The following is a 57,671-nucleotide window of genomic DNA, read 5'->3' on the forward strand; positions in this document are numbered from 1 at the left end:
TTTAGATTTCAATCAAACAGCAAGAAAAACAGTAAAGAACACGACAAACGTATTGTTTTTTAATATTGAAAATAGACATAGTGTTGAGTAAGTGAAATGCTGGCAGCACTAAAAAACGACTTGATAAGAAGACTGTTCGAATGAAGAAATCTGTATTATTTAATAGAACACTCAAATTTATCGGATATTGATTTTGGCAATCGATTTGGAACTTTAATGCTACAAATTTGCTTCAAAGAAGAACATGACTAACTATTGATTTAATTGGTAGCCCCTACAGGAATCGAACCTGTAACTGCCCCTTAGGAGGGGGCCGTTATATCCATTTAACTAAGAGGCCACTCAAAAGCTGAAGTAAAGCTTACAGAAAATTATAACGGTCTAAGGCTTTGGTAATCAAGAAAATAAACCAATCGACTTGTGAGTAAGCCGATTGGCAAAATGATGAAGTTAGTTAACGCTAGCCGTTGCTGATTGGATTGACTCATGTTTTAGCACAAAATATGGGATCACTTTTTGTGCGCTGGCAATAACCAACTTTGAGTTTAAATTAATTACTCGAGCATTTACTTCAACACCATTTGGGCGGTATATCAGCGTGCCTGTAAGTACATGACTAGCAATGCGGCGCTCAGCTAACTCTTCTACATCACGCGACATCACAAAATCACCACGTGAAGTCACACTAATGATATCCATCGCTTTAAAATCAACAACGCCAAAGCCGAATTTTTGCAGCTGGTGCATCATTGTTTCAGAGAGTTGATTACCAAGTTGAGAGCTGTTTTTTAGGCTCGCATCTAAATCAACAAAGCTAGTAATGGCTATTCCTAACTCGCTTTCTTGTTGCATGGTATCCACTAATTCAAGGGCCATTTGCTCGACATAATTAACAACGGTTTTATGATGTTGATAAGGCACAAATAAACGATGGTTAGCGTTATCCTGCTGCATATCTTTTTGCTCAAGCGCTTGCAGCATAGCAACATAATCGACTTGAGTACTTGCTGATGCAGGTGCACTTTGAGCGGTATTTTGCGGCTCTGCTGATTGCTCTGGCAGCAATTGGCAGCCAGAAAGCGCGAGCGTTAACGATGCGAAGACAAAACCTTTCATAGCTTACTCACTTGCTTGTTTAAGTGTAATACCATCACTACGGTTGGTGCTATCAAGGGCATCAACCACTGATTGTGGTATAAAGCCTTGCGCTGACCCTACAACTGCTTTGCTTGCTAAACCAACAATGCGGGCATTAACGAGCACACCACTTTGATGATTAACCAAAGTACCCGCCAATACATAATTGAAGTTTTGATCTTGGCTTAGCTCTAAATAATCACGACTGAAAACATAGTCACCACTTGGCGTGACACGCATATAATCAGTGGTTTTAAAATCAATGACAGGTACACCAAATGCATGAAGCTCATGAATGAAACTTTCAGCAATTTGATTACCTAGCAAATTCGTTGAGTTGTAATCTGCATCAAGGTATACAAAGCTTGAAACAGCAACCGGCGTGTTATCGCTAACATATTGCAAGTTTTCAACTAAGTCCTGCATGATGCCACGCACATAGTGATTAATATTTTTGCGCGTTGGTGCAGCGGTAAAGGTGCTGTTATTCATCACCGCCTGATTGGTTTGAAACACACTGTAGTTACTATGCGGCGCGGCAACTTCTCTTTGCGCAGCTAATTGAGGATCATTATCGTGTTGTGTTACATCACCAGTTAACATTGACGAGCAACCAAAGCCAAAAGGCAAACATAAAGTTAAAATTAAACGTTTCATTAAATGAGTTCCTCTTAATATTCGCTTCGATACAACTGGCCATCACGTTGCTGAACTTTTTCAGCGCCCCACATCACATTGATAGGGATCTCGGTGCTTGCTGCTGACACTATTCGCAGATCTTTGGTATTTACCAATCGGGCGTTAACTATGTAGGCATGTTGTTGCCGCGTTAGTGTGCCGGTAATAACAAAGTCAATATTCTGACGTTGACGCAAGGTATTTACATCACGACTAAGTACACTATCGGCCGATTGCTGCAAATTTAAAGTCTTTTCTAATCGATACTCTATGGTATGGAAACCAAGCTGAGTAAATTGCGTTAATAAACTTTCTTGAATTTGCTGACTCAAGCCACTGCCCTGATCTTCTGCTAAATCAGTACCTAAGCCATCAGCCATATAGAAACTGGTCACAGCAATACGTGCATTGCCTTTGTAAGGGCCTTGAATACGGCTCAGCTGACTACTTAGATCAGCAACGTATTGATGCACCGTATAAGGTGCCATCGGCGATTTTGGGGTTTCTCTAGGGGGCGCTTTTTGTGGCTTTTCAGTTAAGCTACAACCCACCAACACTAAAAAAACTGAATAAAATAACAGGCGCATAATTGCCATCCTCACTAAACTTAGTAAGTACAAAGCAATAATTATGCCTAAGTATTATTGTTGGTGAGATAAATCAAGCGGATTTTGCACATAGTGCGATACCAAGCATGCCACCCCGACAGATGCTAACTTTTTACAATCATTATCTGCTTGCTGCTTTTGTTGATATGCACCAATTTTCAAACGATGAAAAGTGCTGCCATTTACAGTTACTGACTCTACATTAGCAATAAACTGACCATGAAATAGTGCTGGCGCTTGTTTTTTAATTTCAGCAAGGCGAGCTGTTAGTCGAGGTAATTCTGTTACGGAAGCAAGTTGTAGTGCAAACTTAGCTTCAGGCTCCGCAATAAACTGAGGTGCGGTTACAGATGACTTTTTAATCTTTTCAGGCTCAGTTTGCTGCGCATTTAGCAAAGTAAGTTGTTCAGTGAGTAAGGTTAACTCACTTTCTATTGTCAGCAAGCGCTCAAGCTCTGGCTTCATCGCTTGGAATTGTTGATGCGACTGTCTCAGCTCTAGAAGCTCTTGTTTGCTAATTTTCACTAAGTTTTCTTCACTCACTTGTGGCTCTGATACGCTTTGGCAACCAAAGATAGGAGTAACCAGTAAAACTAACCATACTTTCTTCAGATTTTGAAAAGTCGTAAAAACCATAATTTACTCCTTGCTAGTGTTGAACATGCTGCTCTGTTACATGGCATTTAATTGCTTGTGATATTAGCTGCACACATTGCTGTTCAAGCTCGTTTGCAGATTGTGCGTCATAGCCAATCGCAAGCGTGTAGTGTGCATTTGCTTTATCGTGAATATAAAAAGCGTTTTTTAACCCTTGCTGTAACAAACGCTGTTTCACCAATGAGTAATACACCTTTAATATTTTCAGTGAATTAAACTTGCCAATACTCGCTATATATCCCTGGCGCTTTTCGAGTGGCCGCAAAGTAATGTCAACTCCCACCAGCACATCACCTTTGGGCGATAACTGTATTTTATGTGTTTGAGTACTAGTCAGTGATTTTTGTCCTTGGTACTGCTTATCTACAATCGCCTGATACTTACCGGGCTTAATATCAGTAAACAAGTAATAGCCATCATAAGCCGCTTGCGTAGTTGCTACATCATTACCTTGCTCATCCACTAAAGTAATTTGGGCATAAGGTTGAACATTAGCTCCTTGCTCTGTCTGCTGATAAACAGTGCCTTCTATTTCGCTGGCATTATTTACTGGGTAATCCATGTACTCAACAAAGCCTGCTCGTGGTGTTATGGAGAAACCATCGTGGGCGGGGATCATAAAAGGGTCAGCAAAACTGTCACGATCGAGCACTATATCTGTTGTGCGGTTAGCTGGCATAGCAGAAAGAATCGCGATCCCTTGTTCATCAGTAATCGCTTGGCGATAATTTTGTAAGCCTTTTACTTTAACACCCGCCAAGCCCTTCTCTGTACTGTCTTTAATACCATTATCATTTTCATCTAAAAACACATTAACCATTAAGCTACCTGTATTGGTCAATGTTCTGTTGCTCATAAATGGTTGATTATATTGGCTATCAAAACCAAAGCTAAATCGGCTATTTAAGCGAATTTGCCATTGGTCATTACTATCGTAATTAACATTACTGCTTAAGTTAATCCTGTCATTTTGCCACGTTAGTCCTAATTCTGCAGACTGAACATCGTAATCTAGAGAGTCCCTTATAGTTAACTCTGCTTGGAGACTCGGGCCTAAACTTCGGCTAAATTCAGCTTCATAACTTGCTATCTCACTCACTGGAGAAAGTCGATAATTAATACCAAACCGACTGTACACTCTGCCTAGTCGTGTTTGTAAACGCGTCATACCATCTACACTTTCTTGCCCGGCGCTTGGGTCTTGCCATTGCAATAAATTATTTATTGAGACGTTTGCATAGCTGTAATTTAAACGGTTATAAATTTGCTTTAAATCACCACTTTGTGCGTGTTGAACTAAAAAGTTGTTTTGATAATTAAGACGCCCAAAGTTGTTTTGCATCAGCTCACCAGACATATCAAATTGATAGCTTTTCAGCGTTATATCTCGACCATTCAGGTTATCTGTACGGTTCGTTGCGCTGAGTAGCAAAGACTGATCAGCCAGTTTAGTTCTTGTTGTTAATTTAAATTCTCTTTGTTGTTGATTGTTTTCTTCATATTCCAGATTAACTAATAACCTATCTAACAAGCTGAGATTCGTTCCTAGAGCAACATGGTATAACTCATCTTGCTCTTGCTTTTGCGCCATAAAGCCTGAGTACATAGCAACGTTATCACTCAATCCATATTGGTATCGCCCTGCAGCAACCCAGCCCTTGTTTGCACTATTACTGTAATTACCTAATAACTGCTTGCCTTGCTCTGAAACAGATAACTCATAGACTGCTTCCCCTTGTTCAAGCTGCGTACCATCAATGTAGTAATATTCTGTTTTTCGCTCTACTTGCCCTTGCGGACCATAAAAAATCAACTCAAAGTTATTTTCACCAAACAGTAAATCAACGTCAGCAAAAACATAGCGCCCATCCGCCAAGCTCAATTGCTGCTCAATTAAAATACCATTGCGGTATAATTCAACATCCCAACCTGGCTGTACTACACCAGTTAGATTCACTCGATTATTATTAACTGCTTGCCCAAGTTGATAATTCGAAATTTTAACTCCGCGCCCGTACTGGTTGTTATAACGGCTGCCAACTTGCGTAGCTGTGACATCACCTACCTCAATAAGACTTGCAGCAAGTGGACCTAACAGCTGATTATTCACATCTTGCTTGGAGAAAGTTAGTCTTGAGTTATTCAATAAATCACTTTCACGGCCCGATAAAAAGTATTCCATAGTAAGGTATGCAAAATCTTGCGAGCCAAGTAATGAGTAACTTGCCTGACTACCATCATTATCTTGGGTATAGTTCAATTGTAAGTCAGCCACAGGGACAGATAAGGCCTGATATGGGCTTGGTTTCCAAGGTAAAGTTGCTTGCTTTTGAGTACTATAGCTTTGTAGTTGTTTTTTATGTCGCTGCGCTTGGGCGTCAACCGGATAAACAGACTCAGTTTCAATATACAGCTCTAAGCTTGCGTAATCAGAGCGATGCTGAAATTCTAAAGCCTCAGCGAGTACTGCTGCCTCTATATAAATATCATCATCAACACTAATTTGTTGTTCTGTAAGCTGCCACTTTTTTGTATCTGTAATCAACTGTTTTTGAGCTGTTAATTGAAAGGTTTTATTGGTGTTAATGAACCAACCTTCGGCCCTCTCGGCTGATATATCGACATTAATTGCAAGCTGTAAAATATCAACTAGCCCCGAAACGCCAAGCAATATGTCTTGATCAGACTTAAGGGCAAACAACTCACCTAAATAATTTTCATTTAAATAAATTGAAAATAGCAAAAATTCCCCAGTGGCAATTCGTTGCTGAGCGTCTAAGGTATCTGCAGAATGATTAACAGCAGGTATATGCTTAGATTGTGGAGCGTAAAGCTGTTCGCCATTTAGCTTAGCTCTTATGGCATTGACTCTAGCTAGTACATCCTCTGTACTCACAGTCGAATTAGCAACGCTGATAGGACTTAATAGCATAAGCCCTAACGCAAATAAGCGATTCATAAATTTTTTCGAATTAATCCCTAATGTCGAATAGGCAATGAATATGAGCCAAAATCGACGCCTTCATACTCATCGGCACCTTGATATTTAAGCTCAATGTTCCCTTGTTTTGGCAACTGTTTACCAGAGAATAAATCTAACAACACAGTCGCTTGTTCAATTTCAGGGTATAGGCTTAGATTCCCGATTTCTGCGATTTTTTCTTGTTTACCTGCAGAATTAGTAATATACGCGCTAAGTCGACCGTAACTACTAAAACCTTGTTGTTCAGTTAATTTAACGGCAATTTTTGGTTTTTTGTTTAGAGAATCTTCAACTATTTCTGCAGTTTGAAATGCAACTTTTGGCAGCTCACCTTGTTCACGATATACAACTGGAATACTAAAACTCAAAATCATATTCACTTTAAGTCCAGCCTTAGCTGCCTTATCTTCATTTGGTAAGGCTTGAAATAGTAAATGGGAACGATATTCCCCTTTAGCCAAATCCTTAGGCTTTCTAATTGCTATTTTAATCGTTTGCCTTTCGCCAGGTGCTAAGCGAATTTGCTTTGGTGATAAGCGTGCCATAGGAGAAAGGCTCGTGGTTACTGGCTCACTCAATGTTTGATAGCCCCCACCAGGTAGCGCTAATTTTTCGCTCCATACCACGCGGTATGTACGGTACTCTTCTGAGCTATTAATGACGGTGACTTTTGCGCTTCGTTGGCGCTCATCAAATGAAACCCGCGTTGGTGAAATAAGTAAGTTTGCCGTTGCATATTGACTGAAAAAAACAAAAAGAAGTCCACATAAAAGACGTTTTGCGAACATATCTATCCTTAGTAATCGACTGATATTTCTAAATAAGTTGTAGAAGAATACTGACCATCAGCGTATGGTTTAGCGCTACGGTCTGTCGTTAAAATACCGCCAATAAATACTTTTGCTTCACCAAATTCATTGGTAATCACATATTTAGGAAAACCATTAAGGCGTACAGAAAATCCAGCACTCGAGTTGCCATCGATATCATGTGTTAAGTCAACTGGGGCAACTAGATTCATAGTTAGCTGAGTTCTAGCTGGAAAGTCAGTAAGTAATAATTCTGCAGGGCGGCCATTTTTAAGAACATAAACCGAGCCCTGCGTATTGATACTGCCATCATCTTTGACGATTACAGAGCTGGTATTTGTATTAGCTAGAATAACTAGAGTACCAAAATCAAGCGCTTGTTGCTCTGTGCTCGCAGCCTGTAAGGGTGTTGAGAACACACAAAATAAAACAGTAGCTAAAAGCAAAAAGCGCATGACTAATTACCTAGTATTATTAGTAAGCAACTTCTAATTGGAAAGTGCCGGTATACTCAACATCACGATAAGGCTCAGATGACGCCGAATTTGAGGTAGATAAATTGGCACCAATGTTAAACTCAACACTGCCGTCTGCATCTGCTGTTAAGTTTGGGCTGCCTGGAAGGTAATAAGCATTTGCATTTGGGCCTGAAGTAATAAAATACTTCCATTCATCAACAATAAAGTTTGGCTCATTTAAACCTTGTCCATCAGAAGCTAAAATATTAGCTGTAGGATCAGTAATCGACAAACGCGCATTAGGCACCGCTTCCGATACCGTAAATGAAGCAGGAGACCCTTGCTCAATAATTGAAATAATCGCAGGAGATGCATCTGTTCTTGTTGAAACAGGGCTTGCATCAGGTTCTGGGTTAATTGTTAAAACAGCTTGCGCAGCACCTGAAGGATCGGCTACGGCACGAATAGTACCAAAATTTAGATCATTTCCTTTTGTTAAAACAACTGAGTTTTGAACCTTTACTGTTGCACTGAAAGATTCAGTAGTGGCATAAGAATAAAAAGCAGAAAATGCTAATGAGCATGCAATTAAAGAAAGAGGTAATTTCATATTAAGTCCTTATAAATAAATGGCTAAGCCATTTTGCTGTATCTTAAGCTTTATCGACCTCTAGAACAAATACTTTAAGGTTAATCCCCTAATTTCCAAGAGGAAAGATACTTATAGCATCTCCCCAATAAAAGGGGCTGTCACACAAGTTTGCCCCATTCTTTTGGCTATCTCACAAAAAGCTGTCGCCTGAGTATAATTTACAAATGGACCTGCTCGTAATCCATACAAGGTTACCCCTTTTTGCTCACGAGTTTTAAAGCGAAAATCTAGGTCATTTAAAACAGCAGGATAATCACGTTTAAGGTTCAAGACCTGATGTCTGACCTTTTTCGGCGTTAAATATAAGCCTAATTGCACACCTGCTTCTGCTGCTTTGTTTGCAGCAATAATCGTTTCTAATGAGTCGATTGATGATGATTGCTGAGATTGTATTTGCTCACTTTGGTGATAGATCACATCATTTTGCGGCTCAAATGCCGATGGTTGTGCAGTTAAATCACTATTAGCCGAAAGTACCTCGATTAACAACGCAAGGTCTTTTTCCATTGCAGCAAGACGTTCAATGCTAGGCTGTTGATTTTGCCACTCGGCAGCAAATTGCTGTACCTGCTGTTCAGTATAAACAGGCTGGCTTTGTTCTTGGCTCATCATACATGCTGTTAAAGCAGTCAAGCAGATGGTTAACAATAAATATTTAGAGAAAAAAGAAAAATGCATGGTGACGTCAATTCTAAAAAACAGACTTAAATATTAGCAATAAAAATGCCACCTTTAGAGTGAATATTTGACGCTAAAAATAAATTCGATTATCTGTGTATTTACTAACCCAACAATCAATACCTTGTCGCTTAATAGCCGCGCAGTCAGCTTTCGCATTTTTTAAATACTTATAGCCTCCAAACTTTAAGCGGTAGAAAGTTCTATCATGCACGTCTGCAACTTCAACATTCAAAATTGGTTTACCTTGAAAAATACTAGGCGCTTGTTTTGCCATTTTATGAAAGGTGACTTCTATTGCGGTCTCAGAGCTAACTGATGCTAACTGTAACGCAAAAGTATAATTAGGTTTTGTAGGTGCTAATATAGCAGCAGTGGCTAGGGTATTTTTTTGTGTAGCCGTTGATTGAAGCTCAGAACTAGTTTTTACATTAATTTGAAAAATAGGATCGATTAAGCGAAGTGCAAAACTTTGCATAGAATTAACGGTAGAGCTTAGCAGCAGCTCATTACTGCAACCAGAAACAGTTAATAACACCATTAGGTATATACTGCAGCGAAAAGGCTTGAAGTAATCTTTCATAATCAGGATTCTTAAACGTACCGTTAAAAATTTGCTTCTTACTTTGAAGAAGACTATCTGTTAGTACTTACCTGTACATCAAAAGCTAAAAGATAATTTAAGATATTTAAAATAAACACTAACATTATGTTTTTATTATAATTTCAGTTTAGTGCTTTAATTCGCTGCAAATCATGTTGTCAGTAAAAAGTAGCTTTATAACATAAACAATTTGCAGCAAAATTATTAATGCTTTTCATTACTCAGTTAACTAACTGAATTAGAGCAATTAATCACCATACTCATCTTAACAACCCTATAAGACAAAGGTATATCAGAAAAGTCCCTAATTTGTTAATAATCAACAATTGTCAGCTGCTTGTAAATAACAAAAAAGTGCCATATAGGCACTTTTTTAACATAATTTATTACTAAGTAAATAGAATTGGTTATTTAACCAACGACTTTATGAAGTCGCTCAATTCAACTTTGAATTCCTCACGTCGTAAAGCAAATTCAACGATGGCTTTTAAATAACCAATTTTGCTACCACAGTCATGGCTTTTACCTTTCATAGAGTATGCATCAACCGTTTCTTTTTCCATTAGCATGGCTATGGCATCGGTTAATTGAATTTCATCACCTGCCCCAGCTGGAGTTTTTGCTAGTAATGGCCAAATATTTTTGCTCAGTACATAGCGACCCACAACAGCAAGATTTGATGGAGCTTGATCAATAGGAGGCTTTTCAACCATATTCAAAATTGCGGCGCTTTCACCTTGATTGATTGTTACATCACCTAAGTCTACTACACCGAACTTGTCTACTTCGTTTTGCGGCACAGGCTCAACCATAATTTGGCTCTCACCGGTGGTTTCAAAACGCTGGATCATTTCAGCTAAGTTATCTTTTTTAAGATCGCTCGCCACATCATCGATGATCACATCCGGTAAGATAACAACAAACGGTTCATTACCTATAATAGGCGCCGCACAATTTATCGCATGACCAAGGCCTTTCGCTTCACCTTGACGAACGTGGATAATAGTCACATCTTTCGGGCAGATTGACTGTACTTCAGCAAGTAACTGACGTTTCACACGCTTTTCAAGTGTGGCTTCTAACTCAAAACTGGTATCAAAGTGGTTTTCAATTGAGTTTTTACTTGAATGCGTTACTAAAACAATTTCTTTAATTCCGGCTGAAATTGCTTCATTTACAACGTACTGAATCAACGGGCGGTCAACAATAGGAAGCATTTCTTTAGGGATTGCTTTTGTTGCAGGTAACATACGCGTGCCAAGGCCAGCAACTGGGATCACTGCTTTCATTGATTTCTCCTTAAATTTTATTGTTCTTAAACTGAAAACGGATACTTAATTGCATCGTGACACTGATAACCTACTACTTCAAAATCATCTTTTGTAACCCAGCTTTCAATGTCTTCTAATGATTTAATATTTGGGTTTATTTTTAATTCTGGCGACGCGAAAGGCTCTCGCTTGAGTTGTACATCACGCATCAACTCAAGTTGGTTTTCATAAATATGCGCATTCGCTATTTTATGATACGCCTTACCCGGTTTATGTCCGGTTATTTGTGCAACTAAAGCAAGTAACACAAAACATTGAATTTGATTAAAGTTCAGACCCAGCGGCACATCACAGCTACGTTGGTATGATGTCAAGTATAGAGTATCGCCTAACAGAGAAAAGGTATGTGTGTGCATACAAGGGCGTAAACAACCTAGCTCAAATTCACCTGGATTATAAAAAGTGACGATTTCACCGCGATCATCAATTCCTTTCGATAAGTTATCGATAACTTTTTTAAGCTGATCAAGGTGGCTACCATCAGGGCGTTGCCAACTGCGCCCTTGAACACCATACACACGGCCCATATCATCCTCACCACGACGATGCGGATTTTCAAGCCACGCTTTGTTCTCGTTCGCGTTGGCATTCCAAGTCATACAGCCGATATCACGAAACTGTGCAGCGCTGTCGTAACCACGTAAATAACCCAGTAACTCCGCTATCGCCGCTTTGTAAAAGCTCTTTCGCGTGGTGATGAGCGGAAACTTGTTATTTGCCACATCATATTCAAGATCGGCATTAATTACGGTTAAACATTTGGTTCCTGTGCGTTTGTTCTCAACCCACACACCTTCGTCAACAATACGCTGACATAAATCTAAATACTGTTTCATTGATTTGCTCTTGTTATGCTTTGCTTGCCACGCTTTGCTGCGGCTTTTTATAGGCCCATATTAACAAACCAAGGCCACCAATTACCATCGGCAATGACAGTATTTGACCCATAGAGATAACGCCTGCAAATAAACCTAAATGAGCATCTGGTTCACGGAAGTATTCAACAATAAACCTAAACGTACCATAGCCAAGTAAGAACACCCCAGCAACACTTCCCGCTGGACGAGGCTTTTTGATAAACCATTGTAAGATTAAGAACAGCACTAAACCTTCTAAAAAGGCTTCGTATAATTGGGATGGGTGACGAGGCTCTGGGCCACCTGTAGGAAAAACAAATGCCCAAGGTACATCTGTCACTCGGCCCCATAGTTCGCCATTAATAAAGTTACCAATACGTCCGGCTAATAAACCAAGCGGCACAAGTGGCACTACAAAGTCACCTACCTCAAACAATGATTTTTTACGGGTCCAAGCAAAGATTGCAATAGCTGTAATGACACCCAGGGTGCCACCATGGAACGACATACCACCTTGGTCAATTCTGAATAAATACAGTGGGTTTTCGATAAAGTAGCTGAACTGATAAAACAATACATAACCAATACGGCCACCGAGTATTACCCCGAGCATGCCGTAAAATAATAAGTCACTGACTTGTTCTTTTGTCCAACCTGAGTTTGGTTTTGCTGCTTGGCGATTAGCAAGCCACATAGCCAAAGCAAAACCAATTAAATACATTAAACCGTACCAACGTACGCTGAGCGGGCCTACCGAAAAAATAACCGGATCGATATCTGGAAATTGAAGAGCCATAAAAATAAAAACCTTTAACTAAACACCATTTTAAGCGCAATTATGACAAGTAATAGCGCGAATACTTTTTTTATTGTTGCCACAGGCAAGTAATGCGTGGCTTTGGCACCTATAGGCGCAATGAGCGACGAGGTAACCACAATCCCCACTAACGCAGGTAAATACACAAATCCGGCAAATCCATCACTGAAAGATGTTAATTGCCAGCCAGCAGATACGTAACCCACCGAGCCAAACAGCGCAATGACAATACCACAAGCAGCAGCACAACCAATGGCCTTTTTAATATCAACGGAAAAATAATGCAGTAGCGGCACAATAAGCGCCCCACCACCAATACCAATTAGTCCTGAAAGTGCCCCCATTATGGCACATAAAAAGCCAAGAATAGGCCCTGATGGAAGCGGCTTTTCACTGGCGGCTTTTTTACGTGTCGATAACACCATTCTAAGTGCGATAAACACCACGCTACCGGCAAAAACAAGGCGCAGCAGTTGCTCAGGAATAAAGCTTGCTGCAAAGCCACTGATCAATGCGCCTAGGCCAACGCCAGTCATAACCCAAGGAGCAATTTCCCATGGCACGTTAGCATTACGATGATGAGCAAAGGCTGAAGACGTCGAGGTAAAAATAATGGATGCTAACGAGGTTGCTATCGCGATAACTAATACATGGCTTGGGTCGGCAACATTGAACGACACTAATAGCGCACTAAGTACCGGCACGATAATCAGACCGCCACCAATGCCTAATAAGCCTGCTAAAAATCCAACCACGCTGCCCAAAATTGCGCAGTACACCATTAAAAGTATTACATCATGCATAGCACACTCATATATTCAATTTGTTATATACATATACTAAACTAATATATATACCCAAACCACCTCAAGATGCGAGTTTCAGTTGGAATTAAAAGCGATTTAGGCAAGGCATTGATTGCATGTAATAGTGGTTCTATTGTTAAAATCAATAACGCAGTATAAATCGCTTTTAAACCAACCCTTTGGGCGTTTCACAGGCACTTACTCTCATCGTTGTTACTTCTTAAAAGGAACTGCCATTGTTGCACAGTAACGCCTTGATATTAAGCACCTGTGAAACGCTGAATTCTACATCTTGAGGTGGCTTGGGTATAAGTGCTTCACAGCACAATTTTCCCTCATGCTTGACCTTGGCTTGGGGTGTAAAATAGCTCACCGAGTTGATGTTCAATCATAAAGTTACGCGTTAACCTAAGTACATGTTTTGCAGTGGGTTGTAATAAACACTCAGCAAGTAACTTTTCCATATCACTGACATTTAATCGTCTAAGCACAAACTTAATTTTACTAATCGAAGCAAAGTTCATACTCAAGCTTCGATAACCCATTGCAATAAGCAGTAATGCGCCTTCTGGATCGCCGCCTAACTCACCACACAAGCTAAATGGCAGCTCATGTTGCTGACACTCCTGTGCTATTTTTAACAACACTCTAAGAACACTTGGGTGATAAGGATTAAATAGCTCAGCAACGCGGGCATTAGAGCGGTCAACTGCCAGCATATACTGGGTTAAATCGTTGCTACCTACAGAGCAAAAATCGACTTTTTGCGACCACTCTTCAAGCATAAATACACTTGAAGGTACTTCTAACATCACCCCGATTTCAGGGCGCTCAATGGCTTGTTCGGGGTATTGCTCACTTAACTCAAAATAGGCTTGTTCGAGCAGCTTTAAAGATTCATCGACTTCTTCTGAGCCACTGATCATCGGCAGCATAATTTTTAAATTCCCCAAACCAATGTTGGCTTTTAACATCGCCTTGAGTTGATCTAAAAATAGCTCGGGGTGATCTAAGGTCACACGAATACCACGCCAACCTAAAAATGGGTTTTCTTCGGTTATATTGAAGTAATCTAAAACTTTATCACCACCAATATCGAGTGTACGCATCACCACAGGATTAGGGTGGTAACTCGTTAGCACTTCGCGATACCAGTTTTCTTGTTCTGACTGTGAAGGAAATTGGCCTTTTTGCATAAACCAGGCTTCGGTGCGATAAAGACCTACCCCATCGCAAAATGGCTTATTGTCATGCTCGGTATTTAATTCAAGACCCGCGTTTAGTAACAAGCTAATGTGTTCGCCATCTTTAGTGACGGCATCTAGGTTTTGCTCTGCAACAAAACGGTCGTTCAATAAGGCTTCTTGATATTTAAGCTGACTGTATTCCTCTTGCAGCATTTGTGAAGGAGAAATATATAAACGCCCTGCATAGGCGTCTAATATCATTTGCTTGCCTTCAAACTGCAATAACGGCACATCTTCAATGCCCCAAATTGCTGGGATCCCCATAGCACGAGTTAAAATTGAAGCATGGCTATTTGCCGCACCATTAACACTCACAACCCCAGCAAGGTGGCCTTTAGGTACTTCAGCGAGCATTGCGGGGGTTAGTGTACCGGCAATTAAAATAGTGTCTTTAGGGTAAGGTTTTGCCGCATGCTCAGTATTAACTAAGTGATGTAAAACCCGTAAACCAATATCTTTAACATCAACAGCGCGCTCTTTAATATAAGGGTCTTGCATAGCATTGAATTGAGTCACCAATTTCTCAATAACAATTTTCAGAGCACTTTTGGCGTTCCATCCTTGTTTTAATTGCGCTTCAACATTTTGACCAAGACTCTTTGCATCGAGTAACTGCTGATAAACATCAAATACAGCAAGTGCCTCTTGTGGAATGGAGTCACTCAGTGTCATAGATAAGGTATTAAACTCGTTACGCGTTGCAGCAACCGCTTGTGTAAATAGCTTGCGCTGGGTGCTCACATCGTCGTCTTTTTGCAGTTCTATAGAGCTAAAGTCAAGTTTAGGGATCACTACAAAGGCTTCGCCTATGGCAATACCCGGCGCACTTGATACCCCTTTTAATACTGAGGTTTGGTGTGAAAACTCATCGACACGTAATATTTCTTTTATTTCTGCATGCGCTAACTGAGAAGCTAGCTGGGCCGAGAGCGTAATTAAGAATGACTCTTCGTCAGGGCTAAAAACACGGGCTAGTTTTTGTTGAACAACAATAACGCCTAAAACCTTTTTCTGATGCACGACTGGCACTGATAAAAACGCGTTGTAGCCTTCTTCATTAACTTCAGGTGAGAGTTTAAAACGAGGGTGAGATTTAGCAAAAGCTATATTAATGGGCTCTTCACGCTGAGCAACAAGGCCAACGAGACCTTCGGTAAAACCTATACGGAACTTACCCACGGCATCTGGGTTGAGGCCTTGGGTGGCCATCAAAACAAAGTTATCTTGGCTATAGTCGGCAAAATAAATCGAGCAGCACTGTGTTTGCATGGCATCTTTTACCATTTGCACAAAACACCCCAGCGCACTGTTTAAGTCCGCCTGTTGCGACACTGCCTCAGCAATTGATCTGAGCGTGGCTAACATGATGCTGCTCCTTTGATTTAAATAAGGTTGCCCCTATCGTTTATGTCGCCAATGATCTTTGTGTTGCTCTCGTTTATTAAACGGCATTGCAAACGGAGCAAACTCTTTCATTACTCGACGATATACATCGCGCTTAAACGAAACAACTTGCCTAACCGGATACCAATAACTCACCCATCGCCAATCATCAAACTCGGGGTGATGAGTTTTAAGTAAATTTACATCTTCATCTTTGCAACGAAGTTTCAGTAAAAACCATTTTTGTTTTTGCCCAATGCACACAGGACTTGAGTCTCTGCGAATTAAACGCTTGGGTAATTTATAGCGTAACCAATGTTTAGAACTTGCGACGATCTCAACGTCTTCAGGAAGCAAGCCCACTTCTTCGTGTAATTCTCTGTACATGGTTTGCTCAGCAGTTTCGCCGTCATCCACACCACCTTGGGGAAATTGCCAAGAGTGTTGACCATAGCGACGAGCCCAAAATACTTGTCCCTGATTATTGCAAATTACAATTCCGACATTGGCACGAAAACCTTCGGCATCAATCACCTTAGTGCCTCATTTGTAAGTCGATTTTTATTGATTGTTCCACATAACCTGCGATACAGCAAACACTTTACACCTAAGCCTAAATTAGATTGAAAAATTATTTTTTAACAAACATGTTTAATCAAGGTGTTACGAAGTAATTATCATAAAAATGTGCTGTTTGATTAAAATAACTATTTACAACCGTATTTTTATCACCTTACCCACAGCTTGTGCATAACTTTTGTAAATCATGCCTAAATTGCAAACAAATCCACAATACACAGTTAAAATATCCACTTTCTCCACAGAAACTGTGGATAAACATGTTTATATATCTGTATTTATACAAACAACTGATTAATTAATGAAATAGAAACACTGTACAAAAACAGCAAAATAGATAAATATCAATTAGTTAGATTATGACACCGAAAAATAAAACTGATTATTTTTAGCCCACACTTAACGTGCGCAAAAAACACCCAAACACAAAGATATCCACTAAGGCGCGCATTTGCTATCATGAACCGGATAAATAGACAATCAAATAAACGCCTTATGCGACCTATAAAACCAGCCTCAGTAAACGAATTAATGCAACGTGTTGATACTATTGCTGGCCTCACCCTAGGGCAGCTAGCCGAGCAATATCAGTTCAAAACCCCTGACGATTTACTTCGTGAAAAAGGCTGGACCGGGCAACTTATTGAATATGTACTTGGCGCAACGGCAGGTTCAAAACCAACACCTGATTTTGAAGAGTTAGGTATTGAGCTAAAAACCTTGCCGATTTCATTTAAAGGCAAACCTCTCGAAACAACCTTTGTTTCGGTAACGCCGCTATTAAATGTTACAGGAATGACTTGGCAGCAAAGCACGGTTCGTAAAAAGTTGAATCATGTTTTATGGCTACCGATTTTAGGCGAACGTGAGATACTGCCTTTTCACCGTACCATAGGCAGTGGCTTTTTATGGCAGCCAAGTGCAGAGCAAGATGCCCTTTTACAGCGTGATTGGGAAGAACAAATGGAGCTAATCGCCCTTGGGCGCGTAGATGAAATTTCGGGTCATTTAGGTGATGTAATGCAAATAAGGCCAAAAGCAGCCAATAGCAAAGCACTGACTGATGCAATTGGCCCGAATGGCCAGATAGTACAAACCTTACCTCGCGGCTTTTATCTAAAAACCAGCTTTACCGGCGAGATCCTAAAACAACAATTTCAGCTATAAAAAAACCTCCCGAAGAAGGTTTTTAAGGTCTTGATGAGCTAAAAGCCAGATTACTGACCTTTAACCTCTTTAAGACCATTGTAAGGTGCTTTCTCACCTAATACTTCTTCAATGCGAAGTAATTGGTTGTACTTAGCAATACGGTCAGAACGGCTTAATGAACCCGTTTTGATTTGACCCGCTGCAGTACCTACTGCTAAATCAGCAATTGTCGCATCTTCAGTTTCACCTGAACGGTGTGAGATAACAGCTGTGAAGCCAGCGTCTTTAGCCATTTTGATAGCAGCAAGCGTTTCAGTTAATGAACCGATTTGGTTGAACTTGATTAGGATTGAGTTAGCAATACCGTTATCAATACCACGCTTTAAGATCTTTGTGTTAGTTACGAAAAGATCATCACCTACTAATTGTACTTTGTCGCCAATTAGTTGTGTTTGGTGTGCGAAACCATCCCAATCAGACTCATCTAAGCCGTCTTCAATTGAAACAATTGGGTATTGCTCTGTAAGGCCTTTAAGGAAGTGGTTGAATTCTTCAGAAGTGAATTTTTTACCTTCGCCTTTAAGATCGTAGATATTCGCTTCTTTGTCGTAGAACTCAGATGCCGCACAGTCTAGAGCTAGAGTGATATCTTTACCAAGCTCATAACCTGCATTTGCAACAGCGACCTTGATTGCAGCAAGTGCCGCTTCGTTTGATTCAAGGTTAGGAGCAAAACCACCTTCATCACCTACTGATGTAGAGTGACCTTCAGCTTTAAGTACTTTTGCTAGGCTGTGGAAAACTTCAGCGCCCATGCGTAACGCTTCACGGAAGTTTGTAGCGCCAACTGGCTGGATCATGAACTCTTGAATATCAACAGAGTTATCAGCGTGCTCACCACCGTTGATGATGTTCATCATAGGTAATGGCATTGAGTAAACACCTGGTGTGCCGTTTAAGTCTGCAATGTGCTCATAAAGCTCAACGCCTTTAGAGTTAGCAGCCGCTTTAGCTGTTGCTAAAGACACAGCTAAGATAGCATTTGCACCTAGTTTTTCTTTGTTTTCAGTACCATCTAAGTCAAGCATTACTTGGTCAACCGCTTTTTGATCCACTGCGTTTTGACCTTTAAGCGCTTCAGCGATTTCGTTATTGATATAGCCTACTGCTTTTAAAACACCTTTACCTAGGTAACGTGCTTTATCACCATCACGTAATTCAAGCGCTTCGCGAGTACCTGTTGATGCACCAGAAGGTGCTGCAGCACGGCCCCATGAACCATCAGCTAAATGTACATCAGCTTCAACAGTTGGGTTACCACGCGAGTCCATGATTTCGCGACCAATCACTTTTACGATTTCTGACATCTTGATTCCTCTTTTCCCGAAAATGGTGAGTTAGTGCCAGCTTTATTGTTGCTGGCTTTTTAAAACAAATAAGCCGTGCATATAGCACGGCCTATTTAAATTACGATGACGCTTTTTGGTGAGTGTGTGCAGCTGCAACAAACCCTTCAAACAGCGGGTGACCATCACGTGGCGTTGACGTAAATTCCGGATGGAATTGCGCGGCAATAAACCAAGGGTGATCTTTATTCTCGATGATTTCGACTAGTTTCTTATCTTCAGATAAACCAGTGAAACTTAAGCCAGCTTTTTCAAGCTGCTCTACAAAGTGGTTATTCACTTCATAACGGTGACGGTGACGTTCAACTATTTCGTCACTTCCGTATACTTCGCTTACTTTTGAACCTGGTGTTAAGTGACACTTCTGTGCACCTAAACGCATAGTGCCACCAAGGTCAGATTGCTCATCACGGATTTCAACGTTACCGTCAGCATCTTGCCACTCTGTGATTAAACCAACAACTGGGTGCGCAGAGTTTGCGTTAAACTCAGTTGAGTTTGCATCTTCAAGGCCTGCAACGTTACGCGCATATTCAATAAGCGCTACTTGCATACCTAAACAAATGCCTAAGTAAGGAACTTTGTTTTCACGTGCATATTTAGCCGCTAAGATCTTACCTTCAACACCACGGCCGCCGAAGCCACCTGGTACTAAGATAGCATCAAGGTGAGATAATAACTCAGTACCTTTGCTTTCTAAGTCTTGTGAATCAACATATTCGATGTTCACAGTTAAACGGTTTTTCAGACCCGCATGCTTTAATGCTTCGTTTACTGATTTATATGCATCTGGTAGTTCTATGTACTTACCAACCATACCAATTGTCACTTCACCTGTCGGGTTAGACTCTTGATATAACACTTGTTCCCACTCAGATAAATCTGCTTCTGGGCACTCAAGGTAGAAACGACGACATACGAAGTTATCTAATTCTTGTGACTTAAGTAACGCAGGAATCTTATAGATGCTTTCTACGTCTGGTAATGAAATAACGGCTTTCTCTTCAACGTTAGTGAAAAGTGCAATCTTCGCACGCTCGTTATTTGGTAATTTACGATCAGAACGACAGATCAAGATATCAGGTTGGATACCAATCGAACGTAATTCTTTTACTGAATGTTGTGTTGGCTTAGTTTTAACTTCACCTGCAGGGCCTAAGAATGGCACTAGCGTTAGGTGGATAAACAATGCGCGCTCACGGCCAATTTCAGTGCCAAGCTGACGAATTGCTTCTAAGAATGGTTGTGACTCGATGTCACCAACTGTACCGCCAATTTCAACGATTGCTACATCGCGACCTTCAGCACCGTCGTATACACGTTGCTTAATGTCGTTTGTGATGTGTGGAATAACCTGAATTGTTGCACCAAGGTACTCACCACGACGCTCACGTCGTAATACATCTTCATAAACACGACCTTGTGTGAAGTTGTTGCGGCTAGTCATCTTGGTACGGATGAAACGCTCATAGTGACCTAAGTCAAGGTCAGTCTCTGCACCGTCTTCAGTTACAAATACTTCACCGTGTTGAATTGGGCTCATAGTGCCTGGGTCAACGTTAATGTAAGGATCCAGCTTTAAAATAGTCACGTTAAGACCACGTGCTTCTAAAATAGCGGCTAATGACGCTGCTGCAATACCCTTACCCAACGAAGAAACAACCCCGCCAGTTACGAAGATAAATTTTGTACTCATGCGAACCCTAGAATATCAGGAATTAAAAGGAATAATATAGAATCAAGACGGGGCGATATTGTAGCAAAGGGACTGCTATCAATCCAGATAAAATTAGCAAATAAGTGCACAAAAAACGAGCTTGGTTACGCTGTCCCTAAGCCGTATCATAACTTACTTAGTTTGCCTGCTTTTTAATGGCTTCCCATGCGTTGTCCATTTCTTCGAGGCTAGCCGTCTCTAAACTTTGACCACGTTCACCTAAGTAAGCAGCCACTTTTTCAAAGCGTGACGCGAACTTAGCATTGGCACTTCGTAATAATTGCTCAGGGTCACGTTTAATATGACGGGCTACATTTACCGTTGCAAAAAGTAAATCACCCAGCTCCTCTGCACTATGATCAGAGTTAGGATCATGAGCCAGTGCTTCTTTAACTTCGTCTACTTCTTCAGCAACTTTATCGAGTGCCCCATGATAACTTGGCCAATCAAACCCTAGGCTTGCTACGCGCTGTTGAATCTTCTTCGCTTTTGATAAGCCCGGCATCGCATCAGGAATATCTTGCCATAAACTCATTTGTGGAGAGGCGGTTTTTTCTGCTCGCTCTTGTGCTTTAATAGCTTGCCACTGCGCTGAAAGCTCAGCGTCAGTCAGCTCACTTTGCTTTGCAAAGACATGGGGATGACGACGCACTAATTTATCATTAAGCGTATTAGCCACATCGGCAAAATCAAATAAGCCCTGCTCTTTAGCAAGTTGAGCATAAAAGATGACTTGAAACAGTAAATCGCCAAGCTCACTTTTAAGCTCAGTGAATTCACCTTTTTCAATGCAATCTGCTACTTCGTAAGCTTCTTCAAGGGTATGCGGCACTATTGATTTAAAGTCTTGTTTTAAATCCCACGGGCACCCAGATTCTGGGTCCCGTAGTTTAGCCATAATTGCAAGTGACTGCTCAATTGCCTGTTTATCATCCATTACGAGTGACCACGCTTTGCATCATGTACACCTTCGATTTGGTGTAACTTAGACAATAAGCGGTTGGTGCTTGATAAGTCATGTACTTCAACCTGCATTGAAAACAGCGCAAGCTGCTTATCTTCTACCGTGTTGACGTTCATGTTCAGCACATTCACCTTTTCGTTTGCAAGCACTGAGCTGATATCTCGAATAAGGCCCGAGCGATCGGTCGCTTCAACTTTTATCGTTAATGAGTAAGAGCCATTGACATCGTCTGACCAACTTACTGATATCACCCGCTCAGGATGCTTTTCACGAAGTTTCTCAAACGAATCGCAATCTTCACGGTGAACTGCAATCCCTCGGCCTTGCGTAATGTAGCCAATAATTTCATCGCCCGGCACAGGTCGGCAGCATTTAGCAACATGGCTCATTAAGCTACCTACCCCATCAACAACAATACCGTTCTTATCGCCGGTGACACTTTTTGGCTTTTTAAACTTAATTTGTGGTTCGTCATGCTCACGGTCACTAATGAAGTTTAATAACTGGTTTAAGCGAACATCTCCAGCACCTACCGCAACCATAAGGTCGTCAAGGCCTTTAAGGTTAAAGCGCTCAATTGCTGGCGCTAGATCTTTGGTTGTTAAATCCAGTTTTTGCAGCTCAGTTTCGAGTATTTCTTTACCGGCACTTAAGTTTTTATCGCGATCCAGCTGCTTAAACCAATGATGGATTTTAGAGCGTGCTCGTGAAGACTTAATATAACCTAGCGATGGGTTTAACCAATCACGGCTTGGGTTAGGCTGCTTTTGAGTTAAAATTTCAACCTGATCGCCGGTGCTTAATTGGTGAGTAAATGGCACAATTTTGCCAAACACTTTTGCGCCAATACAACGATGCCCTACATTTGAGTGAATGTAATAAGCAAAATCAAGTGGTGTTGCACCCAGCGGCAAATCGAAAATATCCCCTTTAGGCGTAAACACATAAACACGGTCTTCTACTACTTGGTTTTTAAGCTCTTCCGCAAGATCACTACCATCAACAACTTCTTCTTGCCATTGCAGTAACTTACGTAACCAGCTAATTTTTTGCTCGTAGCCTGAACCACGCCCTGGCAATGCACCTTCTTTGTACATCCAATGCGCAGCAACACCTAGCTCAGCATCTTGGTGCATTTCGCTCGTACGAATTTGAATTTCAACGGTTTTACCTTCAGGGCCAAATACCACGGTATGGATTGACTGATAACCGTTTTGTTTAGGTGTTGCGATGTAATCATCAAATTCTTTATTTAAATGGCGCCAGTTAGTATGAACGATACCTAACGCCGCGTAACAATCTTGCAGGCGCTCTACCACTATGCGCATAGCGCGAATGTCAAAAAGCTGGTCGAACTCATAATTCTTCTGTGCCATTTTTTTGTAGATGCTGTAGATATGCTTAGGGCGACCATACACCTCACCTTCAATACCCGCCTCAGCCAAGCGTGCTTTAACTAAAGCAACCATGTTCTCCATGTAAGCTTCACGGGCAAGGCGCTTATCATCTAGCTGTTTAGCGATATTTTTATAGGTATCTGGATGCAGATAACGGAACGACAGGTCTTCAAGTTCCCATTTAAGCTGACCAATCCCTAAACGGTTAGCAAGGGGGGCAAAAATGTCGCGAGTTTCTTTAGCGGCAATAACGCGCTCTTCTTCACTGGCGTCTTTAACATCACGCAAGTGGCACACTTGCTCCGCCAGTTTAATCACTACAGCCCGCACATCTTCAACCATGGCTAATAACATGCGGCGGATATTATCAATTTGTACAGTGCCTTTCCCTTGGTGGGCTAAGGTACTGATGGTCGCCATTTGGCTTACGCCAGTTAGTAATAATGCAACGTGGTTACCCAGCTTTTCAGTGACTGTCTCTATCGAGATTTTTTCAGCTAAAAAATAAGGCGTTAAAAAAGCAGTAGCAAGGGAATCTGCGTCTAAATTTAGCTCAGCTAAAATCTCCACCATTTCAATGGCTGTGTTTTCACGTTTTGCATCATCGCAATGCAGGCACAGTTGGTGAGCCTGCTCTAATAAGGTATGTTTGTCTTCTGTTAGCGCTAACAGCTCGATACGGCTGGCAAAATCACTCGGCTTAGTTAGCTGATGTGACTGTCTAGTGGCTACCATGTGCGCTTTACCTCCTGTGAAATAACGCCATCGTTTCAATATGCCCGGTATGCGGGAACATATTCATAAGCCCAATTTTTTCAATGCTAAAGCCTGCTTGTAAAATAATTGCACTGTCACGGGCTAAAGTAACAGGATCACAAGAGACGTATAAAATCGTTTTAAACTGAGTAAGTGGTAACTGCTCTAAAATAGCCATTGCACCAGTACGTGATGGATCAAGTACTAACACGTCAAGTTCGGCACTAAACCAAGCAGCTGATTGCAGTGATTTTGTTAAATCAAAACAATAAAAATCGGTATTCGACAATGAGTTAGTTTGCGCATTTTGTTTTGCTAATGCAACCGCAGAATCGACCCCTTCAACACCAATAACATATTTAGCATACTTTGCAATCAATAATGAAAAGTTACCAATGCCACAAAACAAATCCAATACCTGCTCATGACCTTGTAAATCAAGCCACTGTTTTGCTTGATGCAGCATAGCTTGGTTTACTTGCGGGTTAACTTGAATAAAGTTTTCAAGGCCAAACTCAAAGCGTAAATCATAAGCCGGTATCTGGTAGTACGGCATTGGATGGTCACTGTGATCAATTTCGCCACTGTGTGACTGCCACACAACACGCCAGCTATATTCATCACACGCTGCGACTACAATAGCTTTTAACTCTGCGTTAATGGCTTTGGTATGCCTAATAACCACAAAGGCCGCGTTATCAGCTTCACATAATTGTAAGTGACTAATGCTACTCAGACCTGAATGGCTGTTGATAAGAACATCAAAAACTGAAAAAACGTCTTTAAAAGTGCCACTCAGCACATCACAGTTTTCTATGCTCACTAATTGTTTAGAACCTTGAGCCCGATACCCTACTCGCATTTTCTTTGCGGCTTTGTCGTGCATTACGGCAATGCGCGCAGAGCGACGATAATGGCGCTCTTCACTAAGCAGAGGTGCTTGCCAATTTAAGTTATCAGCTTTGGCAAACTTGCTAAACAGCTGACTCACCGCCGCTTGCTTCTCAACCAATTGCTGCTCTGCATCAAGGTGCTGTAGCTGACAACCACCACAAACCAGATAATGCTGGCAAAAAGGAGTAACCCTATGCGCTGAGGCTGATAGCACTTTTTTACAATCAGCACTGGCAAAACGAGCCTTATCTTCAATCAATAACGCTTTTACTTCTTCACCCGGCAAAGCACCATTAACAAAACAGACTTTATTTCCCTGCTTAGCAACGCCCCGCCCTTGGTGATCCATAGCAGTGACATTCAGGGTTAGCATTTTTTGCGAAACGGATTTCTTTTTGGCTTTGAAAATCTGTGCCATTGGGCAACACCTTAATTATTGATAAAGCGGGAGTAAGTATATACTCTTAAACAACGATAATAATGATAACAACATTCTTTATGACTAAATTTGGCTTACGTGACTCAGTCTTAACCCTTACACTTATACCGACTGTGATCATAGGCTTGTTGCTGGGCGGTTATTTTACAATAAATCGTTACATTGAGCTCGATGAAATTTTGTATCAACAGGGCGTGACTATTATTGAGCCCCTCGCCATTGCTGTTGAGCAACCGCTATTAAAGCGTGATAAAGCCTTATTAACTCGCTTAGTTAGTCATACGCACAACAAACACTCCCCTGCTATCCAATCAATTGCTATTTTTGATGAAAACAATGAGTTAGTGATTTTTAGTAAATACCAAAGTGAGTTCAAAGAAATTGTTAGCAGCAATGCAAACAACATGGATGGCATCCAAGTACAAAATTCTGAGCACTATTTAACATTCTCCACTGCCATAATTAATCATAGCCGCCAAGACACGATTTGGAATCATCACAGCTATCAAGCATCACTTGGTACTGTGGTGATTATGCTTAACAAACAACAAGCCATTATTGGCCAGCAACGAGCATTATTGGTCAGTGGCGTAGTGATATTACTCGCGCTCATACTTGCTATCGTATTAGCGTTTAGACTAACTCGCATGTTTATTCAGCCTCTTAATAAGTTAGTACTAGCTACCGACAAGCTTATTGAAGGTAAAGTAGACACTGGACTTGATCAAAAAATGTTTGGCGAGTTTGAGTTATTACGCACAGGTTTAAATACCATTGCAGAAACTATGGTCGTGCAACGCGATGAGATGCAAAAGCACATTGACCAAGCAACCTCTGATTACCGCGAAACACTCGAACAATACGAAACCCAAAATATTCAGTTAAGTATTGCTAAAAAAGACGCGCAAGACGCGAACCGAGTAAAATCAGACTTTTTAGCTAAAATGAGTCATGAGTTACGCACACCTTTAAACGGTGTAATTGGTTTTACACGCCAGCTTTATAAGACTCCGCTGAATAAACATCAAAAAGATTATCTTGATACCATTGAACTGTCGGCAAATAGTTTACTTACCATTATCAGCGATATTTTAGACTTTTCGAAATTAGAAGCCGGAGCCATGGAACTTGAGTCAATGCAATTCCAGCTCCGTGACAATATTAATGAAGTTATGACCTTGTTGGCACCAAGTGCTCACGAAAAACAACTTGAGCTATCGATATTTATCCACCCACAAGTACCCGACAACTTAACTGGCGACCCGACCCGCTTTAAACAAATTTTAATCAACCTGTTAAGTAATGCCATTAAGTTTACTGAAAAAGGCTCAATCAAAGTTGATGTTGGCTATCGCTTATTAGATGAAGAACGCGCCTCTATTTTAGTGTCTGTCACCGACACTGGTGTAGGTATCCCAATGGATAAACAAGATGCGTTATTTACCCCATTTGGCCAGGCAGACTCTAGTATCACCCGTAAATTTGGTGGCACAGGTCTTGGCTTAATCATCACTAAACATATTGTTGAAGCGATGAATGGCCGCATCACCCTAAACTCAGCACCTGGTAATGGTACCTGCTTTACATTCAATGCCGTATTCAGAACGCCAAGTAACTCAATTACCAGTGACTTACCGACTCAATCATTAATTAATAAACGTATTCTTTACCTTGAACCTCACGAGCATACACACCAAGCGACTCTGTCATTACTCAATGAGTGGCAAGCACGAGTAACTGCCTGCTTAGATGAAGAAAGTTTCTTAACTGAGATTAACAAAGACTTCAGTTACGATATTTGTATTATCGGTCATACAGCTGCAATTGATGATATGCAACAGCTCAAGAGTTATGTAAAAGCCGTTCGCCCTGTCACTGACTATCTTTACCTTATGCTCAATACAGTTTCGCATAATATGCGCGAAGCCTTTATTGGCAGCGGAGCAGATGCGTGCTTAAGCAAACCACTTAACCACCGTAAATTATGCGAAGTGCTTGCTGCACCTTATCGCCTTGATCACCCTGTACATAACATTGAACAAGGCGATGAAAAACTATTACCGCTAAAAGTACTGGTTGTAGACGATAACGATGCCAACCTTAAACTTATTTGCACCTTGCTTGATGAACAAATAGAACTGATAGATACCGCACACAACGGTTCACAAGCTTACAGCTTAAGTAAAAGCCACAAATATGACTTAATCTTCATGGACATCCAAATGCCAATTATGGATGGTATTACCGCATGTAAACTTATTCGCGAGTCATCTCTTAATGAAGATACTCCTATCATTGCTGTAACCGCTCACGCCCTAGCGGGTGAAAAAGAACAGCTACTTAAGGATGGTTTTAAAGGCTATTTAACCAAACCTATTGATGAAGATATGCTAAAGCAGATAATTAGCGATCATAGTCCACAATCACCGATTAACCGCGAACGCAACAAAGTTCCGGCAATTAATTCAGAGCCTCCATTTGAAAGTGCCCGCTTAGATTGGCAGTTAGCACTACAACGTGCTGGCGGTAAAGAAGAGCTAGCACTAGAAATGCTCAATATGTTATTACTCAGCGTGCCGGAAACCTTGCGTCTGCTCAATGAAGCTATAGAAAAAGAAGATTGTGAACATGTGCTTAGCATTGTGCACAAGTTCCATGGCGCATGTTGTTACACTGGTGTGCCAAAACTTAAATCCCTCGCCGAAACACTCGAGACAGCACTAAAAGGTGATTGCGATTTAAATTACATTGAGCCTGAATTGTTTGAGCTTGTTGATGAGCTAAATAATTTGTTGAGCGATGCTGGAATGCTTGAGCAGCAACGATAAAAAACACTCAATAAATTCTATAAAGGAATATTAATGAAAAACTATTTAATGCTAGCTGGCAGTTTGTTTGTCTTTGGTTGCACTTCTACCGAAGAAAAACCAGTAAAATTAGAGTATGCGGATTTAGCTGTTAGCTATAATGAAATGGAGTCAGCAAAATGGCAACAGCTTGAACGCTTTCCTGCCAGATACCCAAAAAAAGCAGTCATCCAAGCAAAAGAAGGTTGCGCAACTATTGAGTACGTCATTACGCCACAAAATGAGATTAGAGATATTCAGGTAGTTGCCTCAACTAACCCTGTATTTGCCGATGCAGCAAAAGATGTAATCACTAATTGGCACTGGAATGAGCTGGCGAAAAATATTACTGATAAAGCAGTGAAAACCCAAACTCGCTTTGACTTTTGTTTTGACACACTTGAGCAACCTTGCAAAGAGCTAAAACCTAACTATTCATGCCCTAGTTCCGATATTATTTATTCCACGGGTACACGCGTAGTGAAGTATTAAAGGGAGCTTGCTTTGTATTTTATTTTACTTATCGTCTTTAGCGCTATTTCACTCACTTGGTTTTTCCTTTGCTATAAAAAACTAAGTATTGAAGCTAATAATTACGTAAAAACCAATTACACAGAGCTGTGGCAAACATACGAAAGCCAAGCCAGCTTAATGAGAACAAAACCTGACTCAATGGTTATTCATTCAATTAAGAAAGGTGAATTGTCGGCAATAGATGACGCTGTTTTAAAAAGCTTTAAGAAAAAGCATCAATATTTAGTGGTCCTACTCTGCCTTTCCCCTTGGCTATCTTCATTGCTTGCACAATTTATTGTTTATCTGAGTAAATAAAAAACGCGGTGGATATCACATCCACCGCGCTCAGTATTCAAATTTGCTGGCTCTTATTAAAGGCGTCAGCTTAAAGTCTTGCTTCAATCATTAAACGTTTCATATCGCTGACTGCTTTTTCTAAACCATCAATCGCTGCACGGGCAATAATCGCATGACCAATGTTTAACTCATAAATTTCTGGCATTGCCGCAATAGGTTTTACATTGTGGTAATGAAGACCATGACCGGCATTAACGATTAAACCTAGGCTATCGGCATATTGTACACCGCTACGAATACGCTCAAGCTCAGTGTGAAGCTCTTCGTCATTTTCAGCATCAGCATAAGCACCGGTGTGAATTTCAACGTATGGAGCATTACACGCTTTTGCAGCGTCAAGTTGTGCGTTGTCGGCATCTATGAATAACGAGACCTTAATTCCTGCTGCTGTTAGCTTTTCTGTTGCTGCTTTTACTTTTTCAAAATTACCCACAACATCAAGACCACCCTCTGTGGTGAGCTCTTCACGCTTTTCAGGCACTAAACAAACATAAGCAGGTTTCACTTCAAGGGCGATGTCGATCATTTCATCGGTCACTGCAATTTCAAGATTCATACGTGTTTGAATCGTTTTTGCCATCACATATACGTCGCGGTCTTGAATATGACGACGGTCTTCACGCAAATGAATGGTGATACCATCTGCACCAGCATGCTCTGCAACAGCTGCAGCATGCGCAGGATCTGGGTAACTCGTGCCACGCGCTTGGCGTAAAGTGGCAATGTGATCAACGTTTACACCAAGAAGAATATCTTTCATTTTTTTACCTGTTTAAAACAACGATTCAAGGCTGAACATCAGCCTACTTAATAAATAACTCACGGCTTTTTAATGGCTTTTTGCCAAGTAAAGGCTTGAGTAAGTATCGACTTAATTGCTTTGCCATATATAACACATCAGGGGCGCTAAAGTCATGAGCTGCTATGGCATTTAATTGCTTTCCTGAAAAACCACTATGGGGGTCGTCATGCAGTAAAAAACCGTATTCAGCAAAGTACTGGTAATTTGCTGCATCGATAATTTCATCACCTTCGGCATCAACACTAAAATCAACGCCATAACCAAGCATTTCAAGTAACTGAAACTCATAAGAGCGAAGCACCGCTTGCAGGTTTTTAGTGGTTGATAATTCACCTAGATGCTGTTTATAAAGATGATAAACACTTTCCATCGGCTCATTGATAGGTACGATACGATTGGTTAATTCGTTCATATAGAAGCCGCAATAAAGCTCGGTACCCTGCAACATAGTTTGCCGGCCATGGGGTTCAAAACGATTAATGTATTTTAAATCAGACTTGCCGTTATATTGTACGAGCAAAGATTGGAAAGGTTGTAATTGTGCTTTATGTTTAGTGGCCTGGCGACCACTAACACGGGCCAGCATTCTCAGCTGACCTACGCCTTCTACCAGCATATCGAGCATGACTTGCGAGTCGCTAAATGGACGTCGGTGCAGCAAGTATGCTGTGTAGAATTCGCTATCCATGGCGTGTAAGACTTTACTTAGTCTTCACCATAGCCAAGGCTACGTAGCGCACGCTCATCGTCGGCCCAGCCAGACTTCACTTTTACCCAAAGTTCTAAAAACACTTTGTTATCAAGCATATCTTCAAGGTCTTTACGAGCTTCACGGCCAATAACTTTCAGCTTTTCGCCTTTATTGCCGATCACCATACGCTTTTGCGTTTCACGCTCAACGAGGATCAAACCATTAATTTGCCAAACACCGTTTTCTTGCCATTTAAACTGTTCAATCTCTACAGTGACTGAATATGGTAACTCATCACCCATAAAGCGCATCAGCTTTTCACGGATCACTTCAGCTGCCATAAAGCGCATTGAACGGTCTGTTACGTAGTCTTCAGGGAAGTAAAACTCACAAAGCGGTAAACGCTTTTTCACTTCATCTTTGATTAAATCAATATTTTTACCCTGCTTCGCAGAGACCGGCATAATAGCCACAAAATCAAATTTACCACCTAAAAACTGCATGTGCGGAAGCACTAAATCACGGTCTTTAACTTGGTCAATTTTATTCATAACTAATAACACTGGGCGACCGCTCTGACGTACTTTATTTAGTACCATCTCATCGTCTTCGTTCCAGTGTGTGCCTTCAACCACAAAGATGATCAGTTCGACATCGCCAATTGAGCTTGATGCAGCACGGTTCATTAAACGGTTAATAGCGCGTTTTTCTTCTACGTGTAAGCCTGGTGTATCCACATAAACAGCTTGGTATTTACCTTCGGTATGAATACCCATAATACGGTGACGTGTGGTTTGTGGCTTACGCGAGGTAATAGACACCTTTTGCTCAACAATATAGTTAAGTAAGGTTGATTTACCTACATTTGGGCGGCCAACAATGGCAACCATACCGCAGTGCGTGTCTAGCTCTGCAGGTTCTTTGCTAATTAAATCATCAAGATTCATTTTTAAGTATCTTTAAGGCTTTTTCAGCGGCTTTTTGCTCAGCTTTACGACGCGAGCTACCAACTGAGATAATGCTATCCATCCCTTCAACAATACATTCAACCGTGAATGTTTGATTGTGCGCTTGGCCTTTTGTATCAATTACAGTGTAGCCAGGTAACGATAATTTGCGCGCTTGTAAGTATTCTTGAAGTAATGTTTTTGGATCTTTTTGATTTAAGCCCGGCGAAATTGCATCAAGACGCGACTCGTACCAGCTTAAAATTAACTCACCACATTGTTCAATGTTTGAGTCTAAGAACACCGCACCAATAATCGCCTCAACGGCATCAGCAAGGGTTGATTCACGGCGAAAACCACCGCTTTTAAGCTCACCTGGACCTAAGCGTAAGTAATCGCCTAAGCCAAACTCTAGGCCAAATTCAGCCAACGTTTGACCACGAACTAGGGTCGAACGCATGCGGCTTAAATCACCTTCGCGTGCTTTTGGAAATTTAGTGTAAAGCGCATTCGCAATCACAAAGCTCAAAATCGAATCACCTAAAAACTCTAAGCGCTCGTTATGTTGGCCTTTATGACTGCGGTGCGTCATTGCCTGCTCAAGCAAAGCTTGATCAGTAAATGTATAACCTATTTTGTTGTATAACTCTGTTACGTTTTTTTTCATCGTTACTGAATATTACCTAGGCGTTCAAAACGAACACCAGTTGGAACCCAGCCTGGTAAAAAGTCATCTGGGCCATTCTCAAATTCAAAACTCATCCATATAAAGACGGCTTTACCTACCAAGTTTTCTTTAGGTACAAAGCCCCAAAAGCGACTGTCTTGGCTATTATCACGGTTATCACCCATCATGAAATAATGATCGGCAGGAACAACCCACTCATCAGAGCGTGTACCTGGTTGTTGATAATAACGGCCTTTCATTTCAGGAGCTTGCGGGTTAATTAAAATATTATGATTCAATGTGCTTAGGTTTTCTTCTAAGCGCACTAAATTCATCGAACCCTGCTTGAACTCGTCACTATTGAGGATTTCCATATCAATTTTGTTGTATTCATTACACAGCAAATCACCTTGCTGCGTTTCACCTTCGGCACATTTTGGCTGAATATAAAGGTGCTTATTGCGATAAACAATTTTATCGCCCGGTAAACCAATCGTACGTTTAATGTAATCTACACGCTCGTCTAATGGGTATTTAAATACCACAATATCACCACGTTCAGGTTCATCAACATCAACTAACTGGCTACGCCAAATTGGGTCTTTGATGCCATATGAGTACTTCTGTACCAAAATGAAGTCACCCACTAATAGGGTTGGCATCATTGAGCCAGATGGAATTTGAAACGGTTCAAAAATGAAAGAGCGAAAAATCGTGATCGCTGCAATCATCGGAAAAATTGACTTAGCCGTTTCAGTGATACTTGGCTCAGGCGCAATTAATGCGGCGGTTTCTTCGTCTAGTTCACCACCTGCTGCATTTTGAGCAAGGGCAATGCGTTGCTGACGCTTTGGCGCATACATAAAGTGGTCAATTAACCAAATTAATCCTGAGCCTAGCGTTAACAACACTAAGAAAATAGAAAAGTAACCCGCCATGCATTAATTCCTTTATTTACTTCTAATTATTTACCAACTTTAAGGATAGCTAAGAATGCATCTTGAGGTACTTCAACGTTACCTAGTTGCTTCATTCGCTTTTTACCTTCTTTTTGTTTTTGTAGCAGTTTCTTCTTACGGCTCACGTCACCACCGTAACATTTTGCGATTACGTTTTTACGTAATTGCTTAACGGTTGTACGGGCAATAACATGCTGACCAATCGCTGCTTGAATCGCAATATCAAACTGCTGACGTGGAATTAAGTCTTTCAGTGCTTCAGCTAACTGACGACCACGTGATTGTGCAATATCACGGTGAACAATAATCGCTAACGCATCAACACGCTCACCATTAATTAATACGTCAACACGTACCATGTCTGAAGCTTGGAAATGCTTGAAGTTATAATCAAGCGATGCAAAACCACGGCTTGTTGATTTTAACTTATCAAAGAAGTCCATGACTACTTCAGCCATCGGTAATTCGTACGTCACCGCAACTTGCTTACCATGGTAGCTCATTTTAGTTTGCATACCACGCTTTTCAACACAAAGCGTAATTACGTTACCTAAAAACTCTTGCGGAACTAATATGTTAGCTTCAACAATTGGCTCACGGATTTCAAGAATATTATTCACTGGCGGTAAGTCAGACGGGTTATCTATCTGTTTAGTTCCGTCTTTAGTCTCTACTTCGTAGATTACTGTTGGCGCAGTGGTAATAAGATCAATGTCGTATTCACGCTCAAGACGCTCTTGAATGATTTCCATGTGTAGCATACCTAAGAAGCCACAACGGAAACCAAAGCCTAGTGCTGTTGAGTTTTCTGGCTCGAAGAATAACGACGCATCGTTCAAGCTTAATTTATCAAGCGCATCACGGAATGACTCATAGTCATCTGATGAAATTGGGAACATACCTGCATAAACCTGCGGTTTAATGCGTTGGAAGCCCGGTAAACGCTCAGGCGCAGAATTACGTTGTAAAGTGATGGTATCACCAACTGGTGCACCATGGATTTCTTTAATACCCGCAATAACAAAGCCTACTTCACCGGTTTTTAAGATACCCGTGTTAGTTTGTTTTGGTGTGAAAATACCCACTTTATCTGCGATATGAACTTGATCATTCGACATGATCTTAATTTTATCGCCCGAGCGTAATTCACCATGTTTGATACGTACTAGTGATACAACGCCTTGGTATGGGTCAAACCATGAATCAATAATAAGCGCTTGTAGTGGCTTGTCTTTGTCACCTTCTGGCGGCGGAATATCTTTAACAATAATTTCGAGTACTTCTTCAATACCAATACCCGTTTTAGCACTACATTGCACTGCATCTAGGGCATCGATACCAATGATGTCTTCAATTTCTTCTGCTACACGAAGTGGATCGGCTTGTGGTAAGTCGATTTTATTTAGAACTGGAATAACTTCTAAGTCCATTTCGATTGCTGTGTAGCAGTTAGCTAAAGTTTGAGCTTCTACACCTTGACCCGCATCAACAACTAAAAGTGCACCTTCACAGGCTGCAAGTGAACGTGATACTTCGTATGTGAAGTCAACGTGTCCTGGCGTGTCGATAAAGTTTAACTGGTATGTTTCGCCGTCTTTAGCTTTATAATTTAGCGTTACACTTTGCGCTTTGATGGTAATACCACGCTCACGCTCTATGTCCATTGAGTCTAACACCTGCTGCTGCATTTCACGGTCTGTTAAACCACCACAAACTTGGATAAGACGGTCAGAGAGAGTCGATTTACCATGGTCAATATGGGCGATGATCGAAAAATTACGGATATGCTTCATAAACTGGATTCTAAACTTCTATATAAAATGGACTAAGTGTATAAAGCGACAATTTTACATTTAATTGGCTTTAATCACCATCTATTTGAGTGAAAGGAATAGTAATTGGGTGAATTTTTATTACTTTAATATCATGCTTCAGGCTCTTAACCCTTGATTTTGCTATCGCATAGCCCGTCAAACCACCAATCACGGCGGCTAAAATTTGCCAGCCTTCGGCAAGCGAAAAAGCCGAAAATGCGATTAAAGCAAACCCTAAACTAAACAAAAGGGGTAGCATGTAAACAGCCATAGCGTGTTTAACTAAGTGGCTATCATCGAGTGCTAAAGTTACTTTTTGCCCTACTTGGAGCTCTTTTTCGAAGGTATAAGGAAAGGTTTTTTTAGCTGTTCCAAACAGCTTTGCAAAAACTTGCGAACCACAACGACCATTACAGCCGGCACAGGCTTGCTTTTGTTCTGCTTCTAAATTCGCTGTCGTGCCTTTAACTGACACGACAGTGAGTGTTTGTTCAATCATGATTTAAAGAGGTCGCGCTACCGACTCAGCTATAGCTTTGGCTGTCATAGCTGGGATATTACCAACAACCGATACATCAAAGCTACCACCATTGTGCACATACACAGTCGTTGCACCTGAGGTTAAAGCGCCGCTTGCACGCTTTCCAGGTAACGGTCTTTGAATAAAAACAGACACTTCAACAAACCCATCTGAATATAAATAATAGTCAGCAAGTTCATTATTTAAATCAAGTTTATGGCGATCTGACTTTAATAACTTAAAGCCATCAGGGAGCCAACCAATTTTCCAATCATTCGCTGCGCCGTCACCATCGCTGGCTAAATCGTTAGTCGCAAGGACTGCTGGAAAGTCACGATTTTGCATTTCAACTAACATAGGTGCTGGCTGCTCTGTTACGCTGATATGAGTTAACTGTAACTGCTCAAGCATTTCACCTTTGTGATTCACATAGGCAGATTTAAGCAACAACGATGACTCAGTATCTAGCCAAATCCAATAGTTATATTTGTATTCATCTTTTGATTCGATACGCACTAACTGTGCTGAGCGCCCTGCAATACGGCCTTTTCCGCCAAGCACAAAATCATAGTGAGCGCTTAGTCGATTAATATCTTTAAAAAGTACTTCAGGAATTGGCCCGGCTATAGAGTCTGTTTTCACTGAATAAGGCTCAGAATGAGGCTCAAAATAGGTCACTTGATCGTCAACGCGCACCATTTCTAGGCCAGCGCCATTGAGTAAACTTAAATGCTCAAGCTCAATATCGCCTTGTTTTGCATGTAACCAGCGATAGGGTTCCATGGCTTGGCCTTTTACAACCACAAATGATGCGTCAAAGTTGCGAGTATGAACGGCCATAGCCATATCATTTAATAAAGTCTTGGCGGGATTTTCGTCGCTGGCAATGGCTGGAGCCGTTAATACCAGCGACAAAATAAAAGTAAAAACTTTCATTTAATTAGTTTTTTTCCTCGTCTGCATTTTCTGCAGTTTGCGATTTTTCTAGCGAATATGCAACACGTGCTTGACGTTGGTGCTCAAGCACTAATGCACCAATACGCTGTTGTTGTAACTCACGTAAACCTTGCTCTGCATTTTCTAATGCAGGTTGCTCAGATGAGTAACTAACAGGAGAAGCCATACCGGTTAATGGTACAGTTTGTAATGTTGGGATGTCATTTTGTGGCACTTCACTGTTTTGTGGCAAAGTTTGTACGCCCACAATAGCAAACATGGCAACACTAGCAGCAATGGCCACTTGGGCAAATGGACGACGCCAATTAAATGCTACTACGTTATCAGTGCCTGTTGCCGCCACGATTTCTTCGCTTTTTGGTGCCGTTGTTTTATTCGCGAAATCTGCGTAAACAGGTTCTTGCTCTAGTGATTCAGCCACTGCATCTGCAATGTCAAAATTAAAAGCGTTGTTATTTGCCTCAGCACGCATTACATCACCAATCAATGCGTAACGACCAAATGTAGACACATCGTCGTTTGTGATCGCTTGATCAGTTAACTGCTGCTCGCCGTCAAGTAACGCGGACAACTGCTCATTATCCAACTTGTTAACGTCTGCTTTTGTCATACTAAGACTCACCTATTAATGGATTCAATTTATTATCAATCGCCTCACGGGCACGGAAAATACGTGAACGCACCGTTCCCACAGGGCAATCCATAACCACGGCTATTTCTTCATAGCTCATACCTTCAATTTCACGAAGGGTAATCGCGGTTTTTAGATCTTCAGGCAAACTATCAATCGTATTAAAAATTACAGCACGTACTTCGTCACTTAATAACAGGTTTTCTGGCGATGCGTTTGAACGCATTGCATCTGCACTGTCATAAAATTCTGCTTCTTCGGCATCAACATCGTTAGCTGGGGGTTTGCGGCCCTGCGCAACTAAGTAATTTTTAGCACAATTTACGGCGATACGGTACAACCAAGTATAAAAGGCGCTATCACCTCTAAAGTTAGGTAAAGCACGGTAGGCTTTAATAAAAGCTTCCTGTGCGACATCAGCAACATCACCTTGGTTCGATACATAACGTGAAATCAAACCTGCAATTTTATTCTGATATTTTCTAACTAATAGGTTGAAGGCGTTTTTATCTCCTTGCTGGACCCTTTTAACTAGCGCTAAATCCAAATCCTGCTCGCTCATTCGAGCCGGTACTCCTCTGTTTGATTCTTGCTTGCTATTCATATACTCGCCATTGTTTACACAAACTCTGACTGCACCATGAATATAAAAGTTCAGTTTAAAATGATTTTTTTATAAAATAGCACGCAAATAAATTGAGTCATACCAATCTTATTACACGACAACCTCAATAACTGCTTAAGAATCAACGGTTATCTAAATTAAACTCACAATTTAAAACAGCTAACAATAAACTGTTTATGTGACGATAAAACTAATAAGATTGGTATAACGTATTAAAATGACTAATAGTGTTAAAGCAAATATGGTACATATACGTATACCACATAAAAATTTATTTGCTCAAACTTTTGACACTACTAGCCGAGCATTGTAACCGCAAAGACCACAGACATGAACCAAAATAAACATCACATTACTGATGTCGCTATCATTGGCAGCGGCGCCGCTGGCCTATCTCTTGCCTTATCACTTGCTAATCACTGTAAGGTGACAGTACTTAGTAAAGGCGCATTAACTGAGGGTTCTACCTTATATGCTCAAGGTGGTATTGCAGCAGTATTTGATAAAAAGAATGACAGCATTGAATCTCATGTTGAAGATACTCTCGATGCAGGCGGCGGATTATGTGACCGTGATGCGGTTCACTACACAGCAAGCAATGCTAAAAAATGTTTAAAGTGGCTGATTGAGCAAGGCGTACCTTTTGATATGGAGTTCGATTCAAAAGGTAAAGAACGTTTTCATTTAACTCGCGAAGGTGGTCACAGTCATCGCCGTATTTTACATGCCGCCGATGCCACTGGCCGAGCAGTGCAAACAACCTTAATTAGCCAAGTACAAGCCCACCCTAACATCACCTTGTTAGAAAATTACAATGCCATTGATTTAATCACAGATAAAAGCTTAGCCAAAAAAGGCAAGCATGTTCACGGCTTGTATGTTTGGAACTGTGTTGATAAAAAAGTTGAAACTATCGCTGCCAAGTTCGTATCACTGGCAACAGGTGGCGCAAGTAAAGTGTACCTATATACTTCTAACCCAGATGTATCAAGTGGTGATGGTATCGCAATGGCATGGCGTGCGGGGTGCCGTGTAGCCAATATGGAATTTAACCAATTCCACCCAACAAGTTTGTATCACCCAGAGCTGCAAAACTTTTTGATCACAGAAGCTATGCGCGGTGAAGGTGCGTATTTAAAACGCCCTGATGGCACTCGCTTTATGAAAGACTTTGATGAGCGCGAAGAACTTGCCCCTCGCGATATTGTTGCTCGTGCCATCGATTTTGAAATGAAACGCCTTGGTGCGAATTGTGTGTACCTTGATATTAGCCACAAAGATAAAGATTTTATCATTGAGCACTTCCCAACTATCTACGCAAAATGCTTAAGTGTTGGCCTCGACATTACCAAAGAAGCCATTCCTGTGGTGCCTGCTGCACACTATACCTGCGGCGGTGTTATGACCGACTTTAATGGCCGTACAGATTTAGATAACTTATATGCGGTTGGCGAAGTAGCTTACACAGGCTTACACGGTGCTAATCGTATGGCGAGCAACTCTCTACTTGAGTGCATTGTATTTGCCCATGCTGCCGCGAAAGATATTCTGAGCAAAATCGATGCAAGCCCTGCCCTTGAAGCCTTACCATTATGGGATGAAAGTCGCGTAACTAACTCAGACGAAGAAATCGTTATTACCCACAACTGGCATGAGCTAAGGTTATTTATGTGGGATTACGTGGGTATTGTACGCTCAACGAAACGTTTAGAACGTGCGCTTCACCGCGTTGAATTACTGCAGCAAGAAATTCACGACTATTACGCAAACTTTAGGGTGACAAATAACTTATTAGAACTTCGAAACCTAGTACAGGTTGCAGAGCTTATTATTCGCAGCGCCCTTGAGCGTAAAGAAAGTCGTGGTCTTCATTACACGATTGATTACCCAGAGCAAAACGAAAATCCAACACCGACAATTTTAACGCCTAAGTCGGTTGCTGCACTGCAATAATCGCGCGCTTTAAACGCGAGAAACTTTCTTCATCAACACTGGCTGAGCTGATAATCAGCCAGTGTGATTGATAAAACCCAGCTAACCTCAGCACCACAAAATTAGCAAACACATAACTTTTAGCCGTTATTTGGCCTTGTACTTTAAGTTTGTCGTTTACAAATCTAAGCTCTGCTTGCTCTAAAATTATAAAACCCTTTTCAGGTTGTGCTTGTTGGACTTTTTTAAAACTAAGAATGGCTAAGAAAAAGCACGCAAAACAAGCCAACAGCTGAGCGATAACATGCTGATAAGCAAAACATAAAATAATGGCTGTTAAGCAAAAAAAGACCACAAAGGGTTTGTGGTCGGGGGTGTTATTTGTAACGGTAAATCTATACACGAACTCGGTCTAAAATTAACGTAACCATGCCGTTTAGCTCAGGGTCTTTACACTCTTCATGACCCATAAACCATGCAAATAAATCAGGATCATCGCACTCAAGTAAGCGTTGAAAAACGGCTTGCTGTTCTTTTGATAGTGAGTCAAACGCTTCTTCAACGAATGGCATAAATAAAACATCTAGTTCTAACATACCGCGACGGCATGCCCAACGAATACGTTCTTTACTGTGAATTTCAGTCATTTTAAACCTCGTACTTATTTGTCTGCAGTTTACCAAATTGCTATCGAATAAACAGCTATTTAAATTGCTACCCTAACTAAGTTATCATTAGCGCTCATTCATATCGTAAAGAAGGTTTTTATGTCGACTGTTTACGCATGTCCTTTATCTTATTCACTTATCAGCCTAACTGGCAAAGATAAGTTGTCTTACCTTCACGGACAAATTACGCAAGATATCAACAAATTAACTGATGATAACTTCCTTTGGGCTGGCCACTGTAATGCAAAAGGCAAGCTTTGGGGTGTATTTAGGTTGTTTTCACACCTTGATAGCTATTACCTTGCAGGGTCAAAACCTGAGGTAGAGCAATCGCTAGTCGAGTTAAAAAAATACGCCGTTTTTTCGCAAGTAGAAATTCAGCAATCTGAAAAACCGCTAATTGGCTTACTAGGTGATGACCTAACAGCGACACTAGAAACCTTAGCAATTAATTTTGACAGTGAGCACAGCGCAGTCGATTTTGCTGGCGGTAAAGCGTTAAAGCTTGCAGATAACCGCGTATTGCTTATGGTCAACGAAGAATTTAGCTTACCTGATAACGTCACAGCTCTTGATGATGACGCGTTATGGCAACAGGCAGCTATTGCCGCAGGCGAGCCGTCATTAAACAGCGACGCTATTGGCGAATACGTACCGCAAATGGTTAACTTGCAAGCGCTTGGTGGTATCAGTTTCAGAAAAGGTTGCTACACAGGGCAAGAAACTGTCGCCCGTATGAAATACCTAGGCAAAAATAAACGTGCTATGTACATAGTTTCGGGCAAAGCTGAAGGCTTACTTGACGAGCTTGAACTCGAAACACAAATGGGCGAAAACTGGCGCCGTGCTGGCAAGCTTATTAGCCAAAGTTTTAATCAACAAACGCAAACCTTAATGGGCCTTGTTGTGCTTCCGAACGATAATGAAGCTGGCCAAATTTTGCGAGCTAAACACCTCCCTCAGGTAGAGTTATCTATTCAAGCTCTGCCTTACTCTCTCGAAGATGAATAAATAGGAATGACTATGATCGTAGCAGCAAACAAAGTGGTAAAAATGCATTATTCAGTATTGGATAATAACAAAAACACCATCGACAACTCTTTCGATGGCGAGCCACTGGTGTTTATCGTTGGCACGGGTTTTTTAATTCCAGGCCTCGAAAATGCGCTATTAGGTAAAGAAGCGGGCGACACATTCAGCGTAACTGTTGAACCAGAGCAAGGCTATGGTGAGCGTCACGATGACCTAATGCAAGCAGTGCCAAAATCAATGTTTGAAGGTATGGAAATTGAAGTGGGTATGCAGTTCCGCGCTACGACTGACGCTGGCGACCAATCAGTGATGATCATCGAAATTCAAGACGAAGACGTTATTGTAGATGGTAACCACCCACTTTCAGGTATTACCCTTCATTTTGATGTTGAAGTACTTGAAGTACGCGATGCAACTGAAGAAGAATTAGCACATGGTCATGTGCACGGTGAAGGTGGTTGTGGTCACAGCCACTAAACCATTACTATAAAAAAAGCGCCACTGGCGCTTTTCTTATATATGTTCGACTACTTCTTCTGCATCCACAGAAGCGTCTGTCACAGGTTCTGCAATATGTTCTCTAAGCGCAGCCAGTAAACCTTCTTGGTCATTGGTTCCTAAGCGATAGTGCGTGCCGTCTTTCATTGCCAATTCAACAGCACTAAACCCAGATACACTGTAAACCCAGCCATCATGCGTGATACGCAGACCAATACCATGTCGAAAAGAGTTACTCACAGCCCGAACAGATTCAATCTCATCAAAAGTCACGGTTTTTCCAAATACACCCGGACCGAATGCCCAGCTTACTGTTTTATCGCTCACCTTGATGGTTAAGCCATGAAACAAAAAAGCCACCAGCACTAAGATAGCGCTAAACACCATAAGAGGAATATCTGCACCAATTAAGTTCCAAGCTAAGGCAATGAAGCCGCCAATCCAGCCTAAAATAACAAAAATAAAAATAGCGTACTGTTTATGTTGATACATTCTGAAGTATTCTCTTAAAAGCTATAAACAAAGGTTGCACTCAGCTCAGAATCGTACTTGAGCTTATCTTCCTCTGGTTTTGAGTTATAGCGATACATGTAGGTAAATTTGAGTGATACATCACCCATAATTTTGCTGATCAGGGATGTTTCTGATTTTAAACGCGAGTTTAACCCTGACAATGATTGTTCATAACTGACATCTTGATTAAAGCGAGTACGAGCAGAAACCGTACGCTCCCACTGCAGCGCTAGACGAAGCAGGTAACCGGTTTTTGTTTCATCTTCTTCTGTTGCTGTCTCTTGATCAGCCACCGAGCGGTATAAACCTGGGCCCACATCGATATCGACTTTATTCTTGCTGCCTTGGTAAATGCGGTTACCGTAACCCGTCGCTATGGTGCTCTTAAACTCAAGACCACTAAACTTATCTCGCTCGTAGTCACCGTAAATGAAAAATGACTCATTTTTCACATTTAGCTTATAGTTACCTTGGCCTGATACAAAAATACGGTCAGCAGAAACTTCTTCATCACCGGTTTCTTCATTACGGTCACGTTTGTATAAAGTATCGAGCTTAAATTGGTTACGCCACTTTTCGAAATCTTGGTAAAGGTTACCTTTAAGTTTGAAACTAGTTGAGTTGGTATTACCGCGGCTTACCATAAAACCAAACTCCATATCTCCGTACAGCAACTCGCCTTTATGAATTTTATGGATTTCTTCTTCTGATAATTGCCCGTACTCATGAAAGTCTTCAAACGGATCAACAGCAAAAGCCTGCCAACTGCAAACTAGCAGGGCGGGCAAAATAATTCGTTTTATTGAATTAAAACAACTAAAAGTAGAGTCAAACATCGGCTGGAGAGTTATTCGCTATCTTTCCAAAGAATGTGGCAAAACGGTGCATCTTTGTCTCGGCTAATTAAAATTTTCGCAAACAAGATATCTTGATTGTCGAATTCAAGTCCTACTAAGACTTGCACAAATAGCTCAGGTTCAATTTCTAGTGCAACAAAATCTTGCCACTGCTCGTCAGGCTCACCTTCTTCAATAAAGCCAAGCTCTTCTCTGTGCTCGTTAAAATCAGCAATATCTTGCTCGCTTAAATTATCAGGCGCTAATTCTAAAAAGATATCATAAGCCTGATGAGTTACTTCTTCTTCACTGTATAAGCGTGGACCAGCCATTCCTTAAACCTCTGCACATGTGTATCGCTTTGAATCTGGCTATGATAACAAACCTCTTTTGAGTTTTACCAAAAAAAAAGCCAGGTTGCCCTGACTTTTTTGTAATTAATAACAGATTTTATTCCGCACTTGCTGTGCCTTTTATCTTTTCGCGCATTGATTGCACGAGCGTATAAAATAGCGGAACAAGTAAGGTGCCAAAAATGGTTGCAGCTAACATCCCGAATAACACGGTAATACCGAGCGATATTCGACTGCCAGCCCCTGCGCCACTTGCAAACACCAGCGGTAATACGCCAAGTACAAACGACAATGCCGTCATCAATACAGCCCTAAAGCGTAATCTTGCCGCATTAAGAGCCGCTTCAAAAATACCTTTACCTGCCGCACGCTCTTCCATAGCAAATTCAACAATCAAAATAGCGGTTTTGGTGGATAGGCCAATCAGTAGCACTAAACCAACCTGCGCATAGATGTTGTTTTCCATACCAATCACATACAGCGCAAGCATGGCACCAAATAACGCCAACGGTACCGCTGCAATGACCGAAAACGGAATTGTCCAGCTTTCGTATTGCGCAACCAAGAATAGATACACAAATACCACCGCTAAGCCAAATAAGATTGGCGCCATATTACCCGCTTCAATCTCTTGTTTAGACTGCCCAGCCCACTCATACACATAGCCTGTAGGTAATTGCTCAGCTAGCTCTTGCATTGCTTTAATGGCATCACCACTGGCATAACCCGCTGCAGGTTGTCCGCTAATGCTTGCACTGCGATATAAGTTAAAGTGCGTTAAGCTTGTAGGGCCTAAAATTGGCTCGAGCTTAGCCAATGTAGTGAGCGGCACCATTGCTCCCTCATCATTACGTACATAGTAATACTGTAAGTCTGCTGGGTTTTGACGAAAACGGCTTTCCGCCTGCATGATAACGCGGTAAGTACGGCTAAATTGGTTAAAGTCATTTATGTATAACGAGCCAAGTTGCGCCTGCAAGGTTAAGAAAATATCGCTAAGCGCCACCCCTTGAGCTTTTGCCTTATTACGGTCAATTTCAAGAAAATACTGCGGCACATTTGCTCTAAATGTACTGTAAACATTTGACAGCTCTGGACGCTGGTTCGCTTCATAAATTAAGCCATTTAACACTTGTGCAAGTTCAGCAGGCTCGCGTCCTTCACTGTCTTGCAACCTAAACTCAAAGCCTGCGCTTGTGCCAAGTCCAGGTATTGAAGGCGGATTAAAGGCCATGATTTGCGCATCTGGCATCGCCCAGAACTGCCCCATCAGGCGCGTTAGTACTGCACGTAAGCCAAGCTCTGGGCTGGTACGCTCTTCCCAATCCTTGAGTACCACAATACCAAGCGCATTATTAGAACCCGCACCACCGAGTAATGAAAAGCCAGAAACCGCAATAAAGTCAGTTGCCGCTGGTTCATTTTTTACAATCTCGCCCAGCTTATGCATTACATCTTGGGTACGACCGCTAGCTGCCGCATCTGGTAATTGCACATCAACAAAAAGAAAGCCTTGGTCTTCTGCTGGTACAAAGCCTGTAGGCACTGTTTTTACTAGCCAACCTGCAGCCGCAAAAATAACCACCGCAAACAATGCCATTCTCGCGGTACGTTTGAGGATAAAGTTAATAACTTTACTGTAGCCATTGGTCGAACGAGTAATGATATTTTCGAATGGGGCTAACCACTTAATCGGCTTCATGGCTTTTTCATTTAACAATAAAGCACACAATGCAGGGCTTAATGTCAGTGCGTTTAAAGAAGAAATGAGTACCGCAAATGAAATCGTCACCGAGAATTGTTTATAAAGCTCCCCGGTTATTCCCGGCATAAAGCCTACTGGCACAAACACCGCAAGCAATACTAAGGTCGTTGCCACGATTGGCCCCGATACCTGCTCCATCGCTTTGGTAACCGCTTCTTTAATTGGCAGCTTTTCTTCTTTTAGTATTCGCTCAACGTTTTCAATAACGATAATGGCATCATCGACCACAATACCGATTGCAAGTACTAAACCAAACAAGGTGATTAAGTTGATGGAGTAATCCATCATCATCATAAACGCGAAAGTCCCCACCAAGGATACCGGAATAGCCACCGTTGGAATGAGCGTAGCGCGCCAATTTTGTAAGAATAAAAATACCACTAAAATAACCAAGCCAACCGCTTGGACAAGGGTGACAACCACTTCATCAATCGAGCGATTGATGAACTCTGTGGTGTCATAAGGAATCGAGTACTCAACACCATCAGGTAGCTGTTTAGCAAGCTCTGCCATACGGGCTTTTACATCAGCAGCTACTTGCGTCGCATTCGCTTCTGTTAGCTGATAAATAACGATGAATGCAGTGTCTTGCTGGTTTAACTTTGCTGTTGTGCTGTAGCTTGCTGCACCTAATTCAATACGGGCAATATCATTCAAGCGCACAAAGTTACCATCTTTGCTCGAGCGGATAATGGTTTGGCCAAACTCTTCAGGGGTTTTTAAGCGCCCTTTAGCCTGAATCGAATACTCAAATTGCTGACTCGGTGCTGAGGGTGCAGCACCCAGCTTACCCGCGGCTACGATGGTATTTTGCTCTTGCAGCGCTGCTTGAACTTCTGACACAGTTAAACCTAAAGATGCCATTCGATCTGGGCGTAACCATAAACGCATTGAATAGGTTTGTTCCCCCATTACTTCAGCAGAGGCAACCCCATTAATACGGCCAAGTGGCTCGGTTAAGTAGTTGGTTGCATAGTTGCTTAAGAAAATAGCGTCGATATTTTCTTGATTAGAGTACAGGTTGATACCGAGAAGCATCGAACTCGACTTTTTCTTAACCGATACACCTTGGCGTTTAACTTCTTCAGGTAACCCTGCTTCAGCAAGTGCCACACGGTTTTGTACGTTAACTTGGGCTATATCCGTGTCTGTACCGACTTTAAAGTAAACAGTTATGTTGGCCGTGCCGTTATTCGACGATGTTGATTCGATATACATCATATCTTCAACGCCATTAACTTGCTCTTCTATGGGCCGGATCACCGACTCTTCAACAATTTGCGCACTTGCACCCGGGTAATTGGCACTAATTTGTACTTGCGGAGGGGTTATTTGCGGGTACATATTCACTGGCAGCAAAGCCATTGAAATTAAACCCGCAATGGTAATAACAATCGAAATTACCAAGGCAAATTTTGGGCGAGATATAAAGGTTTTACTGATCATATCTCACTCCTAAGAGTTAGCTTTGCTAGAAATAGTGCCGGTTGTTTCATCGACATTTTTTTCAACAGCTTTCACTTCAGCGCCTTGGCGTACCTTTTGTAAACCTTCAATAATGACTTTTTCACCCGCTTCTAAGCCTGACTCAACCACCCACATTGCATTAATACGACGACCCAGCTTAACAATCCGCATAGCCACTTTGTTTTCGTCATCAACAACGAGCACAAACTTACCTTGCTGGTTTTCTTGCACTGCAACTTGAGGAATGAGTGCCAAGTCTTGTTTATTCGTACTTTCAACGATTAAAGTGACGAATAGACCCGGCATAACGATGCCATCAGGGTTATCAAAAGCGGCTCTTAGTTCAACCGTGCCTGTATTGCGGTTAATTTTGGTATCTGCAAAATCAAGTTCGCCTTTATCAGCAAAAGTTGAGTTGTTTGGTAAACGCAAAGTTAAGTCGATAGGCACATCACGAGGGTCTTTATCTGAAGGTGCTTGATTATTTTGGCGATAAGAGATGTAGTCAGCTTCTTCAACCTGAAAACTTACATAAATTGGGTCAACATCGGTCAGCTCTGCAAGCTCATTGGATGATGGCCCAACAATATTACCCACATCATAGTTCACTTTACCGATGCGCCCTGCAAACGGTGCACGTATCTCAGTATAGCTTAAATTAAGTTTTGCTTTTTCAAGCTCAGCTTCCGCGGCTTTTACAGCTGCTGTAGCCTGTTCAAAATTCGTGGTGAGTTTATCGAGATCTGATTGCGAAATAAAACCTTGCGCAGCCACATCTTTACCACGTTTTAAATCTCTTTCAGCGGCGCCCGCTGCGGCAATTTTACTTTTTAAATCAGCTTCAACTTCTGCAACAGTTGAGCGATACTCAGATGGGTCAATACGTAATAAAAGCTGATCTTTCTCAACCGATGAGCCTTCATTAAAGTGGCGTTCAATGAGTTCACCCTCAACTCGGGCTCTAATCGCAACCTCTTGGAATGCTTCAGTACGCGCGACAAACTCTCGGTAATTACCAACTTCCTGTGTGACGACATTAAATACTGATACGGCCGGTGGCGGCGTAGTTTGTTGTTGTGCTTTATCATCTGAACAGCCAACTAATGTAGTTGTTAATGCGACAGAAATTGCAGCAAAAGCCAAAGAACGAGATGATTGTTTAGTTATGCGAGCTGTTTTGCCCATCAGCATATATTTACTCCTAGTAGCGCGACTTAAAACTAAGTCTAGTCGTGTCATGAGATTTTGCGAAAGTATCTAACTAATCACAAAACAAAGCTAGCTGCGAACTAGCACCTTTGTTTTAAAAATATACACCAATTTGTAACTAAATATATGACAAGGTTACCCATTTTTGGAAAATATAATGATTACTTGCGACACATCAGCAATTCTTTACTTAGATGTAATTAACTCGTAAGCTCTAACAAACAGGTCAGAGGAGTCACCATGATAAAACTAGAAATAAAACAACAAGTCGCATGGGTTAGCCTTGCTCGTCCCGAGAAACAAAATGCACTCAGTTTTGCTATGTTCGTTGAGCTTTCAAACGTAATCAAAGAAATTAAACGTGATCGCAGCTTGCGTGCGGTGGTTATCTCTGGAGAAGGTGAGCATTTTTGCTCTGGACTGGATGTTGCTGCAGTGATGAAAAAGCCAAGCAATATCATCAAGCTTTTATTCAAATGGTTACCAGGAAACCAAAATCTAGCGCAAAAAGTGGTGCTAGGTTGGCAAGACTTAAGTATTCCGGTGATAGCAAAAGTAACCGGACACTGCTTTGGTGGCGGTATGCAAATCGCACTCGGCGCTGATTATCGCATCGTCGATAAAAACGCTAAATTAGCGATCATGGAAGCCCGGTGGGGCTTATGCCCTGATATGGGGGCTAACGTGGTGCTTGCAGGTTTAATGAAGCGTGACCAAGCACTTTGGTTAGCAAGTCATGCAGGTCCTGTCTCAGCTGAAGACGCTAAAGAATATGGCTTAGTTACACAACTTACTGATGACGTTGATAAACAAACCGATGCTGTACTAGAAACCCTCATGGCGCGCTCGCCAGATACCCTTGCTGCAATTAAACGAATCACACAGCAAAGCTATCGCTCACAGCAGCGCAAGATTCTCGCTAAAGAAACCTGGAGTCAAATTCGCTTACTGATGAATCCAAATACTAAAAAAGCGATTGCAAAAGCGAAAGGCGCAGAGGATATCAAGTTTAATAATGCCAAATCATGGTAAGCTAAAGTCGCATAGTACAACTGACAAGGGTATGATGTAGTTGTACTTTATTCGCAATTATCCTGACTTATGAAATACCTTATCAGTAGCGTTATTATTCTTACCTGCTTAGCCGTTGCAAAGTTTTTAACGGCTTTGCTTGAAAGCTCATTCCCTGCTCCATTACTCGGTATGGTGTTACTGCTCGTGCTACTGTTAACAGGCCTCGTTAAAGAACAGCATTTGAAACCAACAGCCAGCCCTTTACTTAATTACATGCCGTTGTTTTTCATCCCTGCAGGGGTTGGTATTATTGAACATCTGGGTTTAATTTCACAGAACTGGCCTTTATTACTGACTATTTTTATAGTCGTGCCGCTGAGTAGTGTTTTAATCATAGGCGCTGTTATCGCATATTTTAAGGGCCGTGAAAATGACAGTTAGTTTATGGTGGCTCAGCGTCCCGTGCATTATTGTACTTTTCTTAGTTCTGCGGTTTTTAAACGCGAAAACCCAGCACGCCACGGCTAAAGCGCTTAGTAACCCAGTGTGCTGGGCAATAGTGTTAACTGCAGCCTTGTTAGTGGCGCTTAAGCTCCCCTATAAGCCTTTTGCCGAGCACAGTAAAGTTCTAAGCTGGTTGCTTGAGCCTGCCATTGTGGCATTGGCTTTACCGCTTTATCAGCAATTTATCCATGTCAAAAAGAACCTGCTGCTAATTCTCATAAGTTGTAGTTTAGGGGTGATCAATGCCACCTTTGTCGCGTCGCTTATTTGTTATTTTTTTGCAGCCCCAGCACAGTTAAGTGCATCCCTAGCGAGTTTGTCTGTAACAACCCCCATCACCTTGTTAGTGACAGAGTCACTAGGCGGTATACCCTCTTTAGCGGCAGCCATGGTGATTTTTATTGGTGTACTTGGGGCTATATTCGGTAATTTGATTTTCTCGCTGATAAATATTCGCAATGCCCAAGCAAAAGGCGTTGCCATTGGTACGGCTTGCCATGCCATTGGCACAGCATCATTGATTAGTGATCAGCCAAAAGCGGGTGCCTTTGCCTCTGTGGCGATGGCATTAAGTGCGCTACTCAGTGCTATAATCGTGCCGCTACTCTATCCTGTAATACAGCATGTTCTGGTATAGTCAGAATTCGCAGTAACCTTGTTAGGAAAACACATGATTGACTCAGAAATACAACAAGTCGAAAAATACTACAATCTAATCATGGAATATTTGGTCACCTACAGTATGCAAATTTTAGGTGCTATCTTAATTCTATTTATTGGCCTATGGATTGCGCAAAAAGTATCGAACATGGTTGCTGGCCTCATGCAACGTCACAATATCGATATTACCCTCACCAACTTTGTCAGTAATGTCATCAAAGTATTGCTGATCATTATGTTCTTAGTTATTGCCCTTGGCAAAATTGGCATTAGCGTGACCCCATTTGTCGCTGCCATTGGTGCCGCATCTTTAGGTGCTGGTTTAGCAATGCAAGGCATGCTTTCAAACTACGGTGCGGGCCTTGCTATCATTGCAACAAGGCCATTTGTTGTTGGCGATACCATCGAAGTAAAAGGCGTCAGTGGGCAAGTTAAAACCATTGAACTTGGTCACACTATTCTGATTAACGAAGAAAAAGTCGAAATCACCATTCCTAACAAACATATTGTTGGCGAAATTATACATAACTCGTTTAGCTATTCGTTAGTTAAAGGTGAAATAGACATCGCTTATGATGCCAATGCAGACCTTGCAATTGAGCTTATCGAAAAGGTGCTAAACGATCATGAGCTAGTTAGTGATTCTCCTCATGCACAAGTCGGTATCGAGCGCTTTGCTGAGAGCGGTGTTACCTTGAGCTATCGCTTTTGGGTGCCAACCACCAAAATTATTGAGACTAAATTAGCGGTGAACCGCAATGTATTTAAAGTAATTCAAGAGGCGGATATCGAAATACCTTTCCCACAACGAATTGTTACCCTCAACCAAACTAATGATAAAGGCGCTTAAAGCGCCTTTTTTGCAGCTCGTCGACAGAGATTGTGTTTACTCAAAAGATTGTAGTACAATTTAAATGATAACAATTACTATCATCAATTAACGTCGGGCTATTTTTACCATGAGTAAACGTCTTTGGTTCCAACTACATGGTTGGTTTTCGCTCCCAGTATGGGTGCTATTTTGCTTTATTTGCGTCACAGGCACTGTATCTGTGATAAGCCATGAGCTTACTTGGCTGACCAACAGTGAAGCACGTGCAAACAACCCAAATGATTTACCAGCACTTGGTGTTGATCAAGTTATTAATAGCGTTGAAAAAGCCTACCCGACTGCCGATGTAATGAGTGTACTCAATTATGAGCCTTACTTGGTAAATGCGGTTATTTTCACTGATACCGACAAACCTTACGCTGTGGCTTACGTCAATCAATACACTGGCGAAGTACAAGCGGTTAATGAAACGATCTCATTCATTGAATTTATGCGTACCCTGCACGGCTGGCTATTCTTCCCTTGGCAAGAGGGTTACAGCGTAGGTTACTATCTTGTCAGCGCCATGGCTTTTGTTATTTTAGGTGCACTAGTAACAGGCTTAGTGATTTATAAAAACTTTTGGCGTGCATTTAGTCAGCCAAAACTACGTTTTAACCAAGGCAAAAAAACCTTCCTAAAAGATTTACATACCCTAAGTGGCGTTTGGTCAATTTGGTTTATGGCAGTAATGGCACTCACAGGCCTGTGGTATTTAGTGCAAGCCATCATGTGGCATAACGAAATAGACATAGAAGAGCATGCACCGCTCGTGGCGGTTTCAACTTTGCCTGCGAATAAACAAACACCGCCAACCGATTTAAAAGCGGCACTGGCTATTACCAAAGAGAAATTCCCAGATTTCAAACCTAGTTATGTGATGCTGCCAGAGCATAACCGCGGCATGTTTAATATCATGGGCAGTGGCGATACTATTTTCTACGATAACTACGCTTACTCAACTTCAATCAATCCTTGGACGGGTGAAATTGCAGCAAGTAAAAGCCCAGAAACCATGTCGGGATTACTCACCCTTTCGCATATCGCCGATCCGCTGCATTACGGTAATATTGGCGGTCTGTGGACAAAGGTTATTTGGTTTATCTTTGGTTTGATTTTAAGTGGTATGTCGATCACTGGTTTTATGATGTACGCCGCAAAATTAGTAAATAACAAACCTGTAAAAGCGCGCCAATCAGCGCCAGTGAATAACGTTCAGGAGGCAAACTAATGGCTCGTTTACAAGCAACTTGGTGGCAACGTAAAAAGTATGTTTTACATGCTGTGGTACTGGCTTTACCTGTATGGTTTATTTATCAGTCATTAAACCCTCAGTTTCCTGCACTTTGGCAAGAGCAACAAGCGGGCGAATTTAAAATCGCCCCGATGCCGCTAAATGAAGATGCCCCGTACTCACACCACAATGAGTATGTGAAGGATTTCTTTATCGCCTTTAATCAAGGTGACATAAGCAATGTTCGACAGGCGTATTTAAATATTGGCCAAGCGCCTTTAGCACTAACGGAGTTTGCTAAAGATGAAGAAGGCATAATGCATGGCACCAATCATGGTCAGCACGCCCATGCGATAGCTCCTAAAACCATATCAGCAGATGATAAACTGTGGATCACCATCCAAACTTGGCAAGGCCAACTGCATACCCTCAAATGGGATATTCCCAGCCAGTTTATTACTCAATAACATCCGAAAAGCCACTCACTGAGTGGCTTTTTTGTATCTCAGCTAAACACTAAAGTCCCTTCCAAAACAGTTGAAGGTAAAATTTTTGTTAATTATTTTTACCATTAACCTTTACAAAGGTAATAATATAATAAAGTATTATAAATAGTTTTCATTTGCACCATTACTCTTAATTAATTGGTGTTGATCAAAACTCATCCAAGGAGCAGAACACACAAGGAAAGCTCAATAACAATGATTTGGAGACACAATGATACTTTCAAAAAAAGCCCTAGCTGCACTCAGCTTGGCAGCAACACTCATACTGCCCAATGCTTATGCGATTGATAATGGCGTATACACCATTAAATCAAAGTACAGTGCTAAATTTGTTGAAGTAGCCAGCGCGCAAACCAACGATGGTGCGAATGTTAGTCAGTGGGCTGACACTAATCACGACACCCAGCGCTGGTTAATCACTAACATAGGTGGCAGCAACTATTCGGTTATTAACTTAAACAGTGGTAAAGCCCTCGAAGTGTTTGACTTCTCGACTGCCGATGGCGGTAATGTGGTGCAATATGAGTATGCTGATGTTGCCAGCCAACACTGGCAAATTAATGATGAAGGTAGCGGCTATTACAGCTTCATTAACGATCACAGTGGCAAGGCACTCGACCTTTATGCTTTTAATGGCAACGATGGCGCGAATATTAGCCAGTGGAGCTACAACGGCAGCGATGCACAGCAGTGGCAGCTAACCAAGCTTGCTAATGTTGAATCAACCCCTTGGGATCCATCCACAACCAATGGCGCAGCAGATCACTGGCCACTTACAGGTAATTTAGTCACCCACGATCCAACCCTTGGCTATGAAAATGGCACTTGGTGGGTTTTTCAAACTGGCCCTGGTATTTACGGTAAATATTCAAGCAACGGTGTAGATTGGAATGATGCGCAACCAATTTTCTCAAATGGTTTAAGCTGGTGGAGCAACTATGTGCCAGATCATGATGGAATTGATGTCTGGGCGCCTGAATTAAAAAGCTACAATGGTCGTAGCTGGCTTTATTATTCGATTTCGACCTTTGGTTCACGTGTTAGCGCTATTGGCCTTACATCAGCAAGCAGTGTAGCAGCCGGTGATTGGCGTGATGATGGTTTAGTCATTAACACGACCAATAGCAATAATTATAACGCCATTGACCCTGATCTTGTGGTGGCAAAAGATGGTGCACCTTGGCTTGCCTTTGGTTCATGGAATTCGGGTATTAAACTAACACGTATTAACCCAATGACCATGAAACCATTTGGTCAAATCTACTCTTTAGCAAGTCGCTCTGGTGGCATCGAAGCGCCTACCATAGTGTATCGCCAAGACTATTACTATTTGTTTGTTTCAGTTGGCAAATGCTGTGATGGCACGAATAGTACTTACCGTATTGCGTATGGTCGCTCTAGTGACATCCGCGGCCCATACCTAGATAAAAATGGCACCGACATGCTAGCTAGCGGCGGTAGCATTCTAGATGCGGGTAACAGCCAATGGGTAGGTCCAGGGGGACAAGACATTTTAAATACCGATGTGATTGTTCGTCATGCCTATGATGCAGGTGACAATGGCACCCCTAAATTGCTCATCAGCACCCTGAATTGGGATGCAAACGGTTGGCCTAAATACTAGTTCTCCCCACTAAGCGCGTGCAAGCGCGCTTTTTACAATCTATCTAATATACTGCGAACAAATTCAGAATTAAGAATCTGAGTAACTGCTCCGCTACACCACAAATAGGCACGTTGAATCGGATAACCTTTAAAAATCCAACGCTTACGCACATGATTAAAGTCATGCAAATAATCCGCTTTTGCTTGCGGTAACGAGTCTTTGGCTAACTTCTGCCACGCCTTATAAACCCCACTCATATCGGCACCACGCATAAAACGCTGTAACCAGCGCGGAAAGCGTGCAAAGCGAATCGCTGACTGAAAATCAATAATATAAGGCTTGCCATCTTTTGAACAAATCACATTTCCCAAATTACGTAAATCCAGATGCACCACCCCGCGGCGATGCATTTTTGCTACCAAACGCTCAAACTCTTTAAAGAAATCACCCGGTAAATGCTGCTGTTGCAAGGCAAGCTGGCGAAGTGGCGTGCCTTCAATAAAATCATAAGCGATGGCAATTGATGACAAACGACAAAAGTTATCGACCACTCCGTCTACGTCTTGCAGGCGTGCCAGCCCCTTGTACTCTTGATTGATAAATAGCGGCGCGATGGTTTTTCTCACCCACCACGGGCTGTGCTGAAAGTCTTTAATAATTAGATCAAATTGCGCGTCTTTATAACGATAAACAATGGCATTGGCAAAGCGGCCTGTGTGAACAACCGACAAACCTTCTGGGCTAAATTGATGAGCTGGAAATTGAGCGTGAAGCTGCGCAAGCAAAGATGATTCAAACATAACAACCCGGACTTGTTAAAATTAAATGCCTAGGCAACTATATTATCAAAATGCATCTACAGCGACAATGTACCGCTTAGAGAAATTTATGCTTTTAAATTATGAATTGCTCTAAACAGTAAGCTTGCGAGTTGCTTTTGCTCATCATCAGAGAAGCCTGTGAGTGCTTTGCGATAGATATCATTTACAGTGGGTAAAATTTCCGGGTAGAGCTGTTGGCCTTTTTCTGTGAGGCATAAAAGAGTTGAACGGCGATCTTCAACTGACTGCTTCTTAGCAACTAAGCCCTTGTCTTCTAAACGAGAAAGTAATCGACTCATGGCACCACGGTCATACACCATGTGCTCACAAAGCTCAGCCAAGGTATTTACTTTACCGCGTGCAAGTAGCACAACCACGATGTACTGAGCCGAGGTTAGCTCTTTATCCTCTAACGCATTATCAAGATGAGTCACCAGATTTGAACGTAAATAAGAGACTAAGCGACCTAAGTCTTGTACGGGATCTAAATCTTCAATACAGCACTGGCCAATTGATGCAGGTTCTTTCATATTTCCTCTAAAGCGATGAATAGCAATTCATAGACAGTTAATCGGCAAAATAATTCAATCCTATTAGATTGCTTCAACGGCTATGAATAGTGTAGCGTGAAGAAGCGTACTAACTGTCGGGGGCGTTATGCTAACTAAACAACATATTATCAAGTATTTATCTCTTACAATACTGCTACTTCTTTGTTGGCTAGAGCATTATAACCATTTCATTATGCGCTTTATCGACAGCGCCCTTGTACAATCAACCCTAGTGTATGCTTCATCTCGTACAGTTAATGCTGCTATATCGCTATTGCAATCAGCCGAAGTGGGCATTGGTATTGCCAGTATTCAACCTGCACAACTACTCGACCCAGTAAATGACCTAGCTGAATACATGTCGGATGCTATGCGCCTTGCAATAGGCTCGTTATTTTTACAGCGCATTTTATACACCATTTCTTCTGGGGTTATTTTTAGTGGTGTTTTTACTGTTTCGGTCGTCGCTTACTTTATCTGTGAATGGCGTAACTATTTACCTAACTTACGTCATAAGATTATGGCAAGCCTGATTTTAATTCGCTTTTTAGTGCCTGCGGTGGTGCTGACAACAGGCCTCGTCAGCCAGATATTCTTAGATGAGCAAATTAACCAGCAAAGTGAGCTGGTGAGCGAGAAAGTCGAGACAGTGAATAGCAGTGCAAATAATACCTCGGCCTTATCTGCCAAGCTAAAGGCCGAGGTCGATAGTGAAAAACAAACCATCTTCGACAAGCTCTCGCTATTAAATGAGCAGCAGATTAAGAACCACCAGCAAGCGACAGAACTCAAAGTTAAGCTAACAGAGGTCGATAGCCAAATAGAAGCGATTCAAGCAACTCGCAGCTTGTCTGAGCGACTGACCTTTACTGAGCTTGAACAAGCCAAGCCATTACTTGATAAAAAGCAGCAATTAACAGCGCAGTTTAATGCGGTACTAAACCAGCAAAGACAGCTGAACCTAGACAAAGACGCCTTAAACGAACAACTAGAAAACTTAAATGCATCACTTAACCAAGACCAATCATCGCAAGTGAGCAAAATTATCGATACCGTCACCTCTGGCATTAGCAACATGGTGGCAGCCGTCGAAGACTTATTCATCGACTTTTTGAATATCTTGTCTCTACTAATTTTAAAGCTGTTATTAATGCCGCTAATATTTTTATACCTATTTAACAAAGCCTTTAAGGCTATTTGGCAGCGCCGCTTTATGGATATGGTAATACAAACAAAGCAACTGGCTGTTAATCGCTGATATTTCAACTAAAGTTATAAACCTAACTCGTTTTTAAAGGATATAAGTATGACTGAGCAACGCCATAACCACATTCCCCAAGAAGCTTTCGATTGGTACGATGAATACGCCCATGGCTTAATGGACCGCCGTACCTTTATGAAAAAGCTGGGTGGCTTAGTCGCCCTTGGTTATTCAATGGCAATGCTAAGTAGCGCTTTACTGCCAAACTACGCATTAGCTGAGCAAGTGTCCTTTAATGACCCTGATATCAAAGCTAGCTATAAAACCTTTGACTCGTTTAAAGGACATGGCGAAGGTAAAGGTTATTTAGTAGAACCCGCTAATTTAACCGGCAAGCTCCCAATAGTATTAGTGATCCACGAAAACAGGGGTTTAAACCCTTATATTAAAGATGTTGCTCGTCGCCTTGCCAAAGCTGGATTTATTGCCTTTGCGCCAGATGCATTACACCCTCTTGGTGGCTACCCTGGCAATGACGATGAAGGTCGCGCCATGCAGCGCTCTATGGATAAACAAAAAATCCAACAAGACTTTATTGCCGCAGCTGAATACATAAAAAGACACCCAAATAGTAATGGCAAACTCGGTGCGGTAGGCTTTTGCTTTGGTGGTTATATGGTTAACTACCTAGCAGCCGTTGATAGCAAACTAATCAATGCGGGCGTGCCCTATTACGGCACTCCAGCCGTTAAAGAACTCAGACAAAATATCAAAGCCCCGCTACTTGTACACTTAGCTGAATTTGATAAACGCGTTAATGCAACGTGGCCAGAATACGAGAGCGACTTAAAAGCGCATCAAGTGCCTTACACTATGCACATGTATGAACTAGCAAATCATGGTTTTCATAACGACTCTACCTCTCGTTATGATGAAAAACAGGCGGAGCTGTCATGGCAACGCACATTGGCGTTTTTCAATGAGCAATTGATTTAAACAGAGCAATTTCATACACTCCCGAAAAAATTTTAGGCTAGAAAAGAGATGGAATCGCAAGTCAGTTATCGCTTTGACTCACAGCAAACCGCCAAT

At 41.6% G+C, this 57,671-nt stretch carries 57 protein-coding genes and 1 tRNA gene (1 of these 58 running past the window's edge); 17 read left to right on the forward strand and 41 right to left on the reverse strand.

Translation table 11 applies throughout. The features are described 5' to 3' along the window. Positions 1–265: 265 nt before the first annotated feature. The 17 genes from BIZ38_RS14495 to rppH form a co-directional block, all read right to left on the reverse strand. Positions 266–340: transfer RNA gene (locus tag BIZ38_RS14495), tRNA-Arg, on the reverse strand. Between the two features lie 110 nt (positions 341–450). After that, positions 451–1,116, reverse strand: coding sequence for a FlgO family outer membrane protein (locus tag BIZ38_RS14500; RefSeq protein WP_187490594.1), 666 nt, complete (start codon positions 1,114–1,116; stop codon positions 451–453). Between the two features lie 3 nt (positions 1,117–1,119). Continuing rightward, positions 1,120–1,794: a FlgO family outer membrane protein gene (locus BIZ38_RS14505; RefSeq protein ID WP_138600292.1), complete on the reverse strand. Its 675-nt coding sequence runs from the start codon at positions 1,792–1,794 to the stop codon at positions 1,120–1,122. A 14-nt stretch (positions 1,795–1,808) separates the two neighbouring features. After that, a complete protein-coding gene (locus BIZ38_RS14510) occupies positions 1,809–2,402 on the reverse strand; it encodes a FlgO family outer membrane protein (protein WP_054554363.1) in 594 nt (197 codons plus the stop codon). Between the two features lie 54 nt (positions 2,403–2,456). Then, a complete protein-coding gene (locus BIZ38_RS14515) occupies positions 2,457–3,059 on the reverse strand; it encodes an SPOR domain-containing protein (protein ID WP_187490595.1) in 603 nt (200 codons plus the stop codon). Positions 3,060–3,072: 13 nt separating this feature from the next. Beyond that, positions 3,073–6,039 carry an MSCRAMM family adhesin SdrC gene (locus BIZ38_RS14520; RefSeq protein WP_222938054.1) on the reverse strand — a complete coding sequence of 989 codons (2,967 nt, stop codon included), beginning with the start codon at positions 6,037–6,039 and terminating at the stop codon, positions 3,073–3,075. 20 nt (positions 6,040–6,059) lie between these two features. Then, positions 6,060–6,851, reverse strand: a complete 792-nt coding sequence (locus tag BIZ38_RS14525; protein WP_187490596.1) for a molecular chaperone — start codon at positions 6,849–6,851, stop codon at positions 6,060–6,062. Between the two features lie 8 nt (positions 6,852–6,859). Next, complete coding sequence (locus BIZ38_RS14530) at positions 6,860–7,327, reverse strand: DUF4402 domain-containing protein (RefSeq protein ID WP_054554359.1); 468 nt, start codon at positions 7,325–7,327, stop codon at positions 6,860–6,862. 19 nt (positions 7,328–7,346) lie between these two features. Continuing rightward, entirely contained in the window at positions 7,347–7,940 is a 594-nt protein-coding gene (locus BIZ38_RS14535; RefSeq protein ID WP_138618693.1) for a DUF4402 domain-containing protein, read from the reverse strand. 111 nt (positions 7,941–8,051) lie between these two features. After that, entirely contained in the window at positions 8,052–8,594 is a 543-nt protein-coding gene (locus BIZ38_RS14540) for an SPOR domain-containing protein (protein ID WP_187490597.1), read from the reverse strand. A 139-nt stretch (positions 8,595–8,733) separates the two neighbouring features. After that, positions 8,734–9,201, reverse strand: a complete 468-nt coding sequence (locus BIZ38_RS14545; RefSeq protein WP_187490598.1) for an SPOR domain-containing protein — start codon at positions 9,199–9,201, stop codon at positions 8,734–8,736. A gap of 470 nt (positions 9,202–9,671) precedes the next feature. After that, positions 9,672–10,553, reverse strand: a complete 882-nt coding sequence (gene galU / locus BIZ38_RS14550; protein WP_187490599.1) for a UTP--glucose-1-phosphate uridylyltransferase GalU — start codon at positions 10,551–10,553, stop codon at positions 9,672–9,674. A 26-nt stretch (positions 10,554–10,579) separates the two neighbouring features. Continuing rightward, the gene (locus tag BIZ38_RS14555) at positions 10,580–11,431 is read right to left on the reverse strand and encodes a thymidylate synthase (RefSeq protein ID WP_138600286.1); all 852 of its coding nucleotides are present in this window, start codon (positions 11,429–11,431) and stop codon (positions 10,580–10,582) included. Between the two features lie 13 nt (positions 11,432–11,444). Next, on the reverse strand, positions 11,445–12,248 hold the full coding sequence (lgt, locus tag BIZ38_RS14560) for a prolipoprotein diacylglyceryl transferase (protein WP_054554353.1): 804 nt from the start codon (positions 12,246–12,248) through the stop codon (positions 11,445–11,447). Between the two features lie 14 nt (positions 12,249–12,262). After that, positions 12,263–13,072 carry a sulfite exporter TauE/SafE family protein gene (locus BIZ38_RS14565; RefSeq protein ID WP_166341782.1) on the reverse strand — a complete coding sequence of 270 codons (810 nt, stop codon included), beginning with the start codon at positions 13,070–13,072 and terminating at the stop codon, positions 12,263–12,265. Between the two features lie 338 nt (positions 13,073–13,410). Further along, on the reverse strand, positions 13,411–15,687 hold the full coding sequence (ptsP, locus tag BIZ38_RS14570) for a phosphoenolpyruvate--protein phosphotransferase (protein WP_166341784.1): 2,277 nt from the start codon (positions 15,685–15,687) through the stop codon (positions 13,411–13,413). 33 nt (positions 15,688–15,720) lie between these two features. Further along, entirely contained in the window at positions 15,721–16,239 is a 519-nt protein-coding gene (gene rppH / locus BIZ38_RS14575) for an RNA pyrophosphohydrolase (protein WP_054554350.1), read from the reverse strand. Between the two features lie 540 nt (positions 16,240–16,779). Here rppH and mutH point away from each other — a divergent pair. Further along, complete coding sequence (mutH, locus tag BIZ38_RS14580) at positions 16,780–17,451, forward strand: DNA mismatch repair endonuclease MutH (protein ID WP_187490600.1); 672 nt, start codon at positions 16,780–16,782, stop codon at positions 17,449–17,451. 50 nt (positions 17,452–17,501) lie between these two features. On the opposite strand, the gene eno is transcribed toward mutH, so the two are convergent. The 5 genes from eno to rlmD all read right to left on the reverse strand — a co-directional run bounded on the left by eno (position 17,502) and on the right by rlmD (position 24,985). Next, a complete protein-coding gene (eno, locus tag BIZ38_RS14585) occupies positions 17,502–18,800 on the reverse strand; it encodes a phosphopyruvate hydratase (RefSeq protein ID WP_062566760.1) in 1,299 nt (432 codons plus the stop codon). Between the two features lie 100 nt (positions 18,801–18,900). Continuing rightward, the gene (locus BIZ38_RS14590) at positions 18,901–20,535 is read right to left on the reverse strand and encodes a CTP synthase (RefSeq protein WP_054554346.1); all 1,635 of its coding nucleotides are present in this window, start codon (positions 20,533–20,535) and stop codon (positions 18,901–18,903) included. A 157-nt stretch (positions 20,536–20,692) separates the two neighbouring features. Next, positions 20,693–21,493 carry a nucleoside triphosphate pyrophosphohydrolase gene (gene mazG, locus BIZ38_RS14595; protein ID WP_187490601.1) on the reverse strand — a complete coding sequence of 267 codons (801 nt, stop codon included), beginning with the start codon at positions 21,491–21,493 and terminating at the stop codon, positions 20,693–20,695. Beyond that, positions 21,493–23,652, reverse strand: coding sequence for a GTP diphosphokinase (gene relA, locus BIZ38_RS14600; protein ID WP_055197911.1), 2,160 nt, complete (start codon positions 23,650–23,652; stop codon positions 21,493–21,495). The genes mazG and relA overlap by 1 nt, the downstream gene beginning before the upstream one ends. 7 nt (positions 23,653–23,659) lie before the next feature. Further along, positions 23,660–24,985: a 23S rRNA (uracil(1939)-C(5))-methyltransferase RlmD gene (gene rlmD / locus BIZ38_RS14605; RefSeq protein ID WP_187490602.1), complete on the reverse strand. Its 1,326-nt coding sequence runs from the start codon at positions 24,983–24,985 to the stop codon at positions 23,660–23,662. A gap of 80 nt (positions 24,986–25,065) precedes the next feature. Here rlmD and barA point away from each other — a divergent pair, with 80 nt between their 5' ends. From barA to BIZ38_RS14620, 3 genes are read left to right on the forward strand one after another with little or no spacing between them, the layout of a single operon-like run. Beyond that, positions 25,066–27,834: a two-component sensor histidine kinase BarA gene (gene barA / locus BIZ38_RS14610; RefSeq protein WP_187490621.1), complete on the forward strand. Its 2,769-nt coding sequence runs from the start codon at positions 25,066–25,068 to the stop codon at positions 27,832–27,834. Between the two features lie 33 nt (positions 27,835–27,867). Then, positions 27,868–28,344, forward strand: a complete 477-nt coding sequence (locus BIZ38_RS14615) for an energy transducer TonB (protein WP_187490603.1) — start codon at positions 27,868–27,870, stop codon at positions 28,342–28,344. A 12-nt stretch (positions 28,345–28,356) separates the two neighbouring features. Continuing rightward, positions 28,357–28,683: a hypothetical protein gene (locus BIZ38_RS14620; RefSeq protein WP_187490604.1), complete on the forward strand. Its 327-nt coding sequence runs from the start codon at positions 28,357–28,359 to the stop codon at positions 28,681–28,683. Positions 28,684–28,753: 70 nt separating this feature from the next. Here the strand turns inward: BIZ38_RS14620 and pdxJ are convergent, their stop codons facing one another. The 10 genes from pdxJ to rpoE all read right to left on the reverse strand — a co-directional run bounded on the left by pdxJ (position 28,754) and on the right by rpoE (position 37,275). Further along, positions 28,754–29,485: a pyridoxine 5'-phosphate synthase gene (gene pdxJ, locus BIZ38_RS14625; RefSeq protein ID WP_054554340.1), complete on the reverse strand. Its 732-nt coding sequence runs from the start codon at positions 29,483–29,485 to the stop codon at positions 28,754–28,756. 43 nt (positions 29,486–29,528) lie between these two features. Beyond that, positions 29,529–30,215 carry a DNA repair protein RecO gene (recO, locus tag BIZ38_RS14630; RefSeq protein ID WP_138600276.1) on the reverse strand — a complete coding sequence of 229 codons (687 nt, stop codon included), beginning with the start codon at positions 30,213–30,215 and terminating at the stop codon, positions 29,529–29,531. Positions 30,216–30,232: 17 nt separating this feature from the next. Then, positions 30,233–31,165 (reverse strand): GTPase Era, encoded by a 933-nt coding sequence (gene era / locus BIZ38_RS14635; RefSeq protein WP_054554338.1) that lies wholly within the window; start codon positions 31,163–31,165, stop codon positions 30,233–30,235. Next, positions 31,155–31,832 (reverse strand): ribonuclease III, encoded by a 678-nt coding sequence (rnc, locus tag BIZ38_RS14640; RefSeq protein ID WP_054554337.1) that lies wholly within the window; start codon positions 31,830–31,832, stop codon positions 31,155–31,157. The genes era and rnc overlap by 11 nt, the downstream gene beginning before the upstream one ends. A 2-nt stretch (positions 31,833–31,834) precedes the next feature. After that, positions 31,835–32,770 (reverse strand): signal peptidase I, encoded by a 936-nt coding sequence (gene lepB / locus BIZ38_RS14645; RefSeq protein WP_054554336.1) that lies wholly within the window; start codon positions 32,768–32,770, stop codon positions 31,835–31,837. A gap of 26 nt (positions 32,771–32,796) precedes the next feature. Then, entirely contained in the window at positions 32,797–34,584 is a 1,788-nt protein-coding gene (gene lepA / locus BIZ38_RS14650) for a translation elongation factor 4 (RefSeq protein WP_054554335.1), read from the reverse strand. A gap of 70 nt (positions 34,585–34,654) precedes the next feature. Further along, positions 34,655–35,104, reverse strand: a complete 450-nt coding sequence (locus BIZ38_RS14655) for a SoxR reducing system RseC family protein (RefSeq protein WP_054554334.1) — start codon at positions 35,102–35,104, stop codon at positions 34,655–34,657. Between the two features lie 3 nt (positions 35,105–35,107). Next, on the reverse strand, positions 35,108–36,061 hold the full coding sequence (locus BIZ38_RS14660; protein ID WP_054554333.1) for a MucB/RseB C-terminal domain-containing protein: 954 nt from the start codon (positions 36,059–36,061) through the stop codon (positions 35,108–35,110). Positions 36,062–36,065: 4 nt separating this feature from the next. Next, entirely contained in the window at positions 36,066–36,692 is a 627-nt protein-coding gene (locus tag BIZ38_RS14665) for a sigma-E factor negative regulatory protein (RefSeq protein WP_054554332.1), read from the reverse strand. A 1-nt stretch (position 36,693) separates the two neighbouring features. Then, positions 36,694–37,275 (reverse strand): RNA polymerase sigma factor RpoE, encoded by a 582-nt coding sequence (gene rpoE / locus BIZ38_RS14670; protein ID WP_036969086.1) that lies wholly within the window; start codon positions 37,273–37,275, stop codon positions 36,694–36,696. Positions 37,276–37,668: 393 nt separating this feature from the next. Here rpoE and nadB point away from each other — a divergent pair, with 393 nt between their 5' ends. Next, on the forward strand, positions 37,669–39,291 hold the full coding sequence (nadB, locus tag BIZ38_RS14675) for an L-aspartate oxidase (RefSeq protein ID WP_054554331.1): 1,623 nt from the start codon (positions 37,669–37,671) through the stop codon (positions 39,289–39,291). Here the strand turns inward: nadB and BIZ38_RS14680 are convergent. Both BIZ38_RS14680 and BIZ38_RS14685 read right to left on the reverse strand, forming a co-directional pair. Then, positions 39,266–39,673: a protein YgfX gene (locus tag BIZ38_RS14680; RefSeq protein WP_138600272.1), complete on the reverse strand. Its 408-nt coding sequence runs from the start codon at positions 39,671–39,673 to the stop codon at positions 39,266–39,268. The genes nadB and BIZ38_RS14680 overlap by 26 nt on opposite strands. Continuing rightward, positions 39,666–39,917, reverse strand: a complete 252-nt coding sequence (locus BIZ38_RS14685) for a succinate dehydrogenase assembly factor 2 (RefSeq protein ID WP_054554329.1) — start codon at positions 39,915–39,917, stop codon at positions 39,666–39,668. The genes BIZ38_RS14680 and BIZ38_RS14685 overlap by 8 nt, the downstream gene beginning before the upstream one ends. Before the next feature lie 120 nt (positions 39,918–40,037). Between BIZ38_RS14685 and ygfZ the strand changes: the two genes are divergently transcribed. Next, entirely contained in the window at positions 40,038–40,949 is a 912-nt protein-coding gene (gene ygfZ / locus BIZ38_RS14690; RefSeq protein WP_187490605.1) for a tRNA-modifying protein YgfZ, read from the forward strand. Positions 40,950–40,961: 12 nt separating this feature from the next. Beyond that, the gene (locus BIZ38_RS14695; protein WP_054554327.1) at positions 40,962–41,447 is read left to right on the forward strand and encodes a peptidylprolyl isomerase; all 486 of its coding nucleotides are present in this window, start codon (positions 40,962–40,964) and stop codon (positions 41,445–41,447) included. Positions 41,448–41,483: 36 nt separating this feature from the next. Here the strand turns inward: BIZ38_RS14695 and BIZ38_RS14700 are convergent, their stop codons facing one another. The 5 genes from BIZ38_RS14700 to BIZ38_RS14720 form a co-directional block, all read right to left on the reverse strand. Beyond that, positions 41,484–41,960: a hypothetical protein gene (locus BIZ38_RS14700; RefSeq protein ID WP_187490606.1), complete on the reverse strand. Its 477-nt coding sequence runs from the start codon at positions 41,958–41,960 to the stop codon at positions 41,484–41,486. Between the two features lie 14 nt (positions 41,961–41,974). After that, positions 41,975–42,769, reverse strand: coding sequence for a YdiY family protein (locus tag BIZ38_RS14705; RefSeq protein ID WP_370316364.1), 795 nt, complete (start codon positions 42,767–42,769; stop codon positions 41,975–41,977). A 59-nt stretch (positions 42,770–42,828) separates the two neighbouring features. Beyond that, positions 42,829–43,149, reverse strand: a complete 321-nt coding sequence (locus BIZ38_RS14710; RefSeq protein ID WP_054554325.1) for an HI1450 family dsDNA-mimic protein — start codon at positions 43,147–43,149, stop codon at positions 42,829–42,831. A 118-nt stretch (positions 43,150–43,267) separates the two neighbouring features. Further along, entirely contained in the window at positions 43,268–46,381 is a 3,114-nt protein-coding gene (locus BIZ38_RS14715; protein WP_054554324.1) for an efflux RND transporter permease subunit, read from the reverse strand. Positions 46,382–46,390: 9 nt separating this feature from the next. Next, positions 46,391–47,593 (reverse strand): efflux RND transporter periplasmic adaptor subunit, encoded by a 1,203-nt coding sequence (locus tag BIZ38_RS14720; RefSeq protein ID WP_228482648.1) that lies wholly within the window; start codon positions 47,591–47,593, stop codon positions 46,391–46,393. Positions 47,594–47,851: 258 nt separating this feature from the next. Between BIZ38_RS14720 and BIZ38_RS14725 the strand changes: the two genes are divergently transcribed. The 7 genes from BIZ38_RS14725 (at position 47,852) to BIZ38_RS14755 (ending at position 54,024) form a co-directional block, all read left to right on the forward strand. Beyond that, positions 47,852–48,643: a crotonase/enoyl-CoA hydratase family protein gene (locus BIZ38_RS14725; protein WP_187490607.1), complete on the forward strand. Its 792-nt coding sequence runs from the start codon at positions 47,852–47,854 to the stop codon at positions 48,641–48,643. A 69-nt stretch (positions 48,644–48,712) separates the two neighbouring features. Then, the gene (locus BIZ38_RS14730) at positions 48,713–49,066 is read left to right on the forward strand and encodes a CidA/LrgA family protein (RefSeq protein ID WP_138619385.1); all 354 of its coding nucleotides are present in this window, start codon (positions 48,713–48,715) and stop codon (positions 49,064–49,066) included. Next, entirely contained in the window at positions 49,056–49,766 is a 711-nt protein-coding gene (locus BIZ38_RS14735) for an LrgB family protein (protein ID WP_187490608.1), read from the forward strand. Before BIZ38_RS14730 ends, BIZ38_RS14735 begins: the two co-directional genes overlap by 11 nt. A 33-nt stretch (positions 49,767–49,799) precedes the next feature. Beyond that, complete coding sequence (locus BIZ38_RS14740) at positions 49,800–50,639, forward strand: mechanosensitive ion channel family protein (protein ID WP_054554320.1); 840 nt, start codon at positions 49,800–49,802, stop codon at positions 50,637–50,639. 109 nt (positions 50,640–50,748) lie between these two features. Beyond that, the gene (locus BIZ38_RS14745; protein ID WP_054554319.1) at positions 50,749–51,891 is read left to right on the forward strand and encodes a PepSY-associated TM helix domain-containing protein; all 1,143 of its coding nucleotides are present in this window, start codon (positions 50,749–50,751) and stop codon (positions 51,889–51,891) included. After that, complete coding sequence (locus BIZ38_RS14750) at positions 51,891–52,361, forward strand: hypothetical protein (RefSeq protein WP_054554318.1); 471 nt, start codon at positions 51,891–51,893, stop codon at positions 52,359–52,361. The genes BIZ38_RS14745 and BIZ38_RS14750 overlap by 1 nt, the downstream gene beginning before the upstream one ends. A 250-nt stretch (positions 52,362–52,611) precedes the next feature. Then, a complete protein-coding gene (locus tag BIZ38_RS14755; RefSeq protein WP_187490609.1) occupies positions 52,612–54,024 on the forward strand; it encodes a family 43 glycosylhydrolase in 1,413 nt (470 codons plus the stop codon). Between the two features lie 32 nt (positions 54,025–54,056). Here the strand turns inward: BIZ38_RS14755 and BIZ38_RS14760 are convergent, their stop codons facing one another. After that, a complete protein-coding gene (locus BIZ38_RS14760) occupies positions 54,057–54,806 on the reverse strand; it encodes an RIO1 family regulatory kinase/ATPase (RefSeq protein WP_054554316.1) in 750 nt (249 codons plus the stop codon). An 86-nt stretch (positions 54,807–54,892) separates the two neighbouring features. Further along, entirely contained in the window at positions 54,893–55,357 is a 465-nt protein-coding gene (locus tag BIZ38_RS14765) for a MarR family winged helix-turn-helix transcriptional regulator (protein ID WP_054554315.1), read from the reverse strand. Between the two features lie 127 nt (positions 55,358–55,484). Here BIZ38_RS14765 and BIZ38_RS14770 point away from each other — a divergent pair, with 127 nt between their 5' ends. The 3 genes in view from BIZ38_RS14770 to BIZ38_RS14780 are tightly spaced (at most 48 nt apart) and all read left to right on the forward strand, a layout consistent with a single transcriptional unit that may run on beyond the window. Further along, complete coding sequence (locus tag BIZ38_RS14770) at positions 55,485–56,636, forward strand: hypothetical protein (RefSeq protein ID WP_054554314.1); 1,152 nt, start codon at positions 55,485–55,487, stop codon at positions 56,634–56,636. 48 nt (positions 56,637–56,684) lie between these two features. Next, complete coding sequence (locus BIZ38_RS14775) at positions 56,685–57,575, forward strand: dienelactone hydrolase family protein (protein ID WP_187490610.1); 891 nt, start codon at positions 56,685–56,687, stop codon at positions 57,573–57,575. Between the two features lie 48 nt (positions 57,576–57,623). Next, positions 57,624–57,671, forward strand: partial view of a hypothetical protein gene (locus BIZ38_RS14780; RefSeq protein ID WP_054554312.1) — the beginning only. Its footprint extends 168 nt past the window's final position; only the first 48 of its 216 coding nucleotides appear in the window; the start codon lies at positions 57,624–57,626; its stop codon lies off the right edge, out of view.

Source organism: Pseudoalteromonas sp. BZK2 (assembly GCF_014349195.1).
Classification (GTDB): domain Bacteria; phylum Pseudomonadota; class Gammaproteobacteria; order Enterobacterales; family Alteromonadaceae; genus Pseudoalteromonas; species Pseudoalteromonas simplex.

Bases quoted from the DNA above. Each gene is read 5' to 3' on its own strand.
- BIZ38_RS14715 (WP_054554324.1), bottom strand. From the start codon at position 46,381: ATGATCAGTAAAACCTTTATATCTCGCCCAAAATTTGCCTTGGTAATT.
- lepB (WP_054554336.1), bottom strand. From the start codon at position 32,770: ATGGCGGGTTACTTTTCTATTTTCTTAGTGTTGTTAACGCTAGGCTCA.
- BIZ38_RS14700 (WP_187490606.1), bottom strand. From the start codon at position 41,960: ATGTATCAACATAAACAGTACGCTATTTTTATTTTTGTTATTTTAGGC.
- BIZ38_RS14505 (WP_138600292.1), bottom strand. From the start codon at position 1,794: ATGAAACGTTTAATTTTAACTTTATGTTTGCCTTTTGGCTTTGGTTGC.
- lepA (WP_054554335.1), bottom strand. From the start codon at position 34,584: ATGAAGCATATCCGTAATTTTTCGATCATCGCCCATATTGACCATGGT.
- BIZ38_RS14725 (WP_187490607.1), top strand. From the start codon at position 47,852: ATGATAAAACTAGAAATAAAACAACAAGTCGCATGGGTTAGCCTTGCT.
- BIZ38_RS14535 (WP_138618693.1), bottom strand. From the start codon at position 7,940: ATGAAATTACCTCTTTCTTTAATTGCATGCTCATTAGCATTTTCTGCT.
- BIZ38_RS14565 (WP_166341782.1), bottom strand. From the start codon at position 13,072: ATGCATGATGTAATACTTTTAATGGTGTACTGCGCAATTTTGGGCAGC.
- nadB (WP_054554331.1), top strand. From the start codon at position 37,669: ATGAACCAAAATAAACATCACATTACTGATGTCGCTATCATTGGCAGC.
- BIZ38_RS14615 (WP_187490603.1), top strand. From the start codon at position 27,868: ATGAAAAACTATTTAATGCTAGCTGGCAGTTTGTTTGTCTTTGGTTGC.
- BIZ38_RS14720 (WP_228482648.1), bottom strand. From the start codon at position 47,593: ATGCTGATGGGCAAAACAGCTCGCATAACTAAACAATCATCTCGTTCT.
- BIZ38_RS14590 (WP_054554346.1), bottom strand. From the start codon at position 20,535: ATGAGTACAAAATTTATCTTCGTAACTGGCGGGGTTGTTTCTTCGTTG.
- mazG (WP_187490601.1), bottom strand. From the start codon at position 21,493: ATGGATGATAAACAGGCAATTGAGCAGTCACTTGCAATTATGGCTAAA.
- BIZ38_RS14685 (WP_054554329.1), bottom strand. From the start codon at position 39,917: ATGACTGAAATTCACAGTAAAGAACGTATTCGTTGGGCATGCCGTCGC.
- BIZ38_RS14740 (WP_054554320.1), top strand. From the start codon at position 49,800: ATGATTGACTCAGAAATACAACAAGTCGAAAAATACTACAATCTAATC.
- ygfZ (WP_187490605.1), top strand. From the start codon at position 40,038: ATGTCGACTGTTTACGCATGTCCTTTATCTTATTCACTTATCAGCCTA.
- recO (WP_138600276.1), bottom strand. From the start codon at position 30,215: ATGGATAGCGAATTCTACACAGCATACTTGCTGCACCGACGTCCATTT.
- BIZ38_RS14540 (WP_187490597.1), bottom strand. From the start codon at position 8,594: ATGATGAGCCAAGAACAAAGCCAGCCTGTTTATACTGAACAGCAGGTA.
- BIZ38_RS14510 (WP_054554363.1), bottom strand. From the start codon at position 2,402: ATGCGCCTGTTATTTTATTCAGTTTTTTTAGTGTTGGTGGGTTGTAGC.
- BIZ38_RS14695 (WP_054554327.1), top strand. From the start codon at position 40,962: ATGATCGTAGCAGCAAACAAAGTGGTAAAAATGCATTATTCAGTATTG.
- BIZ38_RS14745 (WP_054554319.1), top strand. From the start codon at position 50,749: ATGAGTAAACGTCTTTGGTTCCAACTACATGGTTGGTTTTCGCTCCCA.
- BIZ38_RS14765 (WP_054554315.1), bottom strand. From the start codon at position 55,357: ATGAAAGAACCTGCATCAATTGGCCAGTGCTGTATTGAAGATTTAGAT.
- BIZ38_RS14555 (WP_138600286.1), bottom strand. From the start codon at position 11,431: ATGAAACAGTATTTAGATTTATGTCAGCGTATTGTTGACGAAGGTGTG.
- barA (WP_187490621.1), top strand. From the start codon at position 25,066: ATGACTAAATTTGGCTTACGTGACTCAGTCTTAACCCTTACACTTATA.
- pdxJ (WP_054554340.1), bottom strand. From the start codon at position 29,485: ATGAAAGATATTCTTCTTGGTGTAAACGTTGATCACATTGCCACTTTA.
- BIZ38_RS14750 (WP_054554318.1), top strand. From the start codon at position 51,891: ATGGCTCGTTTACAAGCAACTTGGTGGCAACGTAAAAAGTATGTTTTA.
- BIZ38_RS14755 (WP_187490609.1), top strand. From the start codon at position 52,612: ATGATACTTTCAAAAAAAGCCCTAGCTGCACTCAGCTTGGCAGCAACA.
- relA (WP_055197911.1), bottom strand. From the start codon at position 23,652: ATGGTAGCCACTAGACAGTCACATCAGCTAACTAAGCCGAGTGATTTT.
- mutH (WP_187490600.1), top strand. From the start codon at position 16,780: ATGCGACCTATAAAACCAGCCTCAGTAAACGAATTAATGCAACGTGTT.
- BIZ38_RS14545 (WP_187490598.1), bottom strand. From the start codon at position 9,201: ATGGTGTTATTAACTGTTTCTGGTTGCAGTAATGAGCTGCTGCTAAGC.
- lgt (WP_054554353.1), bottom strand. From the start codon at position 12,248: ATGGCTCTTCAATTTCCAGATATCGATCCGGTTATTTTTTCGGTAGGC.
- era (WP_054554338.1), bottom strand. From the start codon at position 31,165: ATGAATCTTGATGATTTAATTAGCAAAGAACCTGCAGAGCTAGACACG.
- BIZ38_RS14775 (WP_187490610.1), top strand. From the start codon at position 56,685: ATGACTGAGCAACGCCATAACCACATTCCCCAAGAAGCTTTCGATTGG.
- BIZ38_RS14660 (WP_054554333.1), bottom strand. From the start codon at position 36,061: ATGAAAGTTTTTACTTTTATTTTGTCGCTGGTATTAACGGCTCCAGCC.
- BIZ38_RS14710 (WP_054554325.1), bottom strand. From the start codon at position 43,149: ATGGCTGGTCCACGCTTATACAGTGAAGAAGAAGTAACTCATCAGGCT.
- eno (WP_062566760.1), bottom strand. From the start codon at position 18,800: ATGTCAGAAATCGTAAAAGTGATTGGTCGCGAAATCATGGACTCGCGT.
- galU (WP_187490599.1), bottom strand. From the start codon at position 10,553: ATGAAAGCAGTGATCCCAGTTGCTGGCCTTGGCACGCGTATGTTACCT.
- BIZ38_RS14665 (WP_054554332.1), bottom strand. From the start codon at position 36,692: ATGACAAAAGCAGACGTTAACAAGTTGGATAATGAGCAGTTGTCCGCG.
- BIZ38_RS14655 (WP_054554334.1), bottom strand. From the start codon at position 35,104: ATGATTGAACAAACACTCACTGTCGTGTCAGTTAAAGGCACGACAGCG.
- BIZ38_RS14525 (WP_187490596.1), bottom strand. From the start codon at position 6,851: ATGTTCGCAAAACGTCTTTTATGTGGACTTCTTTTTGTTTTTTTCAGT.
- BIZ38_RS14730 (WP_138619385.1), top strand. From the start codon at position 48,713: ATGAAATACCTTATCAGTAGCGTTATTATTCTTACCTGCTTAGCCGTT.
- BIZ38_RS14760 (WP_054554316.1), bottom strand. From the start codon at position 54,806: ATGTTTGAATCATCTTTGCTTGCGCAGCTTCACGCTCAATTTCCAGCT.
- rlmD (WP_187490602.1), bottom strand. From the start codon at position 24,985: ATGGCACAGATTTTCAAAGCCAAAAAGAAATCCGTTTCGCAAAAAATG.
- rpoE (WP_036969086.1), bottom strand. From the start codon at position 37,275: ATGAGCGAGCAGGATTTGGATTTAGCGCTAGTTAAAAGGGTCCAGCAA.
- BIZ38_RS14515 (WP_187490595.1), bottom strand. From the start codon at position 3,059: ATGGTTTTTACGACTTTTCAAAATCTGAAGAAAGTATGGTTAGTTTTA.
- BIZ38_RS14770 (WP_054554314.1), top strand. From the start codon at position 55,485: ATGCTAACTAAACAACATATTATCAAGTATTTATCTCTTACAATACTG.
- BIZ38_RS14500 (WP_187490594.1), bottom strand. From the start codon at position 1,116: ATGAAAGGTTTTGTCTTCGCATCGTTAACGCTCGCGCTTTCTGGCTGC.
- ptsP (WP_166341784.1), bottom strand. From the start codon at position 15,687: ATGTTAGCCACGCTCAGATCAATTGCTGAGGCAGTGTCGCAACAGGCG.
- BIZ38_RS14520 (WP_222938054.1), bottom strand. From the start codon at position 6,039: ATGAATCGCTTATTTGCGTTAGGGCTTATGCTATTAAGTCCTATCAGC.
- BIZ38_RS14530 (WP_054554359.1), bottom strand. From the start codon at position 7,327: ATGCGCTTTTTGCTTTTAGCTACTGTTTTATTTTGTGTGTTCTCAACA.
- rnc (WP_054554337.1), bottom strand. From the start codon at position 31,832: ATGAAAAAAAACGTAACAGAGTTATACAACAAAATAGGTTATACATTT.
- BIZ38_RS14735 (WP_187490608.1), top strand. From the start codon at position 49,056: ATGACAGTTAGTTTATGGTGGCTCAGCGTCCCGTGCATTATTGTACTT.